This window comes from uncultured Mailhella sp. (genome assembly GCF_947631555.1).
In the GTDB taxonomy this organism is placed as follows: Bacteria; Desulfobacterota; Desulfovibrionia; order Desulfovibrionales; family Desulfovibrionaceae; genus Mailhella.
In genome coordinates, this window is sequence record NZ_CANRLT010000001.1 from 1 (window position 1) to 57671 (window position 57671).

At 55.0% G+C, this 57671-nt stretch carries 49 protein-coding genes and 1 pseudogene (1 of these 50 running past the window's edge); 39 read left to right on the forward strand and 11 right to left on the reverse strand.

Annotation, left to right across the window (positions count from 1 at the left end; all coding sequences use genetic code 11):
• Positions 1 to 149: 149 nt before the first annotated feature.
• Positions 150 to 309, forward strand: a pseudogene (locus Q0Z94_RS00005) (IS5/IS1182 family transposase); the annotation flags it as partial.
• A 190-nt stretch (positions 310 to 499) separates the two neighbouring features.
• On the opposite strand, the gene gyrA reads toward Q0Z94_RS00005, so the two are convergent.
• From gyrA to Q0Z94_RS00025, 4 genes are all read right to left on the reverse strand, one after another.
• Complete coding sequence (gyrA, locus tag Q0Z94_RS00010) at positions 500 to 2932, reverse strand: DNA gyrase subunit A (protein WP_298065662.1); 2433 nt, start codon at positions 2930 to 2932, stop codon at positions 500 to 502.
• An 18-nt stretch (positions 2933 to 2950) separates the two neighbouring features.
• Positions 2951 to 5362 carry a DNA topoisomerase (ATP-hydrolyzing) subunit B gene (gyrB, locus tag Q0Z94_RS00015; protein ID WP_298065665.1) on the reverse strand — a complete coding sequence of 804 codons (2412 nt, stop codon included), beginning with the start codon at positions 5360 to 5362 and terminating at the stop codon, positions 2951 to 2953.
• A 200-nt stretch (positions 5363 to 5562) separates the two neighbouring features.
• Positions 5563 to 6717, reverse strand: a complete 1155-nt coding sequence (dnaN, locus tag Q0Z94_RS00020) for a DNA polymerase III subunit beta (RefSeq protein WP_298065822.1) — start codon at positions 6715 to 6717, stop codon at positions 5563 to 5565.
• A gap of 105 nt (positions 6718 to 6822) precedes the next feature.
• Positions 6823 to 8160 (reverse strand): helix-turn-helix domain-containing protein, encoded by a 1338-nt coding sequence (locus Q0Z94_RS00025; protein WP_298065668.1) that lies wholly within the window; start codon positions 8158 to 8160, stop codon positions 6823 to 6825.
• Positions 8161 to 9043: 883 nt separating this feature from the next.
• On the opposite strand from Q0Z94_RS00025, the gene Q0Z94_RS00030 reads away from it, so the two are divergent.
• The 31 genes from Q0Z94_RS00030 (at position 9044) to rfaD (ending at position 40429) form a co-directional block, all read left to right on the forward strand.
• Positions 9044 to 9943: a site-specific integrase gene (locus tag Q0Z94_RS00030; protein WP_298065670.1), complete on the forward strand. Its 900-nt coding sequence runs from the start codon at positions 9044 to 9046 to the stop codon at positions 9941 to 9943.
• Positions 9940 to 11043, forward strand: coding sequence for a UDP-galactopyranose mutase (gene glf, locus Q0Z94_RS00035; RefSeq protein ID WP_298065673.1), 1104 nt, complete (start codon positions 9940 to 9942; stop codon positions 11041 to 11043). The genes Q0Z94_RS00030 and glf overlap by 4 nt, the downstream gene beginning before the upstream one ends.
• Positions 11043 to 12053, forward strand: a complete 1011-nt coding sequence (locus Q0Z94_RS00040; protein WP_298065675.1) for a glycosyltransferase — start codon at positions 11043 to 11045, stop codon at positions 12051 to 12053. The genes glf and Q0Z94_RS00040 overlap by 1 nt, the downstream gene beginning before the upstream one ends.
• A gap of 1 nt (position 12054) precedes the next feature.
• Entirely contained in the window at positions 12055 to 13251 is a 1197-nt protein-coding gene (locus tag Q0Z94_RS00045) for a glycosyltransferase family 9 protein (RefSeq protein WP_298065677.1), read from the forward strand.
• Between the two features lie 8 nt (positions 13252 to 13259).
• Positions 13260 to 14042 (forward strand): glucose-1-phosphate cytidylyltransferase, encoded by a 783-nt coding sequence (gene rfbF / locus Q0Z94_RS00050; RefSeq protein WP_298065678.1) that lies wholly within the window; start codon positions 13260 to 13262, stop codon positions 14040 to 14042.
• Between the two features lie 6 nt (positions 14043 to 14048).
• The gene (gene rfbG, locus Q0Z94_RS00055; RefSeq protein ID WP_298065679.1) at positions 14049 to 15122 is read left to right on the forward strand and encodes a CDP-glucose 4,6-dehydratase; all 1074 of its coding nucleotides are present in this window, start codon (positions 14049 to 14051) and stop codon (positions 15120 to 15122) included.
• Between the two features lie 31 nt (positions 15123 to 15153).
• The gene (locus Q0Z94_RS00060; protein ID WP_298065680.1) at positions 15154 to 16341 is read left to right on the forward strand and encodes a radical SAM/SPASM domain-containing protein; all 1188 of its coding nucleotides are present in this window, start codon (positions 15154 to 15156) and stop codon (positions 16339 to 16341) included.
• 257 nt (positions 16342 to 16598) lie between these two features.
• A complete protein-coding gene (locus Q0Z94_RS00065) occupies positions 16599 to 17150 on the forward strand; it encodes an NUDIX domain-containing protein (protein ID WP_298065681.1) in 552 nt (183 codons plus the stop codon).
• Between the two features lie 4 nt (positions 17151 to 17154).
• Complete coding sequence (gene rfbH / locus Q0Z94_RS00070; protein ID WP_298065682.1) at positions 17155 to 18501, forward strand: lipopolysaccharide biosynthesis protein RfbH; 1347 nt, start codon at positions 17155 to 17157, stop codon at positions 18499 to 18501.
• Entirely contained in the window at positions 18501 to 19355 is an 855-nt protein-coding gene (locus Q0Z94_RS00075; RefSeq protein ID WP_298065686.1) for a transketolase, read from the forward strand. Before rfbH ends, Q0Z94_RS00075 begins: the two co-directional genes overlap by 1 nt.
• A gap of 1 nt (position 19356) precedes the next feature.
• Positions 19357 to 20325 carry a transketolase C-terminal domain-containing protein gene (locus Q0Z94_RS00080; protein ID WP_298065688.1) on the forward strand — a complete coding sequence of 323 codons (969 nt, stop codon included), beginning with the start codon at positions 19357 to 19359 and terminating at the stop codon, positions 20323 to 20325.
• A 20-nt stretch (positions 20326 to 20345) separates the two neighbouring features.
• Entirely contained in the window at positions 20346 to 21353 is a 1008-nt protein-coding gene (locus Q0Z94_RS00085; RefSeq protein WP_298065691.1) for an aldolase catalytic domain-containing protein, read from the forward strand.
• Positions 21350 to 22519 (forward strand): glycosyltransferase family 2 protein, encoded by a 1170-nt coding sequence (locus tag Q0Z94_RS00090; protein WP_298065693.1) that lies wholly within the window; start codon positions 21350 to 21352, stop codon positions 22517 to 22519. Before Q0Z94_RS00085 ends, Q0Z94_RS00090 begins: the two co-directional genes overlap by 4 nt.
• Positions 22500 to 23294 carry a thiamine pyrophosphate-dependent enzyme gene (locus tag Q0Z94_RS00095; RefSeq protein ID WP_298065695.1) on the forward strand — a complete coding sequence of 265 codons (795 nt, stop codon included), beginning with the start codon at positions 22500 to 22502 and terminating at the stop codon, positions 23292 to 23294. Before Q0Z94_RS00090 ends, Q0Z94_RS00095 begins: the two co-directional genes overlap by 20 nt.
• Positions 23291 to 24172, forward strand: a complete 882-nt coding sequence (locus Q0Z94_RS00100; protein WP_298065697.1) for a hypothetical protein — start codon at positions 23291 to 23293, stop codon at positions 24170 to 24172. Before Q0Z94_RS00095 ends, Q0Z94_RS00100 begins: the two co-directional genes overlap by 4 nt.
• 22 nt (positions 24173 to 24194) lie before the next feature.
• A complete protein-coding gene (locus Q0Z94_RS00105; RefSeq protein WP_298065698.1) occupies positions 24195 to 24935 on the forward strand; it encodes an SDR family NAD(P)-dependent oxidoreductase in 741 nt (246 codons plus the stop codon).
• On the forward strand, positions 24932 to 26047 hold the full coding sequence (locus tag Q0Z94_RS00110) for a glycosyltransferase family 2 protein (RefSeq protein ID WP_298065701.1): 1116 nt from the start codon (positions 24932 to 24934) through the stop codon (positions 26045 to 26047). The genes Q0Z94_RS00105 and Q0Z94_RS00110 overlap by 4 nt, the downstream gene beginning before the upstream one ends.
• Positions 26048 to 26099: 52 nt before the next feature.
• Positions 26100 to 27206, forward strand: coding sequence for a LicD family protein (locus Q0Z94_RS00115; RefSeq protein ID WP_298065702.1), 1107 nt, complete (start codon positions 26100 to 26102; stop codon positions 27204 to 27206).
• Between the two features lie 101 nt (positions 27207 to 27307).
• A complete protein-coding gene (locus Q0Z94_RS00120) occupies positions 27308 to 27496 on the forward strand; it encodes an adenylyl-sulfate kinase (protein ID WP_298065825.1) in 189 nt (62 codons plus the stop codon).
• 16 nt (positions 27497 to 27512) lie between these two features.
• Positions 27513 to 28592, forward strand: coding sequence for a LicD family protein (locus Q0Z94_RS00125; protein ID WP_298065703.1), 1080 nt, complete (start codon positions 27513 to 27515; stop codon positions 28590 to 28592).
• Positions 28593 to 28664: 72 nt separating this feature from the next.
• Positions 28665 to 29726 (forward strand): adenylyl-sulfate kinase, encoded by a 1062-nt coding sequence (locus Q0Z94_RS00130; protein ID WP_298065705.1) that lies wholly within the window; start codon positions 28665 to 28667, stop codon positions 29724 to 29726.
• A complete protein-coding gene (locus Q0Z94_RS00135; RefSeq protein ID WP_298065706.1) occupies positions 29717 to 30451 on the forward strand; it encodes a formyltransferase family protein in 735 nt (244 codons plus the stop codon). Before Q0Z94_RS00130 ends, Q0Z94_RS00135 begins: the two co-directional genes overlap by 10 nt.
• Entirely contained in the window at positions 30442 to 31245 is an 804-nt protein-coding gene (locus tag Q0Z94_RS00140) for a class I SAM-dependent methyltransferase (protein WP_298065708.1), read from the forward strand. Before Q0Z94_RS00135 ends, Q0Z94_RS00140 begins: the two co-directional genes overlap by 10 nt.
• A gap of 24 nt (positions 31246 to 31269) precedes the next feature.
• Positions 31270 to 33651: a PEP-utilizing enzyme gene (locus Q0Z94_RS00145; RefSeq protein ID WP_298065710.1), complete on the forward strand. Its 2382-nt coding sequence runs from the start codon at positions 31270 to 31272 to the stop codon at positions 33649 to 33651.
• Between the two features lie 11 nt (positions 33652 to 33662).
• Positions 33663 to 34304, forward strand: coding sequence for a gamma-glutamyl-gamma-aminobutyrate hydrolase family protein (locus Q0Z94_RS00150; RefSeq protein ID WP_298065713.1), 642 nt, complete (start codon positions 33663 to 33665; stop codon positions 34302 to 34304).
• Entirely contained in the window at positions 34301 to 35080 is a 780-nt protein-coding gene (locus Q0Z94_RS00155) for a phosphocholine cytidylyltransferase family protein (RefSeq protein ID WP_298065715.1), read from the forward strand. The genes Q0Z94_RS00150 and Q0Z94_RS00155 overlap by 4 nt, the downstream gene beginning before the upstream one ends.
• Before the next feature lie 319 nt (positions 35081 to 35399).
• On the forward strand, positions 35400 to 36500 hold the full coding sequence (queA, locus tag Q0Z94_RS00160; RefSeq protein WP_298065718.1) for a tRNA preQ1(34) S-adenosylmethionine ribosyltransferase-isomerase QueA: 1101 nt from the start codon (positions 35400 to 35402) through the stop codon (positions 36498 to 36500).
• 425 nt (positions 36501 to 36925) lie between these two features.
• Complete coding sequence (locus Q0Z94_RS00165; protein ID WP_298065720.1) at positions 36926 to 38524, forward strand: hypothetical protein; 1599 nt, start codon at positions 36926 to 36928, stop codon at positions 38522 to 38524.
• Complete coding sequence (locus Q0Z94_RS00170) at positions 38481 to 38735, forward strand: hypothetical protein (protein ID WP_298065722.1); 255 nt, start codon at positions 38481 to 38483, stop codon at positions 38733 to 38735. Before Q0Z94_RS00165 ends, Q0Z94_RS00170 begins: the two co-directional genes overlap by 44 nt.
• A gap of 16 nt (positions 38736 to 38751) precedes the next feature.
• Positions 38752 to 39444 (forward strand): YkgJ family cysteine cluster protein, encoded by a 693-nt coding sequence (locus Q0Z94_RS00175; RefSeq protein WP_298065724.1) that lies wholly within the window; start codon positions 38752 to 38754, stop codon positions 39442 to 39444.
• A gap of 4 nt (positions 39445 to 39448) precedes the next feature.
• A complete protein-coding gene (gene rfaD / locus Q0Z94_RS00180) occupies positions 39449 to 40429 on the forward strand; it encodes an ADP-glyceromanno-heptose 6-epimerase (RefSeq protein ID WP_298065726.1) in 981 nt (326 codons plus the stop codon).
• 58 nt (positions 40430 to 40487) lie between these two features.
• Here rfaD and thiL read toward each other — a convergent pair whose 3' ends face one another.
• The 3 genes from thiL to yihA are packed head-to-tail and all read right to left on the reverse strand — an operon-like array spanning position 40488 to position 44597.
• Positions 40488 to 41513 carry a thiamine-phosphate kinase gene (thiL, locus tag Q0Z94_RS00185; protein WP_298065729.1) on the reverse strand — a complete coding sequence of 342 codons (1026 nt, stop codon included), beginning with the start codon at positions 41511 to 41513 and terminating at the stop codon, positions 40488 to 40490.
• Complete coding sequence (locus Q0Z94_RS00190) at positions 41510 to 43807, reverse strand: ATP-dependent helicase (RefSeq protein ID WP_298065731.1); 2298 nt, start codon at positions 43805 to 43807, stop codon at positions 41510 to 41512. The genes thiL and Q0Z94_RS00190 overlap by 4 nt, the downstream gene beginning before the upstream one ends.
• Positions 43800 to 44597: a ribosome biogenesis GTP-binding protein YihA/YsxC gene (yihA, locus tag Q0Z94_RS00195; RefSeq protein WP_366517550.1), complete on the reverse strand. Its 798-nt coding sequence runs from the start codon at positions 44595 to 44597 to the stop codon at positions 43800 to 43802. Before yihA ends, Q0Z94_RS00190 begins: the two co-directional genes overlap by 8 nt.
• Positions 44598 to 44650: 53 nt before the next feature.
• On the opposite strand from yihA, the gene efp reads away from it, so the two are divergent.
• Together efp and Q0Z94_RS11805 are read left to right on the forward strand one after the other, a co-directional pair.
• Positions 44651 to 45208 (forward strand): elongation factor P, encoded by a 558-nt coding sequence (gene efp / locus Q0Z94_RS00200; protein WP_298065733.1) that lies wholly within the window; start codon positions 44651 to 44653, stop codon positions 45206 to 45208.
• A 186-nt stretch (positions 45209 to 45394) separates the two neighbouring features.
• Positions 45395 to 48637 carry a DNA translocase FtsK 4TM domain-containing protein gene (locus tag Q0Z94_RS11805; RefSeq protein WP_366517549.1) on the forward strand — a complete coding sequence of 1081 codons (3243 nt, stop codon included), beginning with the start codon at positions 45395 to 45397 and terminating at the stop codon, positions 48635 to 48637.
• 21 nt (positions 48638 to 48658) lie between these two features.
• Here the strand turns inward: Q0Z94_RS11805 and Q0Z94_RS00215 are convergent, their stop codons facing one another.
• From Q0Z94_RS00215 to Q0Z94_RS00230, 4 genes are all read right to left on the reverse strand, one after another.
• On the reverse strand, positions 48659 to 49423 hold the full coding sequence (locus Q0Z94_RS00215) for an ABC transporter permease (protein WP_298065735.1): 765 nt from the start codon (positions 49421 to 49423) through the stop codon (positions 48659 to 48661).
• Entirely contained in the window at positions 49420 to 50160 is a 741-nt protein-coding gene (locus Q0Z94_RS00220) for an ATP-binding cassette domain-containing protein (protein ID WP_298065737.1), read from the reverse strand. The genes Q0Z94_RS00215 and Q0Z94_RS00220 overlap by 4 nt, the downstream gene beginning before the upstream one ends.
• A complete protein-coding gene (locus Q0Z94_RS00225) occupies positions 50161 to 51096 on the reverse strand; it encodes an ABC transporter substrate-binding protein (protein WP_298065738.1) in 936 nt (311 codons plus the stop codon).
• 114 nt (positions 51097 to 51210) lie between these two features.
• Positions 51211 to 51816 (reverse strand): hypothetical protein, encoded by a 606-nt coding sequence (locus Q0Z94_RS00230; RefSeq protein WP_298065739.1) that lies wholly within the window; start codon positions 51814 to 51816, stop codon positions 51211 to 51213.
• A 395-nt stretch (positions 51817 to 52211) separates the two neighbouring features.
• On the opposite strand from Q0Z94_RS00230, the gene Q0Z94_RS00235 reads away from it, so the two are divergent.
• The 5 genes from Q0Z94_RS00235 to ggt form a co-directional block, all read left to right on the forward strand.
• Complete coding sequence (locus Q0Z94_RS00235; RefSeq protein ID WP_298065740.1) at positions 52212 to 53420, forward strand: dicarboxylate/amino acid:cation symporter; 1209 nt, start codon at positions 52212 to 52214, stop codon at positions 53418 to 53420.
• Positions 53421 to 53435: 15 nt separating this feature from the next.
• Complete coding sequence (locus tag Q0Z94_RS00240; RefSeq protein ID WP_298065741.1) at positions 53436 to 54230, forward strand: amino acid racemase; 795 nt, start codon at positions 53436 to 53438, stop codon at positions 54228 to 54230.
• 27 nt (positions 54231 to 54257) lie between these two features.
• The gene (locus Q0Z94_RS00245; RefSeq protein WP_298065742.1) at positions 54258 to 55259 is read left to right on the forward strand and encodes a D-cysteine desulfhydrase; all 1002 of its coding nucleotides are present in this window, start codon (positions 54258 to 54260) and stop codon (positions 55257 to 55259) included.
• Between the two features lie 207 nt (positions 55260 to 55466).
• On the forward strand, positions 55467 to 56138 hold the full coding sequence (locus tag Q0Z94_RS00250) for a GntR family transcriptional regulator (protein ID WP_298065743.1): 672 nt from the start codon (positions 55467 to 55469) through the stop codon (positions 56136 to 56138).
• A 12-nt stretch (positions 56139 to 56150) separates the two neighbouring features.
• A protein-coding gene (gene ggt / locus Q0Z94_RS00255; protein WP_298065745.1) for a gamma-glutamyltransferase crosses the window boundary here: on the forward strand, positions 56151 to 57671 show its 5' portion. It continues 135 nt past the right edge of the window; only the first 1521 of its 1656 coding nucleotides appear in the window; it begins with the start codon at positions 56151 to 56153; the stop codon falls past the right edge of the window.

Consider the following 57671-nt stretch of genomic DNA (forward strand, 5'->3'; position numbering starts at 1 on the left):
TCAGACGTAGAACCCAAATCGTCACGCGTTCCTTGGATATGTTGAATAAATCTCTGGCGTTGTTTCAGCGATTTCGCATTAATGGCAAGATCGAAGAAATTTTATCATTATTAAGGTAATACTCTCCCGTCATCCTGCCCCTTAACAGTCGCAAAAATCCGCGCTATTACGATAAATATCTTTCGGCTTCGACACCTTATTGAAAATGCCTTCCTGGAATTGAAGAGTTGGCGAGGTATCGCCACACAGTATGCGAAAAACACGGCCTCTTTTCTGGCTGCTGTGCATATAAGGTGCACAGCAATTTGAGCTAAAATCAAATGACAACACTATCTAGTTTCCATTAAAAATAGATCAAAAATGAGACTTTTATTTTGTCATGGTCTCTCAACAAGAGCAGAAGTCTTTGGTATTATGTCACCTATCAAAAAATTCCTTCTTATAAAATAGAAAAAGCCCGAAGACTGCAATCTCCGGGCTTTCTTTTTCTGAATATGCTCTATTCTTCTTCGCCGCTGTCCGCTACGGTGTCAAAACCTGAAACAGTGGCACCTTCGTCCAGCTTCACCAGGCGCACTCCCATAGCTGCACGTCCCACGGAACGGACTTCTTCCACTCCCAGGCGGATGATCTTGTTCGTTGAGGTGAGCAAAATCAGCGAATCCGTGTCGGACACGGGCTTGGCATCAATGACTTCTCCTGTCTTGGGCGAAACTTTGAAATTGATGAGGCCTATTCCTCCGCGGCTCTGGATGCGGTAAAGATCTATCTTGGTGCGCTTTCCGTAGCCCAGTGCCGAGACCGTCATGATCATGGTGGAGCTGTCCTTGTCTCTGACCGTGACGCAGGCGACAACGCGGTCACCGCTGCGCAGGCCAACACCCTTTACGCCGGAGGCGCTGCGGCCCATCGGACGCACGTCCGACATGGCGAAGCGTATGGCCATACCGTGGGCGGTAGCCAGAACCACATGATCGGATTCCGTCACCTCGCGCACGGCGATAAGCTCATCGCCTTCCCGGAGTCCGAGAGCGATGAGTCCGCTCTTACGGCAACGGGCATACAGGGAGGCGTTGGATCGCTTAACCATACCCTGACGGCTGGTGAAGAGAAAATATCTGTCTTCCGAAAATTCCCGTACCGTCAGGGCGTTGGCCACCCACTCGTCCTTTTCAAGAGGCAGCAGGTTGGCGATGTGCATACCCTTGGCCGTGCGGCTGCCCTCGGGAACCTGATGCACCTTGAGCTGATGCATACGCCCCTTGTTTGTGAACAGCAACAGATACTGATGATTGGTGGTTGTCAGAAAATCCTGCACAAAGTCGTCTTCAGAGGTATGAAGACCCGCTATCCCCTTGCCGCCTCTCTTCTGCTGCTGATAGTTGGCCAGAGTTGTGCGCTTGATATACCCACGGCGGGAAAGCGTGATGACCACGTCTTCATCGGGGATGAGATCTTCCACGTCGATGCCACCAAGTTCGTCCATGACGATTTCCGTCCGGCGCGGCGTGGCGTAGGTATCCTTGATATATCTGGTTTCATCCCGCAGCACGCCGCGCAGTACTTCAGGATCCTCAAGAATGGACGTGAGATAAACGATGAGTTTTTCAAGCTCACGGTATTCGTCCATGAGCTTGTCGCGTTCCAGTCCGGTAAGGCGCTGCAAGCGCATATCAAGGATGCTCTGCGCCTGTACATCGGTGAAGCCGAAACGTTCCATGAGTCCGTTTTTGGCGTCCTGCGGCGTCTGGGAAGCTCGGATCAGAGAAACAATTTCATCAATGATGTCCAGAGCTTTCAGCAGACCTGCCACAATATGCGCACGAGCCTGAGCCTTGTCGAGATCAAAACGGGTGCGACGGATGACCACTTCACGGCGGTGATCCAGAAAACAGGAAAGCGCTGAACGCAGGTTGAGCTGCTGAGGCTTGTTGTCCACGACCGCCAGCATATTAATGCCGAAGGACGTTTCAAGGGGTGTGTATTTATACAGTCCGTTGATGACCAGTTCAGGAATGGTGCCGCGGCGAAGATCCAGAATGATCCTGATGCCTTTCTTGTCAGAAAGATCACGCAGATCAGTAACGCCGTCGAGCTTGTGGTCATTGACCAGGGCGGCTATTTTCTGCACCAGCACGGATTTGTTCAGGGCATAGGGTATTTCCCTGATCACCACGGATTGCTGTCCCTTCTTTCTTTCCTCCACTTCCACTCGGCCGCGTACTTTAACCACGCCGCGGCCGGTACGGTAGGCATCCAGAAGTCCCTGTCCCGCATAGACAAAACCTGCCGTCGGAAAATCCGGGCCATGAACGAGGTCAATGAGATCATCCACCGTGCATTCCGGTTCATCAATGAGGCGAAGCATAGCATCGCAGAGTTCACCGAGATTGTGCGGAGGAATGTTCGTGGCCATACCCACGGCTATGCCGGAGGAACCATTGAGAAGGAGATTCGGAACTTTTGTGGGCAGTACCTCGGGTTCCTGCTCCGAACCATCGTAGTTCGGCCGGAAGTCCACGGTATTCTTTTCGATATCGTTCAGAAATTCAGAGGCAAGGCGGGACATGCGCACTTCAGTATAACGCATGGCTGCTGCAGAATCGCCGTCAATGGAACCAAAATTACCCTGTCCGTCTTCCAGCGGATCGCGCATGTTGAAGCTCTGGGCCATACGAACCAGAGCTTCGTATACGGCGAAATCCCCGTGAGGGTGATATTTGCCGATAACGTCGCCCACAACGCGGGCACTTTTCTTCGTAGGACGGTTATAGGTGTTGGCCATCTGGGACTGTGCAAACAGTATGCGCCTGTGTACAGGCTTGAGACCGTCGCGGGCGTCGGGAATGGCTCGACCGATGATCACGCTGAGCGAATACGCCAGATAGGACTGACGAAGCTCTTTTTCTATATCAACGTTGAATTCAGCCACGATCGTTTATCCTTTTCGTCAGATGTCCAGCTCGCCTGTTACGGAAAGCGCGTTGCGGATAATGAAGTCCCGGCGGAGGTCGGCGCGGTCTCCCATGAGTTCCTCAATAGTATCTGAGGCAGCCTGAGCGTCGGAAATACTCACCTTAAGCAGAGCGCGTTTTTCAGGATCCATCGTTGTCATTTCCAGCTGTTCGGGGTTCATCTCACCGAGGCCCTTATAGCGCTGAATGTTGAATCCCTTGCGGGCCTCAGCGTAGGCTGCTTCGCGCAGTTCAAAATAGTCCTTTACCTCACGGGAAGACTCGGTACTCGAAAGCTTCACGGGGAACGAGCCGCACGCTTCCGCAAGTTCCGTCCATAGTTTGCGCGCCTGGCGGTACATGCGGGAATGGAAAAACTCAACGGCCAGACGGGTGCGGTGCGCGCTGCGATTTTCGAAAATCACGAAGCGGCGCTCCCCTTCTTCCATTTTTTCAACATCCGTAGAAGCGATATAGCCTTGTTCCTTCATCCAGGAAGCGAATGCTTCTGGAATGCCTTCAGCAAAAACATCGGGTGTAAGGGTTTCGAAATAGCGAAGGAAAGAAAGAAAAAGTTCTCGGGAAACGGCGGAATTCTCCGCCTCTATGACGCACTTTTCCATTTCATCTATATTTTTGAGCAGGGCAATGAGCGCTTCTCCTGTGAATATACGTCCGCCGGAGGCAGTTACCGTTACACCGCCGGAGAGCCGCTGCAAAAGAAATTCGTCAAGTTCGCCGTCATCCTTGAGGAATTTAATGGTCGTGCTTCCCTTCTTGATACCGTAAAGAGGAGGCTGAGCGATGAAGATATGACCATCTTCGATGAGCTTGGGATAGTAGCGGAAAAAGAAAGTGAGCATGAGCGTGCAGATGTGCGCTCCATCCACATCGGCATCCGTCATGATGATGATCTTGTGGTAACGCAATTTGGAATAGTCGATGGTCTCACCAACGCCTATACCCATGGCCGTGATCATGTTCTTGATCTCTTCGCTGGCCAGCATACGGTCGAAACGGGCTCGTTCCACGTTGAGAATCTTGCCGCGCAGAGGTAGAATAGCCTGCGTACGGGGATTGCGCCCCTGCTTGGCAGAACCTCCTGCGGAATCGCCTTCCACGATGAAGACCTCGCATTCTGTTGGATCCTTACTCTGACAGTCAGCAAGTTTTCCAGGAAGGGAGTTGTCGGAAAGCGCTCCCTTGCGGCGGACAAGATCCCTTGCACGGCGTGCTGCCTCGCGGGCACGGGAGGCTTCGGCAGCCTTTTCGATGATGGCCCTTACATCCTTCGGGTTTTCCTGAAAATACACATCAAGGCTGTTGTAAACCACGCCGTTGACAATGCCGGCAACCTCACTGTTGCCGAGTTTAGTCTTGGTCTGTCCTTCAAACTGGGGATTGGGAAGTTTTACACTGATCACAGCGGTAAGACCTTCGCGCACATCATCGCCGGAAAGCGTTCCGCCCTTGAGCTTTTTTTGAAGATCAGGCTGATTTTTGACGTAGTTGTTGATGGCCCGCGTCAGGGCTGTCTTGAATCCGGCAAGATGGGTCCCACCCTCGTGCGTCCTGATATTGTTGGCAAAGGTGAACGTCTTTTCGTTGAAGCCGCTGCTGTACTGCAGTGCAAAATCCACGGTGACGCTGTCCTGAACTCCCTCGCCGCTGATGATGGGATGCAGTCCGGTCTCTCCGTTATTAAGATCATGGACGAACTGCTCAAGACCACCATCGGCGCGGTAGGTGTGCGTCTCGTTGGTGCGTTCGTCCTTGCAGACGATGGTCAGACCTCGGTTGAGATAGGAAAGCTCTTCAAAGCGCTTGTTGAGTATTTCGAAAGAATAGACAGTAGTCTCGAAAATCGTCTCGTCGGGCAGAAAATGGACTGTTGTCCCGTGCCCTTCCTCCTCGCCGAGGCACTCGACGCCGGTGACGGGTATACCGCGCTCATAGCGCTGCCGCCAGCGTTTTCCGTCGCGGCGGATGGTCACTTCCAGCCATGAAGAGAGAGCGTTGACGCAGGACACGCCCACCCCGTGAAGTCCGCCGGATACCTTGTAGGCATTGTTGTCGAACTTGCCGCCGGCGTGAAGCTTGGTCATGACTACCTGCACCGCCGGAACCTTCAGCTTGGGATGAAGATCCACGGGGATGCCGCGTCCGTTGTCTCGCACTGTCACGCTGTTGTCGATGTGCAGTATGACTTCTATCTTATCACAGAAGCCCGCCATAGCCTCATCGATGGAATTGTCCACAACTTCGTAGACCAGATGATGAAGGCCGTGGCTGTCAATACTGCCTATGTACATGGCCGGGCGGACGCGAACGGCCGTCAGCCCCTCCAGTACGGTGATGGCGGAAGCGTCATACTGGCCGCTGCCAGACGGGATACCTTGCTGAGTCATGATCTTTCCTGATAGGTAGGCTCGGTGTTTCGAAAAAAGGCGTGGTGAGGAATAAGCATATACCAGGTTTCAAAAATTTTCAATTGAAAGCCTCTGGGGGAACTGTGAGATTCTTTCCTCCGAGCAGGATTATCCCCTCCTCTTCTTGAAAATGGAAGCATGGCGTTCCCTTTTTTGGAAACGCCATGCTGAAACAGCGGTTATTCTTCTTCGGTGTAATAGGCGGACTCCGCTATCTTCATCGGCATGAGGATAACGTTGTATTCCGCGTCGTCCGCGCCGGTCATGCCGCAAGGCCCTTCCGCACCGGTAAAGACGAAGTCTATCTTTGCCGATTGGAAGTGGCCTAGAATATCCATAAGGCCTCTTGTTGGGAATGCTATGAGCGAAAGGTCACCCTTGAAGTCTCCTTCCAGATGTTCGGTAGCCGAACCTGTTTCCTGCCCCTGTGCAGAAAGCACGACTTCAGAAGGCTCAAAGTGGAAATAGGTGCAGCGATCGCTGTCGTTGTTGAAAAGGAGAAGGCGATCAAGAGCATCGAGGCTTTCTTTCCTGTCTACTGTGAGCTGTGAGGTATTATCACCCTTGAGACGTGCAAGAAAGCCCAGGTGATCGGGATAAGTGAAGTTGACGCTGCGTGGAATGCTCAGAGTTTCGTTGCCGGAGCCGGTGCGTATATGGAAACGGCGTTCGCTGATATTGAGCATGATTTCATCACTGCCCAGCCATTTTCGAAGCTCGTTCACATATTTCTTCTGGATGAGCAGGCCGTTTTCCGGAAGCAGCCTGGCAAGCTCATCGTTGATGAAGCGTACCATGGCGAACTGATGTCCGTTCAGACCGCAGACATCCACCTTTCCTCCTTCATACGTCTTTAAATAAAGACAGGCCAGACCCTCTGCGCTGTCGTCATCACTGATACAAAAAGAGACGCGGTCGATAACGTCCTGCAGAAAATCGCCGGACCAGAGTACCGCTCCTTCTTCCGGAAAAGCGGGAAGGGGCTGGAACCAGACAGGGTCCACGGTGGGCAGTTTGTAGGAACGGCGTCCCTGTTCCACAAGCAGAACATTGGAAGCCTCATCCACGCGAAGGTCTATATCCCCACCTGGGAGGCGGCGCAGAAGTTCCACAAAGGAACGGCCGTTGACGCCCGCCTGTCCTTCCTCTTTTGTCTTCGCGGGATAGACGCCGGTAAATTCGATGTTTACGTCCGTGGACATGATGGTTATGCCATCGGATTTCGCCTGAAGCCAGATCGAACGAAGATAGGCTGCTCCTGCCTTGCTTGGAATGATGGAGGCCGCTTTCTGAAGCCCATCGATGATCTGCTCTTTCTTTACGGTTACGTGCATCATAGAAATTTTCCTGTTGTAGAGGTTAAGAGTCGGTCACTTTGTTCCTAATTCTTTTATCCTTATGATTTTTATGGATAAATAAGGAACAATAAAAAGAACGTCTCATGAAGGGAAGGAACTTTTTTTCCCTTGTGCTCCTTCGCTTCTGCCTTTTTTTAACTGTTTTGTAATCTCTGTGAGCACCATGTGCGCATCGTTGTTCATAACTTGAATTTTTTCAATTTTTTTGATGGCATACATGATGGTGCTGTGGTCTCTTCCGCCGAAGATAAGTCCTATGGATGGATAGGATTCTCCGAGAAGTTCACGACAGAGATACATGGCCGCCTGACGAGGAATAGAAAGGTGAGAATTTCTGTTTTTCTCGATAAGCTCCTTTGAGGTGCAGCCGTAGTGTGAGGCCACTGCTGCGATAATTGATTCCGCATCCAGAGGCTGCGGCGCGCCATGACTGCGCAGAAGAGCGAGGACTTCTTCGCTTGAAGGAAGTCTGCCTCGCTGAACGTATAAATTTTTTAAGGATGCTATGATTCCACTCAAGGGCCTGAGCTTCAGGCATTGACGTGAAAGCAGAAGAGCCAGATCACGATTTTCAGGAAGCCCGGCTCTTTCCATATGAAGAAGAGCAAAGCGCATACGAACGTCAAGATCTGGTTCCATGAGTTCAAGAACAAGGTGGGAACAAAGGCGGTCGTAAAGCTCGGGAATAAGTGTTTCAGACGGCTGATCTATCATGGTAGTGATGAAAAAAGCACGCTTTTCCAAGGCATCTATAAGCGATGCAAGGGCGCGCTGTGCCTTTGCATCTTCTGAGAGAAGATGAACGTCATCTATAAGAAAAGCAGCACATCCTTCAAACGTTTCTTCTTTTAATGAGAGAAAAAAGGAGATATTTTGTCCAGACAATATTCTGACTGAGTGTGACGGATACCGGGAACGCAGTTCCTCGGCTGCGGCTGAGATTAAATGACTCTTCCCTGTCCCGGAAGGTCCGTGAAGGAGAATAACAGAGGGAGAAAGAGAAAGAGCTTTCCTGAACTGAGTGACAGCGTCCCTGTTGCGACCCCCGGGAAAGAAATCGTCCCAATTGCTGTGAGAAATTTTTTCCTCATGAGACCTGTGGAGAGAACTTGAGGAAAAAAGCTGTTCGTTTTTTCCCCAGGTATAGCGTACTTCCACAGTATTGCCGAAAAGATCTCGGCAGGCTGCTTCCAGCCTTTTTTGTCCTTGTTCAGAAAACCAGCGGAAAAAGAGCTGATGTGGAAAACGGACGCTGAGCACCCCATCGGAAAGGAAAAAAGTCAGTGGAGAGAACCAGGCTGGTTCATTCTGTGTTTCTCCAAAGAGCTGTAAGGAAAGTTCTTCCCTGAGCTTTTTTTTGGTCAGGGTAGGCCCCTCGCTTTTTTTCAGTTTTTTTATGTCGGTGTGAGATGCGTTCATCGGCGTTTAAAGGATTCAGATTCAAAGGGAAAGGTTAATAATATGATGAAATAAAAAGATAAAGAAACAAATTTTCCCGTTTTCTGAAACGAGAAGGACCTTTAAGCCGCTTAAAAATTTTTATCAAAAACAGCGTCTATAAACAAGACTAGTTATAGTAAAAAAATAAGTTTTTCATCAAAAATTCCTTTGTGGTTTGAGACCTCCCCCCTTTCCTTCCCAAAAAGGGAAAAGAGTAGTTAAAAAGAGGCAAAGCTGATTAAATCCTTTTTCGTAAACTCTCCCCTGGCTGCAGGACGGCGCATGCTCCGCTTATAGTGAGCTGGCCGCGTGCCATCTGGCTTTGCCAGCTCAAGCATGGCTGCGGCCAGCTCACGGGGCATGAGGGGTAATCCGCGCGACCCCTCTCCGTCGATTGAGGAGGCAATTGGCGGATGGGGCGACTGTGGATTGAAACATTAAACAGATATAAAAAAGAGTTCGGTCAGCTCCAGAACTCGTGCAATGAGTCAGAACTACGAACGATAGACGAAGCCGAAAGCCGGCAAAAGAAGAAAAAATTTTTTTTGAGAGTCCGAACGAGGCCTCTTTAAACGGGGTGCACAAAGACCCACGGCACAAGGGTTCGTTGACAGATAGAGTGTCGATAAACCCCTGAAGCCGCAGGCATTCATCAACAGATAGAGTGGCAATGAATCGTTGGCAATTCATACCCAAAATTGCCTCCAAGGGCAAGAAAATTTTTTGGTACACGTTGTCCTCCAGTTTCACGAAAAAAATATTCTATAAATTCAAAGTATTATAAAATTAAGCCCGGCCATTTCGGCACTCATCGACACTCTATCTGTCAATGAAGTGAACTTACGCAAAGGGTGACGGATTTATGGTACGCGAGACCAAGGGCGGCGTTCCGGCCGCCGAATCGAACACCGTGCTGCATGCGGCTCCGCTGTTCAACGACTTTGTTGAGGAGCGCTATCTGCCTTTTGTCCAGCAGAACAAGCGCAGCTGGAAGGTGGACCGCGGCAATCTGCAGCGGCATATTCTGCCCTATCTTGGCGGATACCGGCTCTCCGACATTACCGCCGAGACGCTCCAGAGCTGGATTGATGCTCTCAGCCAAAGCGGGCTTGCGCACAGTACCTGCGTCCGCCAGTACTGGCTGGCCAAATACGTCATGACTTGTGCCATTCGCTGGGGATACCTGCCTGAGGACAGGATGCTCAAGACTCCCAGGTCGCTCAGTGTATCCACGGAACAAAGCCGCAGCCCCGTGCTGCTGGAGTATTCCGAGCTTGACCGGCTTCTCGGTATACTCAAAAAGTACCCGAACTGGTCCTCGGCCAACGCCATTTACCTGATGATCCTCACAGGGGCCAGCAAGTCCGAAATTCTCGGCCTTCGCTGGGAAGACGTGGATCTTGCCCGCGGCGTCCTCACCGTGACCGCGAACTTTACCGGCCGGCAGCGGCTGATCCCGCTGAGCAGCGAAGCGCAGAAGTTTATTCAGAAGCTGCCGCGGCGCGAGGGCATCCCGTGGCTGTTCTTCACGAGCCTGGGGACGCACCTCACCTACATCACCCGCGACTGGTATCAGATACGCGAAGAGTTCGGGCATCCTGAACTACGTCTCCAGGATCTGCGCCATACCTTTGCAAACGTCCTGGTAAGCATGGGCGTCAACCGCGAGGGCCTGCGCACTATTTTAGGTCACTACAAGCCGGCAACGCTGACTTTTTTAAGCCGGCAGGCCTCTTCTGTTAAAAACGGAGAGGTTGCATGAAAAACATTGTTGTGGGTGCCGGTATTTCAGGAGCGGCAGCAGCTCGCGTGCTTGCCGAACGCGGGGAGAAGGTGCTTGTCATCGACAAAAGGCCGCATATCGGCGGAACCTGCTATGATTATTACCACGGCAGCGGTATCTGCATTCATCAGTACGGCCCTCATATTTTTCATACCAACGACAAGTCCGTATGGGACTTTCTTTCCCGCTTCACGGACTGGATTCCGTACATGCACAAGGTCGCTGGCCTTGTGGACGGCACTCTTGTCCCCATCCCCTTTAATTTGAACTCCCTGTGTAAAGTTTTTCCACATTCACTGGCGAAATGCCTTGAGGAAAAACTGCTCTCTCGTTTTGGCTTCAACAAAAGAATTCCTATTCTTGAGCTTCAGAATAACAAGGATAAGGACCTCGCTTTTCTTGCAGCATACATCTACATAAAGGTTTTTCTCCCCTACACCATGAAGCAGTGGGGAATAAGGCCCGACGAACTCGATCCTTCCGTCACCGCCCGCGTCCCCGTCTGCCTGAACCGGGACGACCGCTATTTTCAGGAGCGCTGGCAGGGTATTCCCGCCAGGGGTTACACCGCCATGATGGAGCGGATGCTCAGACACAAAAACATCACCGTGCAAACGGATACCGCCTGGAGTGACGTAAAGGACGAGTTCCGCGGCTCCCGCGTTCTTTACACCGGTTCTGTGGACGAATTCATGGACTATCAGTTTGGCGAGCTGCCCTATCGGAGTGTCAGGCTGGAGTTCCGCGAATACGCCCGCGAGTTCTTCCAGACGCACGCCGTGATCAATTATCCCGAAAACTACGATTTTACACGCATCACTGAATACAAGCACTTCCTTGGCGACAGGGCGTCCGGCACTGTGGTTTCCTTCGAGTATCCCGAGGCGTACCGCCCCGGCGAAAATCTCCCCTTCTACCCTATCCCCGGTCAGAAAAACAGCAGGCTGTACGAAAGGTATTGCTCGTCCGTCAAGAAGGACCATGCCGACGTCATTTTCTTCGGACGCCTTGGCGATTACAAGTACTATAACATGGACGCGGCTGTTGCCCGTGCCCTGGCCGTGACGAGGGTATGCTGATGCCCGCGGTGTCTGTTCTCATTCCCTGCTACAATGTGGAAAAATATCTCCGCCAGTGTCTGGATTCCGTTGTTAAACAGACACTCAGCGATATGGAAATACTCTGTATCAATGACGGCTCAACGGATTCCACGCCTGCCATACTCAGGGAATACGCTGCACAGGATTCCCGTATCCGCATCATCGACAAGCCGAACTCCGGCTACGGCGACAGCATGAACAGGGGCCTTGAGGAAGCCGCAGGAGAATATATAGGCATTGTCGAATCCGATGACTGGGCCGACGCCGACATGTTTGAAACGCTCTATCGCCTTGCCAGAGAACATGACTGCGATATGGCAAAGAGCAATTTCTACGACTACCTGGGCGGAAGCTCCACACGCCATGAGATCATCCCTCCCCAGGATGCGGACACGCTTCTGCGGCCTCTGGAGCGAAACGCCATTTTTACCAGCACCTGCTACATCTGGACAGCCATCTACCGCCGCTCGTGGCTGAACCAACAGAATATCCGCTTTCTGCCCACGCCTGGGGCGTCCTATCAGGACACGTCCTTCAATTTCAAGGCCTTGGCCTGCGCCCGCCGCGCGTGGTTCACATGCAGAGCCTTTCTGCACTATCGCCGCGACAACGAAAGTTCCTCCATTTACAGCTCAGGGAAAGTCTACTGCGTCTGTGACGAATACCATGAGATCGAACGCTTCCTGCGGGAAAGAAGCGAACTCACCCGCCTGCTCCCCGTTGTGCAGAAGATGAAGTACCAGTCGTACTACTGGAATTTTCGCCGTCTGCCGATCCCGCTGGACAGGGAGTTCGGCTGCCGCGCAGCTTCAGAATTTGCCGAAGCCTTCCGTCTTGGAGTGATAGAAAAACGCCTGTTCAAGCCGAAACATTATCAGAGACTCAGACTCTGGGCGAATCATCCGTGCCTGTTCTTTCTTCGGGAGTATGTCCACTCCAATGGAAGAAAAAAGATGATGGCGGCCTTGCAGAAAAGAAGGGAGGACTGACATGCCCTCCTATGTCAACTTTTTTGAAAAAGCCGGGCACAGGCTGGCGCAGCTGCGCAGTTCAAACGCAGCCTCACCGCGCAGAGCGGCGCTCTCCTTCGGACTGTGGAATCTGAAAAAAGCCATCAGTATGCACCTTATGGGCGACTATGCTGCGACCAGCTCAAAGGACGACGATTCGCCGCTCAGCATCGCAGCCCTGATACGCGGCGGCATAGGCGACGCGGTTCTTTCCACGGCCTTTCTGCACGCTCTTGCAGACTATGCGGGCACTCCCGCAGTCATCGATGTTTACGCAGCTTCCTGCCCCGACAGTGTTCGTTCCCTTGTTCATGGACACAGCGTCTTTCGGCGGATCGCCAGTCTGAAAGACGACATCCGCCAGGAGTACGACATCATCGTCGATATTACCCGCATGGCCTGGTTTCCAGGAGTGAACAAAAGCAAAACGGGAAGACTGTCGCCAAAGCTCCTCAAATTTATAGAGGACTGCAATACCTTCAGGAATAAAAACGTTCTCTTTTTCACTGATGAAGGGCAGCGCCTGGGCATGGATTATGCCGATACTGCCGGCAGCTTCCGTGAGTGCCAGATGGACAGAAAAAACATCCTTTGCCTGAAGGAACGTTCGTTTACCATTCTCTGTGAAAAAGACCCGCAGCATACGCGAGAGACATTCGGCATTCCGGAGAGTTACATTACCATCCACAGAGAATCCGGGAATGCGGGAGAGGACTCCTTAAAGCTCTGGCCAAAAGCTCATTACCATACGCTGATGGAGCGTCTTAAAGAACAGTATCCTTCTATGGGCATGGTGCTTCTTGGCAGCAGAAAAGACGACAATTTTAAAAACTGCATTGATCTTAGGGGAAAGACATCATTTCCCGAACTCAAGGCCATCCTCAAAGGGGCGGTGCTTCATATCGGGGGCGAAGGTCTCATGCCTCACCTGCGTCATTTTCTGCATGGCGGGCCGTCCATCGTTCTCTTTGGCCCCACGTCATGCAGGCATTACGGTTATGCGGAAAACATCAACCTCAGCGGCACCTTGTGCCCTGAAGGATGTGAATGGATTTCACCTGACTGGCAGGTGTCCTGCATAAGAGGCTTCGGTTCCTGCCGCAGTATGGATGAAATATCTGTATCCCATGTCATGGAAAAGGTATCACAAACTCTTTCTCTTCAATTACCGCAATGAGGAAAACAATGAAAGTGGCCATTCTTGCTGGCGGACTTGGTACAAGGCTTGGTGAAGAAACGACCATACGGCCGAAGCCCATGGTCGAGATCGGAGGAAAGCCGATACTCTGGCACATCATGAAGATATATTCATACTACGGATACAACGAGTTCGTGGTCTTGTGCGGATATAAGCAGGAATACATCAAGGAATACTTCAGGAATTACTTCATAAATAATTCTGACGTGACCTTCGACCTCGCCGGCGACAGCGTCATCGTCCATAAAAAACGTGTGGAACCCTGGAAAATAACATTGCTGGACACCGGTCTGAACACCCTTACCGGCGGCCGCATCAAGCGGGCGCAGGAAATCCTGGGCGATGCTCCGTTCATGCTCACCTATGGCGACGGCGTTTCCGATGTGGACCTTGCCGCACTTGTGGACTTCCACAAAAAACATAAGCGGCTGGCTACGGTTACCGCCGTGCAGCCGCAGGGACGTTTCGGGGTGCTGGACATAGACGAGAGCAGCACCATCCAATCCTTTTTGGAAAAGCCCAGAAATGCGGCCTCGGCATGGATCAATGCGGGTTTCTTCGTGCTGGAGCCACGGGTGTTCGACTACATAACCGAGGGCGACAAGACCATCTGGGAGCGCACGCCCCTCACCCGTCTTGCCCGGGCAGGAGAACTTAAAGCCTATAAGCATGAAGGCTTCTGGCATCCTATGGATATGCCCAGGGACAAGGTCGAGCTGAATGAATTGTGGGCTTCCGGCAGCGCGCCCTGGAAGGTATGGGAGGATTGAACCGTCATGGATTTCTCTCTCGATTTCTTCCGCGGCAAAAGGATTCTGGTCACCGGGCATACCGGCTTCAAGGGAAGCTGGCTGTGCCGGACGCTCATCGGCGCGGGTGCGGAAGTGACAGGCTACAGTCTGCCCGCACCCACGGAACCGAACCTGTTTTCTCTGGCTGGTCTGGAAGGAAGAATGACCAGTGTCCCTGGAGACATCCGCAATTTTTCTCTGCTGAGGGAAACGTTTGAAAAGGCTCAGCCGGAAATCGTCATCCACCTGGCAGCCCAGCCCCTTGTGCGCGATTCTTACAGGATTCCGCGCTGCACCTATGAGACCAATGTCATGGGCACGGTGAATCTCATGGAATGCGTGCGTCTTTCCTCCTGCGTCAAGAGCCTGCTCAACGTCACCACGGACAAGGTCTATCAGAATAACGAATGGTGCTGGGGCTATCGGGAGAACGAGCCGCTTGACGGCTTTGACCCCTACTCAAACAGTAAAAGCTGCTCTGAGCTGGTGACGCACAGCTACAAGAACAGCTTCTTTGCCGATGGCAGAGTTTCCATAAGCACGGCCCGCGCGGGTAACGTCATCGGCGGCGGCGACTTTGCCCATGACCGCATCATTCCCGACTGCATACGCGCCCAGCAGGCGGACAGCGTCATCGGGGTACGTAATCCCTGCTCCATAAGGCCGTATCAGCATGTTCTCGAACCCATCATGGCCTATCTCAGGATCGTTCAGGCCCAGTGGGAAAAGCCTGCGCTTGCCGGCTGGTACAACGTAGGACCGGATGACTGCGACTGCGTCACCACCGGAGAGCTTGTGGAGCTTTTCTGCCGCATCTGGGGTAACGGAGCCAGCTGGAAAAATCAGTCCGAAGCCGATGCCCCGCACGAGGCAAACTTCCTCAAGCTCGACTGCACCAGAATCAAAACGGCCCTTGCCTGGTCCCCGCGCTGGCATATCGCTGAAGCCGTGGAAAAAACCTGCGCATGGACGAAGGTGTGGCTGAATGGAGGCGACATTCCCGCAGAGATGGACGAGCAGATTGCAGAGTTTACCGATACTGATGTGGTAACTTGTTAAAAAAACAATAAAACAAAGGGAGGTTGGTGTTATGCGTACATGCAGAAAGTGTTTTGAGTATGCGTATGTTTTTGTTGGGGGAGATGTGCGGTGCTGTCCCTGGAATGGCATTGTTATCGGAAATCTTCTGAAAAATACCCTTGAAGAAATCTGGCAAGGCGAAAAAATAGAGGAAATTCGTCAAGCGTTCATGCGGGGAGAGCTTTTAGGATGTAATGAACAATATTGTCCTGATTGTATTAATGATACTGATAATATAAAAATATCAGAAGAGGAAATGAAAATGCTTTATGATAAGCATTCTTCATGTCCAGAGTTTATTAGTTTGGCATATGATGAAAGATGCAACCATGCTTGCCCTAGCTGCCGACATGATTTTTTTCATCCAAATAAAGATTATATAGAGAATCTGCATAAAATTACAAAAAATATTGAGCCATATTTAGCGGGGGCGTCGCATATAGCAACCAATGGTATTGGAGACTTATTTGTATCCACAGAATTATTGGACATGATATCTAGATTTCATCCAGTCCGAAAGGACTTTAGTATGTTTATAGAAACAAACGGCGTGTTGTTCAAGGATAACTTGCATAAGCTGGAGCATTTGGCTGCATATCCCATAACGGTGTCCGTCACTCCGAACAGCTTTGATCGTGAGACATACAGATATCTGGCAGGAAGAGACGATTTGGCAAAATTTGAAGAGAGTATGTCGTTTATAAGCAATTTGAAGAGATCGGGAAAAATTCGCAGGATCCGGATGATCATGGTTATTCAGGACAGCAATTTCCGCCAGATTCCTGATTTTATTGCAAGATGTATTGACTACGATGCGGATGACATTGTGCTGCGTCCCATATTTCACTGGTTTGGCTCAACAGAGGATGAGATTCTGTACAAGAATGTACTCAACCCCTGTCATCCTTATCATAAGGAATATTGTGAGATACTTGAAAATCCGCTTTGCAAGGATTCAAGAGTTTTTAACTGGGGGTTTAATGTTCCGCAGGAAGCTATACCGTTTCCTACTTTGGCCATGAAGAGACGTTTCGAAAAATCTGATGAAGTATTAAATCAGATACATTGCAGACTGGATGAAATGACAAGTTCGATAGACAGGTTATCGCGTTATCCCAAATGGCTTGTCAACTTGGGGGCTTGCTTTATTCCCAAAAAGAATAACAGGGTTCACCTCAGAAAGAAGTATTCTCGCTAGTTTTGTGAAAGAGGTGGTAGGGGTACAGATTTTTCCCGCTTGAGTGTGCGTGCGGAGTGAATGAAAGGTTATGGCAGGAGGAAAGAAAAGAAAATCAAATAAGGCAGCAATGCCCTTCAGGGCTTTGTGCCTGGGCTTGAGAGAGGGGGTATCCTCTCTCAAACTTTCGCCCTCTGAAACTACGCCCGCACACCGCCTGGGATCAGAGGGGATGTCTTTGGTTTTCGTCCGGAGTCTCAAATCATAGAGGAAGAAAGATGACAGAACTTTCGCATGAGCTTTTGCAGGCGGTCGAGATTTTGCGCTGCGCACATGTGGATGGACGCCAAGGTCTGCCGGAAAAGTTGTTTCTTCTGGTCTCCTCAGTGGTACCGCTTCCCAACGTCGATTTGCTGATAACGGATAAAGCCGGAAGGCTGTTGCTCGCCCGCCGAAATGACGGTTTTTTTGAAAACAGCTGGCATATCCCGGGTGGCTGTATGCGTTATGGCGAAACGCTGGAACATTGTCTGCAGCGCACGGCACGGCGCGAGATCGGATGCGAGGTGCTGCATGAAGAAGCGCCAGTGGCAGTGCGCAGCGTGTTCCGTGGCCCGAATCCTGATTTACTGCATCCAAATGAACGCGGGCATAATATCGCAATATTGTATCGCTGTGCACTTCCTGATTCCTTTTTGCCGGATAACGGAAAACTCAACGAAAGTGATGCTGGCTATTTGAAGTGGTTCCATACGCTTCCACAGGACTTTATGTCCATTCAGCATGTGTATGATGATGTCCTTACACCGTGGACAGGAGATCAGAGGTAATACCATGGCAATCTGGAAAGAAGAAGCAGAGGCGCGGAGTGCCATAAAGGACATGGTTGCAGAGTATTACAGACAGTTTAAGTCTTCTGTCAGACCATTCACTCCCGGAGACAGGATCAGTTACGCCTCCCGCGTTTTTGATGAAAGGGAAATGTGTGCGCTGACGGATGCCATGCTCGATTTCTGGCTGACGACAGGACGCTTTGCTTCTGAATTTGAAAGAGAATTTGCTTCCTGGCTCAACGTCCGTTTCGCCCATCTTGTGAATAGCGGTTCTTCCGCCAATCTGATCGCGTTTATGGCGCTCACCGCGCCGGAGCTGGGTGAGCGGCAAATACGGCCGGGAGATGAGGTCATCACCGTGGCCTGCGGTTTTCCCACCACCGTGACGCCCATTCTTCAATATGGCGCTGTCCCTGTCTTCGTGGACGTGACCATTCCGCAGTACAATATTGACGTTTTGCAGCTGGAAGCTGCGCTGAGTGAAAAGACGAAAGCCGTGATGGCCGCCCACACGCTGGGAAACCCTTTCGATCTTGCTGCGGTGAAGGCCTTCTGCGAAAAGCATGGTCTCTGGCTTGTGGAAGACAACTGCGATGCCCTCGGCTCGCAGTATACGCTGAATGGCGAAACCCGGTTCACAGGCACCTGGGGCGACCTGGGAACATCCAGCTTCTATCCGCCTCATCACATGACCATGGGGGAAGGCGGCTGCGTCTATACAAACAATTCCCGTTTAAGCCGCCTTATCCTCAGCTTCAGAGATTGGGGGCGTGACTGCGTCTGTCCTTCCGGTCAGGATAATTTTTGCCGGCATCGCTTTACCGGTCAATTTGGCGAGCTTCCCCAGGGCTATGACCACAAATATGTATACAGTCACTTCGGCTATAACCTGAAAGTAACGGATATGCAGGCTGCCGTGGGCTGTGAGCAGCTGAAAAAGCTCCCGAACTTTATCGAACGCCGTCAACATAACTGGCAGCGCCTGCACGAGGCCCTGTCCACCGCTTCCGACCGACTCATCCTCCCGGAAGCGGCTCCCTGCAGCAGCCCTTCCTGGTTTGGATTTCTTATCAGCCTGCGGCCGGAATCCGGGCTGAAGCGCAATGCCGTCACGTCCTTCGTGGAATCTCGCAACATACAGACACGTCTTCTGTTCAGCGGGAATCTCATCAAGCATCCCTGCTTTGACCAGATACGCGGAACCTCGGCGTACCGCATTGCGGGCAGTCTCGCCAACACGGACTTTATTATGAACAACAGTTTCTGGGTGGGGGTCTGTCCCGGCATGACGGATGCCATGATCGACTATGAGGCGGAAACCATTCTGGAAGCTCTGGAGGCAAGATAATGTCCCTCAGCAGTAAGCGTGAGCTTGAACAAATGGCGCTCAACATACGTTTGGGTATTATACGGGCCATCACATCAAATCATGGCGGACACATAGGCGGTTCGTTCGATCTCGCTGAAATGCTGGCCGTGGTCTATTCGGACTTCATGCGCGTCAATCCGGAAAAGCCGGACTGGGATCAGCGCGACTTCATGATTTTTTCTAAGGGACATGCCGGCCCCGCCCTTTACGCAGCTCTGGCGCTGAAAGGCTTTTTCCCAGAAGAACGCCTTGAGAATCTGAATAATCCCAATTCGCTGCTTCCGGGGCACTGCGATCGTAACCATGTGCCAGGCGTTGACGCGACTACGGGCAGTCTCGGCCAGGGGCTTTCCATCGCCTGCGGGGCGGCCCTTGCCGGGAAACTGCGCGGCACGGATCAGAGGGTGTTTTGCGTAACCGGTGACGGGGAATCCGCGGAAGGCCAGATATGGGAGGCCGCGCAGTTTGCTGCGCATTACAGTCTGGACAATCTGATCGCCTTTCTGGACTGGAACAAGATGCAGATAGACGGCAGCAATGACGAAGTCATGCGCCTTGGGGATCCTGTGCGCAAATATCAGGCGTTCGGCTGGAATGCCTGCCTTGTGAAAGGGAATGAGGTCATGGCCATTCAGCGTGCCGTGCGCCGGGCTGTGGAAGAGCCGAACGGCAAGCCCTCCATGATTGTGCTGGATACGGTAAAGGGAGAGGGGGCGCGCTGTATTGTGGAGATGGCAAACAACCACTGCATAGGATTCTCTGATGAATTGTGCGGCAAGGTCATGGAGGAACTGCGGGAACAGGGGCGGAAGCTCGGCATGGAGGTGGAATAAGATGAAGATCCGCTATACCGGGCAGAAGGCTGAAAAAGAGGTCTTTCAGGTTTTTAATGAAACCATGCGGCAGCTCATCGAGCAGGATGCAAGGGTCGTCTATCTGGATGCCGATCTCATGGGTTCGCTGAAAACACAGGAGCTTTGGAAACGTTATCCCGGGAACGTCCTGAACACCGGCATCCAGGAAGCCAATATGGTGGGCGTGGCCTGCGGGCTTTATCTGAATGGCTTTAAGCCCTATGTTCACAGCTTTTCTCCCTTTGCCAGCCGCCGTGTGTTTGATCAGGTTTTTCTCAGTGTGGGCTATGGCCGGAAGAGCGTGCGCGTGATCGGGTCGGATGCGGGGATCATGGCCACACACAATGGCGGCACCCACATGTGCTTTGAAGATATCGCCATGATGCGGACGGTACCGGGCGCGTGTGTGGTTGACATCAGCGATCCGGTCATGTGCGGGGCATTTCTGAAAATGACGAGGGATCGCCCCGGCCTGACCTATATCCGTATGCCGCGCCGTGACTTGCCGGATATCTATCCGCCGGAAACAGCGTTCGCAGAAGGCAGGGGAATGCTGCTTCGGGAAGGTTCGGACATTACGCTTGTCGGCTGCGGCATCATGGTCGCCACCTGCCTTCAGGCGGCAGAACTTCTTGCCTCTGACGGTATAGAGGCTCGCGTCATAGATATTGTCACGGTAAAGCCTCTGGATGAGGAATTGCTCCTGGACAGCGCAGGAAGGACCGGAGCTGTGGTCACGGCCGAGAACGCCAGTGTCCTGGGCGGACTGGGCAGCGCTGTCGCAGAATACCTTTCCTCTGTTCATCCTGTTCCCGTGCTGAAGGTTGGGATCCAGGATTCTTTCGGCCGGGTAGGGACGGAATCTTTTCTGCGGAAGGCGTACGGTCTCACGCCGGAGTCTGTGGCCCTGCGCGCCAGGGAAGCTCTGAAATTGAAACAAGCCCTCTGAGGGATACAAGGGATGATTTCATGGGAACGCTGAAACTTCTGGACTGCACCTTGCGGGATGGCGGGTACGTTAATGACTGGAATTTTGGACAGTCCGCCATTGAAGATATGGTTCGCAAGCTTGAACAGACCCATGTGGAGATACTGGAACTGGGATTCATCAAGGATGAGCCGTATAACGAAGACCGCACCGTCTTTAATGATATAGAGCAGGTTAAAAAAATCATTCCTCAGAAAGCGTCGGGGATTGAATATGCGGTTATGGCCGAAGTAGTAAACCCGCTTCCGCTGGAGAAACTGGCTCCTGCCGATGCAGACGGGCCGGAGATCATCCGCGTTATCGTGTGGAAGCGCATGCTTAAGGAAGGTTTTGAATATTGCAGGGGAATTGTGGAAAAGGGCTACAAGCTCTGTGTGCAGCCCGCGCGCGTCAGCCAGTATTCTGATGAGGAATTTATAGAAATGGTTGAGCTGTTCAATCAGCTCGATCCCATGGCGGTGTATGTAGTGGACAGCTGGGGCACCATGTATGCCGATACGCTGCTTCACTACATGAAACTTGCGGAGGAGCACCTGAAACCGGGAATTGCCATAGGATACCATGGCCATAACAATATGATGCAGGCCTTTGCTGTGGCCTGCGACTTTGCCCGGCAGGAGACCGGCCGTGACATCTTCATCGACGCCAGCGTTTACGGCATAGGCCGTGGGGCGGGCAATCTCAATCTGGAGCTTTTTGCCAAATACCTGAACGATACCATGGGGAGAAACTACGATCTTGCCCCCATGATGCAGATGTATGATTCCTATATAAAGAAGATATATGAAGAGCACCCGTGGGGATTTTCTCTGCCGTACTTCATTTCTGCAAAGTATAACTGCAATCCGAATTTTGCGGAGTATTATATATCAAAAGGTATTAATATAAGTAGGATAGAGAAAATTATATCTTTCATGCCGCAAGATGAACGAATCATATTTTTATCTTCAAATGCAGAAAAATATTCCAGATATGGAGTTGGTATATGAAAAATATTATTAATTATGAAGCAAATATTGATTGCTTTGCGATGCATAGGAATGTGAAATTGAACGCTCTTTATGAGCAGCGGGCCTCTGATTATGACGGAAAACCATGGATTACCGTTTTTATTCCGACATACAAAAGATATGACCTGTTTAAAGAAGCGTTGAAAAGCGTGATGAGGCAGAAGCCTGTTGATTTTCAATGGGATATCCTGGTTGTGGATAATGAACCGTATGAAGGGACTCCCAATGCCGTGGAAGAGTATATCAGAACGCTTTCCGATATAACCATTCGCTACTTCCGTAATACGACAAATTTACGTCCCGGAGATAATTTTAATCGGGGAATCTATCTGGCGCGGGGAGAGTGGGTCATGATGCTTCATGATGATGATCTCTTATTCCCGAATAGTCTTGAAAAGATGGGCAGGGCCATACGCTTTCTGGAAAAGCAGGATAAAAAGCCTCTGGGGGGAATAGCCGCACAATATCAGTGTTTCTTACATGATCCGGAACAACCTCATGGAAACGATACCATGTTTAGACAGGTTGAAAACTTGGTATTAAATGAGCCGATGTCGTGGAGATTTTATAAATTAACGCACGCGAAAGTCTTGTTCACCGGTCATCCTGGAGGAAATATCCCCAGTATAGGAACAACGTACAGGAGAGATGCGGTGCTTGAGGTCGGTGGATTCAATGATGATTTTGGAATTTCCGCCGATCTTATACTGTTTTATTGTCTGGAAAATAAATTTTCAGTATATTCTACTTTGGAACCATATGGTTTTTACAGATTTGGAATAAATACAATGGTAAAAAAAGAATCAACATATAAAACAATTAAGGCAGGTTTTGATTTTAGAGAATATGTATATAATAAAAATATATTTCATAAATTATGGGGCTGGCTATTCAGGAGTGCTCATTACTATTTTTTCACAGAAGCAGTTCTCAATCAAAGGAAAATTGGTTCCAGAAAGTTTATACGATTCAGCGATTATGCTTCAATTTATGATAAAAAACCAAATAAATTTTTTTATAAACACATATATAAACATGGAGTATTGAATGCATATAACAAGATAAAACGTTGGGAAGTTAAACGCCTTGAAAAAAGAGCAAGGCAGGAAGGTTTGGTGAAGAAAAATGAAGAATATTTTTCGTAATCTTCGCAAGGATGCTCTGTATCTGTCCCATAAATGTCGGGACGGCAACCTTCAGAGCGTGTTTTCCTGTCTTGATATTGTCTGGGTGCTGTATGACAGGATCATGAACTGGTCTCCGGAAAAGGCACAGGACGCGGACCGTGATTTCTTCATCATCAGCAAGGGGCAGGCAACGCTGGCCCTGTACCCAGTGCTGATTGAGAAGGGGTTCTTTGACAAGGAAGAGGTAGCCTCCGAAATCGGCCTGTTTAACAGCCGCTATTGCATACAGACGGATGTCACCAAGTTCTCCGGCGGCGTGGAAAACAGCGCCGGCTCGCTGGGGCATGGGCTGCCGTTTGCCGTAGGTATTGCCTATGCCGGCAGGATTAAAGGGTCGCCCTCTCAGACCTTTGTGCTGTGCGGTGACGGCGAGTTCTGTGAAGGCACCATGTGGGAAGCCTGCCTTTTTGCCGCGGCGAAGAAGCTGGATAACCTGTGCGTGATCGTGGACGACAATGATTCCGTCGGGGCCATGATCGACATGGGCAGCATGCGTCTCAAGCTGGAAGCCTTCGGTTTCGATGTCTTTTCCGTCAACGGGCATGATCCTGATGCGCTGGAAGCCGTGTTCCGCAGGGCGGGAGGCCTCAAGAACGGCAGGCCCAAGGCCGTGCTGGCCAGAACCGTGCGCGGATACGGCAGTCCGACCATGATGGAGCACGACATCTGGTTCCACAAGGCGCCTGACGCCGAAGAACTGGCGATGCTGGAGAAGGAGGTGGAGGCGTTTTGAGGCGTGCCTTTTTGAAGCGTGTGGCGGACATGATCCGCAAGGAAGAGGACACGGCGTTCTTCACTGTGGATATCGGCATGTGGGCCATCCGGGACGTACTGGCCGAATTTCCCGAGCGCTGCATGAATGTGGGCATCTACGAGGATGGTATGTTCAGCATCGCGGCGGGTATGGCCAGCCGCGGTCTCGTGCCGACCATTTTCGGCATTCAGCCCTACCTCATCGAGCGCACACTGGAACAGATCAAGATGGATCTTGCGTACCAGAAGCGCGGCGTCAACGTGGTCGGGACCGGCGCGGCTGTGGATTATTCCAAATACGGGTATTCCCACTACTGCGCCGAGGATGTGCAGCTCATCAAGATGCTGCCGGGCTGCGAGTTCGTGGCTCCGGGCACGGCAAAGCAGTTTCTCCAGCTTTTCAACGCCTCGTACCGGAATGGACATCCCACTTTTTTCCGGATCAGCGATCACCCCAACCTGCGGTATGACCCGGATGTTCGCTTCGGAAAGGCCGAGGTGATGCAGACGGGAAGCCGGGCCACGGTGCTGGCGGTTTCCGTCATGCTGGACATGGTCATGGAAGCCTGCGCCGGGGAAGATGTCACCGTGCTCTATTACACCACGCTGGAGCCTTTCGACTGGGAAACACTGGCGGAGAACTGCCCTTCCGGCAAGCTTTTGCTTGTTGAGCCGGAGTATGAAGGGAGCCTGCTTCACGACGTACACAAGGCCCTGCCGGGCCGCGCCCTGCGGGTGGAACAGGTGGCCTTTCCGCGCGAAATTTTCCGGAATTACGGAACCTATGACGAAAAGATGCGGCATTACGGGCTGGGTTCTTTGAACATCGCCGCGAAGCTGAGAGCGTTGCGGGACTGAATCCGGAATGCAGGGGAAACATATGGAAAAGCTGAAAGGAAAGGTCGCCCTGGTGACCGGCGCAACATCCGGCATTGGCGAGGCCTGCGCAAAATTGTTTGCCGCTCACGGGGCCAGGGTTGTGCTCTCCGGGCGGAATGAGGAAAGGGGGCAGGCCGTTGCACGGGATATTCGTGCGGCGGGCGGCGAGGCGAAGTTCATCGCCTGCAATGTCGCTTCGGAAGAGCAGGTCAAGGCACTGGTCCACGATGCTGCTGCAAGTTATGCCGGACTGGACATCCTGTTTAACAATGCCGGCGTCATGCTGCCTTCCATGGAAATAGAGCGCATGCCTGTGGAAGATTGGCGCGAGACGCTGGATACCAACCTGACAGGATATTTTCTGATCACACGCTGCGCAAAGCCGTATTTGCTGGCCAGCCGCGGCGTCATCCTCAACAACGCATCCATCGCAGGCCTTCAGCACTATGCCGCCGGGCGTTCCTACGCCTACAGCGCGGCAAAGGCCGCCGTCATCCAGTTTTCGCACCAGATGGCAAAAAACTATGGAGAAGAGGGTGTGCGGGTCAACTGCATTTGCCCGGGCATTATCCAGACGCCGATTCTCCACGGCCGCGATCCCAAACTGTATGAAGACCGTATCCCGCTTGGACGGGTGGGAACGCCTGAGGATGTGGCAAAAGCCGCGTTGTTTCTTGTTTCGGATGAGTCCGCCTATCTGACGGGAGTTGTCCTGCCTGTGGATGGAGGGGCGTCGCTTTGACCGGATCTTTTATGAAAATACACTCATTTGATCCAAATTGCATAGAAAAGAGTTTTAATGAAATAGATATATTTCGTGATTCTTTTTCTATGACAGATTCCATCGTATCAGATTTAATGTGTGGAGTTATAGATAAAGAAGTTGAACCATATATTTCCGTCATTATTCCAACATATAACAGGCGTGCCGTGCTCCGAGAAGCCCTGGAAAGCGTTCTTCGTCAGAAACATGTTGATGTTGAATGGGAACTTCTGGTCGTTGACAACACTCCGCTGGATGAGAGCGGTATGACGCCGGCCCTGCGTCTTATACAGAAAATCGGTGATAGCCGTATCCAGTATTACCACAACAGGGAAAATATTGGTGCAGGCAACAACTGGAACCGCGGCGTGCGGCTGGCACGGGGAAAATGGGTCTGCTTTCTGCATGACGATGATGTGCTCTGTTCCGATGCGCTTTTTCAGATCGCAAATATCATCCGGCGCCATGAGAAGCTGCGCAAGCCGCTGGGCTATATTCATGCGCGCCGTCTGGATTTTACGGGAACGTTTGACGAGCAGGAGGCCGGAAAACACGATAAACCCTATGAACGGGAACTGACGCGCACGGGCGCACTTATTCACGGGCATACGCGCACCGGCGCCCCTTCCTGTGGAACTACTATTCTGAAGGAAGCCTATCTGCGCACGGGTGGTGTCCATGACGGCTTCGGCACCGTTGCGGATGCCGTGCTGGGCTATCAGATCATGCGCGATTATACCGTGCTGGAATCGGGAAAGGTGCTGGGGGGCTACCGCTGGCAGGAGAATGCCACCCTGAGGAAAGAGACGCTTCAGAGTCTGGTTGAGGCGGATCTGCTGTTTGCGCGCTACCGCTATGGCCGGACGCCGGCGTCCCGGATTTTCGGCATGCTGTTCGAACGTGTGCAGCACAACAGGAATGTGGATGGAAAGCTCGCTCTGGCGAGAAAAGCTCACCTTGCGATGAGTGTCCATGATTTTGAACAGATCCTGCCCTACAAAAAGTCCGGCAGAGTTGTTTCCTTTTTATACACGATGATACGGCAAGCCTATCACCAGATAGAAAAAGGTAACAGGTATTATCCGCGGTAATTATGGCTAAGCACAGCTTTCGTCATACCTGTTTAATGCATAAGGAGGAATCATGTCTCTGAAGAACTGGCTGCATACCATGAAGGGCAAGTGCCTGCCGCCGTCAGCGCGTAAGGTTATGCGTATGGAAAAGACGCTTCTTTGCCGTTTGGATGAATTGTCAGCGCAGCACGGCTATCTCGATAGGCAGATTAAGGCACTATCGGCAAGAAATGATCTGCTGTTCTGGTTTTCGCAGATGCGCGAAGGTGAAGGCCTCGCACGAACCAAACGAAATTTCTTTGAAGGGCTTGTCCCCGAAGAAGGCCTTATTCGGGGAACGCAGCTTGTTATGTTGAATTTAATGGACTTCATTGATGATGTTTGTACAGAAAACGGGCTTACCTATTTTTTATCTCATGGCACACTTATAGGCGCGGTCAGGCATAAAGGCTTTATACCATGGGATGATGATACTGATGTCAGCATGATGCGCGAGGACTTTTTAAAATTTAAGAATATCATAAAAACGCAGTCGCGGTATCGTCTTGTGGATTATTATGAGGCAGGATGCAGAAAAGAGTCCTGTGGTCGTTTTGCAAAATTGGTAGATACAAATCTGCCTTTGCATATTTTTGTTGATGTTTTTGTTTATGACTGGGAGGACACGAAGAGTGACGAGGAAGCCTCTCGGAAATATTATGCCAAAAGAACAGAATTAGGTGAGAGAATATGGGAGACAGCGCAGAGATCAGGCTGCGCGGCAGAATCTCGGCCCATTGAAGACCCGGCTATTAAATCTCAGCTTGATGCTGTTTTTGATGAGTATGTCTATCCTTATCCAAAAGAGGGAACAGGCATTCAGTGGGGAGTGGATTTGTTTTGGAAGCGAAATATTTATTGCATAAAGAAAGAATATGTCTTTCCTGTCAAACGCATGCCGTTTGAGGCAAATGTTCTTAGAGAGGACGAGCGAGCGTCTGGTAAAAAAGAAAAGAAGAGAGAATTTTGTGTGCCGCAGAATCCTGAAGTGCTTCTCTCTCTCGCTTATGGTAACATCATGGAAATTCCAGCTCGCTGTTATGCCTATTTTCATGCAAAGTATTTTGATTTTTACGGCAAGGAAGACATTATAGAGGAATATCTTAAAACATGGGGCTGCGCTGATCAAAAGGGGTAAGGTATGGAAGGTAGGGGCATGGTTAAATCCATGCTCCCTTTACAACATTGCCGAACTGAAATTCACCAGGGGGCAAGACAGTGGTTATCTGAATAATCGGGCTGTCCGGGATGGGAAAGACCACCCTTGCGGAAGAAGTTGTGCGCCTTGCCAGACAGGACGGCAGGACCGTGACGCTGCTGGATGGCGATGTCATGCGCAGAGTGTGGGGCGACAACCTCGGGCATATGCTGGAGGTGCGCAAAAAAACTCAGGCCGTGTCCACGAGAGGATACGTCAACCCTGTTTAATGCATAAGGAGGAAACATGTCTCTGAAGAACTGGCTGCATACCATGAAGAGTAAGTGCCTGCCGCCGTCGGCGCGTAAGGTTATGCGTATGGAAAAGACGCTTCTTTGCCGTTTGGATGAATTGTCAGCGCAGCACGGCTATCTCGACGGGCAGATTAAAGCGCTATCGGCAAGAAATGATCTGCTGTTCTGGTTTTCGCAGATGCGCGAAGGGGAAGGCCTAGCGCGAACCAAACGAAATTTCTTTGAAAGACTTGTCCCCGAAGAAGGTCTTATTCGGGGGGGGCAGCTTATTATGTTGAATTTGTTGGATTTTTTGGATGATGTTTGCACAGAAAACGGACTTGCCTATGTTTTAGCTCATGGAACACTCTTAGGCGCGGTCAGGCATAAGGGCTTTATTCCATGGGATGATGATGTTGATATATTCATGATGCGTGAAGACTTTTTAAAATTCGAGAAAATAATAAAAAATCAGTCAAGATATTGTATTATGGATTTATATTTTGTGGATGATAAAAAAAATAAATGTGCTCGTAGTAAAGTGTTAAGAGATACAAAGATTAATTTGAATATTTGGATTGATATACTAATTCTTGACAACACAATAATTGATGATGAGTCATCCCGTAAAAAACAAGCCAAAAGAATAGAATTAAGTAAGAAAGTGTGGGATATTACGCAAAAATCAGGCTGGGCGGTAAAGTTTTACCCTATTTATAACCTGGCTATTAAATCTAAACTTGATGCTGTTTTTGATGAGTATATATATCCTTGTCAAAAAGAGGGAACATTTATTGAGTCCGTGTGGGGCTGGTATTCATTTAAGAAAGAAGATGTTTTTCCCGTCAAACGTATGCCGTTTGAGGCAAATGTTCTCAGGGAGGATGAGCGAGCGTCTGGTAAAAAAAAGAAAAAGAGAGAATTTTGTGTGCCAAAGAATCCTGAAGCACTTCTCTCTCGTTATGGTGACATCATGAAAATTCCGGATGGACCTTATTCCTATAGACATGCAAAGTATTTTGATTTTTACGGCAAGGAAGACATTATAGAGGAATATCTTAAAACATGGGGCTGCGCTGATCAAAAGGGGTAAGGTGTGGGCATGGTTAAATCCATGCTCCCTTTACAACATTGACGAACTGAAATTCACCAGGGGGGCAACACAATGGTTATCTGGATAATCGGACTGTCCGGAGTGGGTAAGACTACTCTTGCTGAAGAAGTTGTGCGCCTTGCCAGGCAGGACGGCAAGACCGTGGCGCAGCTGGATGGCGATGTCATGCGCAGCGTATGGGGCGACAACCTCGGGCATACGCTGGAGGATCGCAAAAAAAACGCCGACCGTCTCCACGGATTATGCCGATACCTGGAAGGAGAGGGCGTGCATGTGGTGGCACCGGTTCTATCCCTGTTTCAGGAAACTAGGGACAAGAACAGGCGGGAACTGCGCGATTACTATGAGGTATACATCAAGTGCCCCATGGAGAACCTGGTTCTGCGGGATTCCAAGGGACTGTATGCTCGGGCAAGGCGGGGTGAAATCGAGCTGCCCGGAGTCAACATGCGTTTTGAAGAACCATGCGCTCCCGATCTGGTTATTGAAAATGCGGGTTCCCGTAACGAATTGCTGAGTTACGCCCCCATGCTGGCTCAAAAGCTGGTCCGGTCGGGAAGGATGGCCTATTCCTACACTGCGAGGGATTTATTGCATGAGCCGGAAAACTATTTTTACGCGCCGTTTGGCGGCAAGGATTTTGTCAAGGCATGGAAGCGGTGCCGGGAAGAATCATTGACCGCCTGGGCCGGAGCGGAAGCCATGGGACCCTGCCCCGGCGATTTGACGGAAACGGAGCGTGAATTGTGGCGACTGGCTTCAACAGGCCAGAAACCGACAGGGAAGGATGCCGTCCTGATTGAAGGATTGCTCCGGCGTTTTGAGGTCAGTAAAAAACTGCCTGCCACTCTGGTGCCGCCACGGTATTCCTGTGTGCGGGCGAGTGACCGTTTGACCCGTCCTCATGCCTACGCCTGCCTTGGGGCGATTCTGGCCTTGAGCGCTGCGGAAGAACCGGACATGCGCCAGCTCAACTGCCTTTTGAAAATCAATGACCTTCTTTGCTCGCTGTCCAGCCTTCCCTCTGAACTTTTTCCCCTTGCCCGCCGCGCTCTTGCCGGCGAGCTGACTGCCGTTCAGGGCTGGGCGCAAAGGAGCCATCTATGCAAATAAGCGATGTTGCGCTTGTATGCGCGGACAATGTTCGGGCGCGCTGCTATATGCAGGCATTCACGGCGCGGAAACTGTTGCCCTCCTTCTGCTTGATATTGCCCGCTGCGGAATCGGGAAATCCGGACCCGAGACGGAGGCGTCTGTCACCGGCAGAGGTTCCCTGGGGCAGATTTGATCCTGAGCGGGGCATCCGGGAGCTGTGTGAGGAAGCGGGTGTCCCTTGCGAGTTTGCGCCGGCTCATGACATCAACGCGCCGGAGACGATACGGCACATTGCCGAACTTACACAGCAGGTCTGTGTGTATGCGGGATTTGGCGGCGTTATTCTACGGGCCGATCTTTTAAACTGCGGGAAGAAATTTCTGCACGCCCATGGCGGCTGGCTTCCCTCTTATAAAGGAAGTACCACTAACTATTACAGTGCGCTGCAGGAAAACTTCTGTGCCGCTTCCGCCATGTTCCTGAATGAGGAGATCGACCGTGGCGTGGTGTTGTGCCGCCGCCGCTTTGCTGTGCCCGCAGATATGTCACTCATGGATTATGTGCATGACAATGTTTTCCGGGCCGAAGTGCTGTGCGAAGTGTTGGCCGCGCATGTGAAAAGCCGGGGCTGGCCGGAGTCCGTTGTCGAAAATACCCCGACCAATCCCTATTTCGTCATGCATCCGCTTTTAAGACATATGGCTATTCTTGGTAGTAAAGGAGCAGATTTGCCATGCGCATAACGTATCGAAAAAATGATTCGCTTGCTTACTGGACACAGCGTTGGGCCGATGTTGAAGCGGACGAACCGATGGAAAACCGTGCCTCATATCCCTTGAAATACGCTCTGGAAGCAGTGGCCCGCTCATCAGCGCCAAGGGGTGGACGTATCTGTGAAGCCGGGTGCGGCAATGGGCGGCTGGTACGCTATTTTATGCGCAGCGGCTGCAATATAAGAGGTTTTGATTTTATTCCCGAGGCCATCAGTAAAATTAAAAGCGTTGAACCTGATGCCGAAGTGGAAACAGGAGACATTCTTAATCTTTCCTATCCCGATGAATATTTTGATACCTTTCTTGCCTTTGGATTGTATCACAGCTTGCCGTATGAACTTCAGGATCAGGCGATGCAGGAAACGTTCAGGGTTTTAAAACCTGGTGGCGTTTTGTGTGCATCGTTTCGGGCGGACAACCTGTGTACTCGTATATCAGACTATCTGCGGCAACCTGCCCGGAAGGAAGAGAAAAAGAAGTTCCACAAGCTTAATCTGACACGTCGTGAATGGGAACATGTTTTACTTCGGAATGGTTTTACTGTAGAAAAGATGGACTGTGTTGTTAATATGCCTATACTCTATAAATTTAAATGCTTTCGACATGCAACACACAAAAATTTTGATGAACATAAAGGTCGTTGTGAAGGGTATTTGCTTAACTTACCTGGTAAATTACTGTGGAAAGTTTTATATATAATTTTCGGGGGGGGGAGATGTGTAATGTTTTTGTTGTTCAGGCTCGAAAAATCAAGAGTTAAATAGACCTTAATCTTTCTTGAGGCCATCATGAATACACCTGCCTTTTCTTTCACCTCCAAGGCCGACACTCTGCTTGCCCTTTCTGCCCACGAAGAGTTGCACATTCCGCCTGTGCATGTTTTTACCGTGGCGCAGTGGCAGTCCGGACAGGAGGCTGTCCTCCGCAGGCTGGCGGAGGCATTTTCCCCGGAGGAAGTGCTGGCCGTGCGCTCATCCTGCCGCAGAGAGGATTCTGCCGAGTCATCCGCCGCCGGAGCCTATCTCTCCATCCTCAATGTTGCGCTCTCGGATCCAGTCGCCCTGCGCGATGCCGTGGAGAAGGTCATGGTCTCCTACGGCGGGGCGGAACCCGATGATCAGGTGCTGTGCCAATCCATGATCCGGAATGTCACCGTCACCGGCGTCATCATGACCCGTGCGCTCAATGACGGCGCACCGTATTACGTCATCAACTACGATGATGAATCGGGCCGGACAGACACCATCACGGGCGGACACAGCGTCAGCAAAACGGTTTCCGTGTACCGTGGGGTAAGCGACCGCGACTTTGATTCTCCCCGCCTGCGCGGTTTTGTAGCGCTGGCCCGCCGCCTGGAAGAGCTGTGCGGCAGTGACAGCCTGGACATCGAATTCTGTCAGGACGCGGATAATGTCCTGCATCTGCTCCAGGTCCGGCCCATGTGCACACAGCGGCACTGGCCGGAACAGAACGAGTCCATCCGCGAGTTCATCGGGTATGGCGCGGACTTTATCGCGGCGCGAACCGGCCCGTCTTCAAACCTGTTCGGACAGCGGGCCATTCTGGGAGTGATGCCGGACTGGAATCCGGCGGAGATCATCGGCCTGCTGCCGCATCCGCTGGCAAGCTCGCTGTACCGCAGCCTGATCACCGCGCGGGTATGGAGCGAAGCGAGGGAACGCATGGGCTACCGTCCCCTGCCCGCCACGGAACTCATGGTTCTGCTGCTCGGCCGTCCCTATATTGACACCCGCGCAAGCTTCAATTCCTTTTTGCCGAACGGCCTTGATCCCGTTACATGCGAAGCTCTGGTGTCTGCCTGGCTGGAACGGCTTGAGGCGCAGCCCCAGCTGCATGACAAAATTGAGTTTGAAATCGCGCAGACGGTCCTGGACTTCTGCTTTGACACTCATTTGGACGAGCGTTATCCGGGACTGCTCAGCTCCCAAAGGCGCGAGGAGTTCCGGGACTCGCTCCGGCATCTGACCGTCCGCTGTCTGGACGAGTCTCCTTCCGGCTCCATGAAGCAGGCCTTTGACGCCGTGACCGAACTGCGCAACCGGCAGGCGGGCAGAATTCAGGTCGGGCCGGAACAGCGCCTTCCCCTGTCCGCCGTCAACGCACTGCTGGAAGAATGCCGCGAGTTAGGTACCCTGCCCTTTTCCATTCTGGCCCGCCATGCCTTCATGGCGGAAAGCCTGCTGCGCACGGCAGTGAAGCGGGGCGCGCTGCTGCCCGAGCGGATGCGGGCGTTCAAACTGTCCGTCAAAACCATTTCCGGGGAACTGTCCGGCGAATTTCTGGAGGTGTGCAAGGGCCAGAGGGACGCTTTGGGCTTTATGCGCAAGTACGGCCATCTGCGGCCGAGCAGCTATGACATCTTATCTCCCCGCTACGCGGATCGCGAAAATCTTTTCAGCGATGCGCAGGACCTTGTTGTCAGGGAACAGCCCAACGAAGTCTTTGCTCCCAGCCCGGAAGAGCGGCGCGACCTTCAGCTTCTGCTGACGGAAAGCGGCCTGCCTGTCACGCCGGAAGGTCTGTTCCATTATGCACGCCGGGCCATTGCGGGGCGGGAACTGGCCAAGTTTGTCTTCAGCCGGAATCTGTCGGACGTGCTGGAAATCGTGGCGCTGTGGGGCGAGGATATGGGGTTCAGCCGGGACGACGTGTCCTTCATGGATATACAGGCCATTCTGGACTCGATTACCCATCTCTGCCCGGAGACACCCAGGGAGCATTTTGCCCGGCATATAGCGGCCAACAGGGAAATTTTTGCCAAAAGCGAAAATATCAGACTCGGCTACCTGATCCGCTCCGTCAGAGATGTTTATATCGTTCCCCAGCACAGGGCCGAACCCAACTACATCGGCGCGGGCCGGATAGAGGGAAGCCTCGTGCGGTTGTTTGCCGACAGCCCCTGCAGCATGGATCTGTCGGGAAAGATTGTGTGCATTGAAAACGCCGATCCCGGCTTTGACTGGATTTTCACGCGACAGATTGCGGGGCTTGTCACCAAGTTTGGAGGCACAAACTCCCATATGGCCATACGCTGCGCCGAATACGGCCTGCCCGCCGCCATCGGTGTGGGCGAGCAGATCTTTCAGTCTCTGGCCGGAGCCAAAAGGGCGCTGCTTGCCCCTCAGTCTGCCACACTCAAACCCTGCTGAAAAACATGACCATGATCGCCATAACCATGCGCATGATGCGCCACAGCTACGCCAGCGGCACACAGGAAGTACGGGACGCGCTGGCCCAGGACTGGTGGAGTTTTCTGAACCGTGCCCTGCCGGGCGTGCCGGTACTGCCGCTGCCCAACATCGGCAGCGAAGCCGTGGCCCTGGCGCAGGCGCTTTCCGTGTCCGGTCTGATCCTCACAGGCGGGGATGACTGGGGGGTGTTTCCCCGGCGGGATGCCACTGAAGAAGCCCTGTTCCGCTGGGCGGAACGGAAGAATTTGCCCGTTCTCGGGGTGTGCCGGGGCGCGCAGATGATCAACCGTTTTATGGGGGGGCGTACGAGTTTCGGCTTTGGAGCAGAACATGCGGGCACCCGCCATGCGCTCCACGTCGTTCCCCGCGCCGGAGAATTGCCGCTTTCCCCGGTGCCTCCGGAGGTCAACTCCTGGCACAACGGCGGCATACGGCCGGACGATCTTGCTACCGGTCTCATCCCGTGGGCCTTTGCCCCGGACGGCAGCGTGGAAGGCTTTTGCCGTGCGGATGGCAGCATAACGGGCATCATGTGGCATCCGGAGAGGGAACAAACGGCACAGGCTCACGATATTAACCTTTTTCAGATCTTGAATCGGGGGAACGCATGAAAGCAGCAGGAATTATTCTGGCGGCAGGGCGCGGATCGCGCATGAGGAATCTGACGGAGGAACGCCCCAAGTGCATGGTGGAGCTGGCGGGCAAGCCCTTGCTGCACTGGCAGCTGAGTGCCCTGCGAAGGGCAGGAATCAGCAGCATTCTGGTCGTGCGCGGATATCTGGCCGGGTGCCTTGAGGCAAGCGCCGCCACGGGTGAGTTTGCCACCGCGGAAAATCCGCGCTGGGAGCGGACGAACATGCTGTCCACACTGCTGTGCGCGGACGAGTTTGCCCGTAAGAGCTTTGCCCTTGGCGTGGAGCGCCTCATCGTCTCCTATTCGGATATCGTCTATCACTGGGAGCATATAGGTGCGCTGCTGTCGTGTCCCGAGGATATCGCCATTACCTATGACACAGAATGGGAAGCCCTGTGGACATTGCGCTTCGGCGATCCGCTGCTGGACGCGGAAACCTTTCGTCAGGAACATGGGCTGCTGCGCGAAATCGGCGGCAAGCCGGCTTCCCTGGCGGATATACACGGCCAGTACATGGGGCTTTTGAGTTTCAGTCAGACCGGATGGAACATCATGACCAAGCTGTGCGCTGACCTGGGCGAGGCGGTGGACAAAACGGATATGACCAGCTTTTTGCGCCTGCTGCTGTCCAGGTCAATCGAGGTTGGCGCGGTGTCTGTGGCCGGCAAATGGTGCGAGGCAGACAGCGGCGCGGATATCCAGGTATACGAAAAGGCGCTGGAGCAGAGGGGCTGGTCCCATGACTGGCGATAAAAGCAGACTGCTGCGAAACAGGAAAATGTTACAAGTGCAAGCGGCCTTTAATCTGGCTGTGGATGTATTCGCACGGAAGATACGGCCACTTTGCAAGCTGCGAAGAGGGAACATATGCTTTGTATTTAAAAATATACATAGATTAAATTCTTTAAAAATGTGGTTTGAAGCATATTTTTGCAGGTTTTATGAGAGAGTTGTCAGAAACAGAGCTGTTTTTATGGCAGCATGATTTGATCATAGTTTTCTTTTTTTAAGGTTGATTTTTTTTAAGATAAAGCAGACATAGGGAGGGAGAAAACTTCTTTGCAGGAATACGATGAAAGAGCCGTCCGCCGCTGATTTTCAGCTTTCAAGCTATGACTACGCCTTGCCGGAAGAACGGATAGCGCAGTTTCCTCCCGAGGAGCGTGGCGCTTCCCGCCTCATGGTTGTGGACAGGAAGTCGGGGGAAAATATCCATACTGCGTTTGCGCAGCTTCCTGACTTTATCCCGGAAGGGGCGCTTCTTGTGGCCAACAACTCCCTGGTCGTGCCCGCACGTCTTCCGGGCTTCCGCCCTTCTGGAGGAAAGGCGGAACTTCTCCTCCTCACCCCGCCCCCGCTTTTAATTTCCGCAGCAGAGGAAGAGGACGGCTGGAAGCACGCCCGCGCTGAAGTCCTGCTCAAGCCGGGAAGGGCCATCCGTGTGGGAGACCGGCTGACCTTCGGCGACAGTATTGCAGCCGAAGTACTGGCCAAGAAGGAATACGGCCGGCACGACGTGAAACTGTTCTGGAAGGGGGAGCTTGTGAAAGAGATGAAGAGCATCGGCCGCATTCCCCTGCCCCCCTATATAAAAAGGGAACAGCGCAGCGAGGATCTTTCCCGCTATCAGACGCTGTACGCCAGGCGCGACAAGGCAGGCAGCGTCGCTGCTCCCACGGCGGGACTGCATTTCACCGAGGCCATGCGCCGGACGCTGGAGGAGCGGGGGTTTTCCTGGGCGGAAGTCACCCTGCACGTCGGTTACGGAACCTTCAGTCCCGTGCGGGAAGATGATATTCGCCGTCACACCCTGCACGGCGAGTTTGTGGAAATTTCTCCCGAGACCGCTCAGACTGTACGCCGTGCCGTGAGGGACGGGCGTCCGGTTGTGGCCGTGGGCACGACTTCCTGCCGCACACTCGAAGGCTGCTTTCAGCTGCACGGGGAGATTCCGGAACAGGGATGGCACGGCTGGACAAATATCTTCATCTATCCCGGCTATACGTTCCGCGTCGTCGAACACCTCATCACGAATTTTCATCTGCCCCAGTCTTCGCTTATCATGCTAGTCGCCGCCCTGTGCGGAAGAGAACGCATTCTTGACGCCTACGCGGAAGCCGTGGAAAGAAAATACCGCTTCTTTTCCTATGGGGATGCCATGTTGGTACGCTGAAGAAAGGTTCAGCGGGAGGAGCGCACGGCGGAGCGGGAAGCGGACGAGGGGCTTGCCGGGCAAGGGCTATTTCGTTACCATATTCTGGCTTTCAGCCATTTTTCAGAAAAGAAAGGTGGCTGAAAGGGGTAAGTTTGTGCTGTCCGGGGCGTCGGCTTTGCGGCCCTGTAAAACACCGTGAGCGCCTGCCGGCGCGCCACACAGAGAGAAGCAGGTTTGACATGGACAAGAGGGGTGAGGAAAGAGGAAGATTTTCCAACGGGCGTGCTTTTGAACGGAACAGCGAGAAAAAGCGCGGAACAGAAGCCTCCGGCGCGTTCCAGCGCTTTGAGCCGGGTGAAAACAGGGAAAAGGGGAGAGACTTTCCTCAGGAAGAGAGAAGAGACGGCGCCCGGCGCCCTTCCCGCGGAGACCTGGGCGCAATCATGGATATTGACGCCGACATCCTGCACCTCATCGCCCGCCGTTCCCACCTTCTTTCCCGCCTGAGTTCCGGCGGCCGTCTGGCCTCAGAAAAGGAAAAAATCCTGCGCCTGGCCTGGGAGAGCAAGGCCGCCCGCCTTTCCCGCGACAGCCGTCTTTCCCGCGATTTCTTCGTGCTTCTTCAGTCCATTGAGATTCTGTCCCGCGCCGAAGAGGAACAGGGGGGATATAACCTGGCTCCTTCATTTGAGGCCGTGGACATCCGCCTGCCCGCGCCCACGGATCTGATGGCGGCCCGCTGCTGGCTGGCGCTTGCCGCGGCTTCCGGTCAGAAGCTCATGGTGGAGCGCCTGCCCCTCACGAACGCCGTGGTCAGCGCCATCAAGGCGCTGAATCAGATGGGGGGACAGATCGGGTGGGATGACGATGGCGTGATACAGAGCCGAGGCGGAAGCGGCCTTACCCGCAATATGGACAAGGTGATCCATATTGGTGACGACGCCTTTAATTTCTGGCTTGTTCTCGCCTTTTCTGCAGGTATGCCTACCCGGCTGAAGATCACGGGAGAGAATTCCCTGCGTTTTCTCAACCTCGCTCCGGTTCGTCACTTCCTGCCCCAGCTTGGTGTACGTCTGACCAATGTCATACCCTCCCAGGACGGCCTTCCCGTCCGCATCGAGTGTTCGGGCCTGACGCCTCCCGAGGTAACGCTTCCTGACGACATTCCCGAAGACTTTGCCGCGGCACTTGTGCTTGCCTCTGCCTTCTGGGAACATCCCTGCCGCATCGTTTTTTCCGAAAGAGCGCCCCGCTTGCTGCCGCTGGTGCTGAGTATTCTTGAAGTTTCCGGAGCGGCGGTACGTTACGAGGAAGGAGCGGTCAAGGTGGAGCGCGGAACCCTCTCCCTTCCCGAAAAACCGGTGATTCCCGTGGATCCGATGGTCGCAGCCGTGCTGTTGATGCTTCCGGGATTCAACGGCGGACGGGTTGAGCTTTCCGGTGGCTGGGGACATTTCCGCGCACATGGGCTGGTGGAGAAAATGCTTCAGGACGCGGGTCTGGACGTTGCCTATGCCGCGGATTCCGTAGTCTGTTCCGGCAAGAGCCGGGCAACGGCGGCTCCAACGGCCGCAGATCTTGCCGCCATTCTTGAGGTCTGCCCGGAGCTTTTGCCTCTGGCGGCGCTGATCACGGCCGCGGCGGTGTGTGAGGGCGAGAAAACCGGTATGCCTGAACTTTCCGGCGAAGACCGGCACCTGTTTACGGCGTTTTCAGCCGTGTGCGGCGTGGAGGAGCGCGATGGGGTCCTTGTCTGCGGCGGGAAGGACGCGCCCGGCTTCTGGGTAGCCCCCTCGGCGTCCTGGGCCATGGCCTACGCTCTGGCGGCCTTCCTGCGGCCCAATATCCGGCTTTCCAATCCCGGCATCGTTTTCGGACGCTTCCCTTCCTTCTGGAAAATCTATAATGCCCTGCCCTGCCCGGACCTGACAGGCAGGGAGAGACAGGAGACTGAAGATGTCAGACCTGCCCGCAGACGTGTCATCGCTCAGGGAGTCTATGGAGAGCTTCCTCCAGAACCCCCTGCCGGAGACGATTTCTGAGCTTGAAGCGCAGATCGCCGTCATCGAAGCTGAACAAAAGCGCTGTGCAGATACCATAAAGGAACTGATGGCGCGTGAAGATTTTGCCAAAGGCATCTATTACGCACAGGAGATACACGAGCTGCATCAGCAGAAGAACATGCTGGAGACTCATAAACAGTACCGCCGTGTGCGCATCGGCCGTCTGAATTTTGAGCGCGGCTCGTTCTGAAGAGGCTGGGAGAGTTATGAGCGAAGAACACAAGTGCCGGCAGTGCGGAACCTGCTGCCGAAAGGGTGGCCCCGCCCTGCACCGGGAAGATTTTCCCCTGCTGGCAGAGGGCGTGCTTCAGCTTCAGGATTTGTGTACGTTCCGTGCCGGAGAGCTGGTGCGGGATACGTCCGATGGCAGCGTGGTGCCCCTGCCCGAGGAGATCGTCAAAATCGCTCCGGCTCATGGGGCCCGCCCAGACGACTGGACCTGCCGCTTTCTGACGGGAAACGGCCGCTGCTTCATCCACGACCGCGCTCCTGCGGAGTGCCGCGCCCTGTTCTGTGACGATCCTTCGGCGCTTCTGGCCATGCACTGGGAGGATCGCCTGGACAGAAAAACCATTCTTGAGCAGCTCGAAGCGCCGGCGTGGCTTCTGGAATCAGTTCAAGCGCATGAGGAGCGCTGCGGCTATCAGGAACTCACCGAGCTGGCCTCGCGGCTGGAAACGCAGGAACAAGCCCGCAGGGAGCTGGTGGAAGTTGTGGAGTACGACCGTGCCTTCCGCGACCTGGTAGCGGAAAAGGGCAAGGTGCGCCGGGAAATGCTGGATTTTCTGTTCGGGCGTCCGCTCCTGCACACGGTCGTCATGTTTGGCATCGACGCCCGGCGTCATGCCGACGGAAGTGTCACTCTCGTCCAGACCACGAAAGCCACCCTCAAGAGGTAGAAGCATGATTATCGTCACTGGAGGCGCCGGACTCATCGGCGCGAACATGATCTGGGAGCTGAACCGTCAGGGAGAGGACGACATCCTCGTGGTGGATAACCTCGCTTCTACAGAAAAATGGAAAAATTTGTCTCATCTGCGCTACAGCAATTATCTGCACCGTGACCGCTTTCTTGAGCAGCTCCGTTCCGGCCATAAACTTGAAGGCGTGGAAGCTGTGATCCACATGGGCGCGTGTTCTTCCACCACGGAGAGCAACGCCGATTTTCTCATGGAGAACAATTTTCACTACACCGTGGAATTGTGTCTTGCCGCACTGGAAGCCGGAGCGCGCTTCATCACGGCGAGCAGTGCGGCCACCTACGGGGACGGGGAACTGGGCTTTTCCGACGACCTGGAGCTTATGCCGAAGCTGCGCCCGCTGAACATGTACGGCTATTCCAAAAAGCTGTTCGACCTGTGGTGCCTGCGCCATCATCTGCTTGATGAAGTCGTGAATCTGAAGTTCTTCAACGTCTACGGCCCGGATGAATACCACAAAGGCGGCATGATGAGCATGGTTTGCCGTGCCGTTCCACAGGTGCGCGAGACGGGCAGAATACGCCTTTTCAAGTCCGGCAGCGAAAAATACGGGGACGGGGAATCCGTGCGCGACTTCGTCTATTCCAAAGACTGCGCGGCCCTCATGCGCTGGTTCATTGAACAGCGTTCCTGCTGCGGCATCTTCAATGTAGGCACGGGAAAGGCGCGCTCCTGGAACGACCTGGCCCGCGCCGTGTTTGCCGCCATGGATCTGCCGGAACATATCGAGTATTTCGATATGCCTGAACACCTTAAGGGCAAGTATCAGTACTTTACGGAAGCGGACATGTCCTGGATGGAGCGCGAGCACTGCCCCATACGTTTCCACAGCCTTGAAGAGGGCGTGGACGACTATGTGCGGAACTACCTGACCCGGGAAGACCCGTACCTCTGTTCACTCTAGGCAGCATAAAAAAACGCTGTTCTCCTGCTGGAACGGCGTCTTTTGTTATGGGAAGATTTCAGGCTCCGAAGTGGTCGAAGCCTTTCATGACAACGAGTTTCCCGTTCAGGAAAAAAGGCCCCTTGCGCACCTGTCCCAGCACAAGAGGGCGGATCGAGGCGTTCTGAAGGCAGGTACGCAGGTCAGGCCAGAGCGCCTGCGGGCAGGTACAGGCCAGGGCGTAGTCTTCTCCGCCTTCAAGGGCGAAGGCTGCTGCGTCCAGTCCGCGGCTTTCCGCATAGGTTCTCACCTCGCTGTGGAGCGACTGTTCGGGGAGGAAGAGTTCCGCCCCCAGGCCACTGCCTGGGCTGGCAAGCAGGCGGGGCAGGTCGCGGGCCAGGCCGTCGGACACATCCATGAGGCCGAGGCGTTCTCCGGCATCGTGTTCCACCGCAAAGCGTCCCAGAAGCGCCCCTTCCCGAACCAGAGGCTGGGGACGCAGGTGGCGGGAACAGGCTTCGGGCCAGAGGGCTTTCACCCTTGCCGCCGCGCTTGCGTCCGGATCAGAGAGCGTTTGTTCGAGGACGGCAAGCCCCAGGCGGGCGAGGCCGATGTCACCCAGCAGGATCACGAGATCGCCTTCTTTGGCCACGCCGCGGCGCAGTCCTTGAGGCAGACCGGCGGGCAGTTCGCCCCAGGCCGTGATGCAGACGTTCAGGAGTGCAGAACGGGAGAGATCGCCGCCGGACACGCAGAGGTCGAAACGCCGGCTCAGCGCGGCCATGCCTTCGCAGAAGGCGTCGAGCCACGCGGCGTCTTCGCGGCCGGTGAGCGTCAGTCCTATGCTGAAGCCCGTGGGACGCGCGCCGGCAGCCCCGATGTCACTCAGGTTGACCGCGAGGGCCTTGAAGCCGATGTCGCAGGGAGTGAAATAGCGGCGGCGAAAATGGGAGTCTTCCACAAAAATATCGGTGCTGACGGCCAGCGGACCAGAGGGGCGCAGAACGGCGCAGTCGTCTCCCCGCCCCAGAAGGAGCGAGGGGTGAACGCGGGGAAAATGCCGGTCCACGATGGAAAGAATGTCGTCTTCGCCGGCGGGTTTCATGGCTTCTCCAGAATAAGGTAGTCGGCCAGAATAATTTTCAGTCCCAGCCCGGGGAAATTGACGCGGTATTTGTCCGGCGGGATTTCTTCGACGATTTTACCTCTTCCGAAAATGCGGTGACGGCAGAAACCGAGCCTTGAAGGATCCTTGCGTTCGGCTTTCGGCGTTTCCCATTCATCCGCCCCTTCTTCCCCCTTTTCTTCCCCATGCTGCGCTGCGGTCGAAGGCGGAATATCCGGTTTCCATGCGGTTCTTTCCCGTTGGGGCGGCCATGCACCGGAGCGTTCTTCTTCGTCCCGGCGCTGGAGCCTGGAAGAAGTTTCGTCCGGAGTGCCGTACTGTCCTGAAAAGCGTCGTTCGGAGCGCGGAGGTTCAAGGACGGTTCGCCGCGAGAGAACTCCCCCGTAGCCTTCGTAGATTTCGTCCAGCCTATCCGGGGACAGTTCGCGGATAAAGGTGCTGGGGGTCGCTGGTTCCTGCCCGCCAAACGCCCTGTTGTACAGAGTGAGCGGGGAAAAAAGATCCAGCGTGTCCTTTGCGCGTGTGCAGGCCACATACATGAGCCGCCGCTCTTCTTCGAAGTCCTCCGGACGCACCGCGGCGTGGCGCGAGGGGAAGCGGTCTTCCACGAGGTCGATGATGAGCACACAGGGCCATTCCAGCCCCTTGGCGGAATGGACGGTGGACAGGGTGACGCTCCTGCCGCCGTCGTCTTCCTGATCTTCTTCGGGATTGTCCAGCGAAATATCAGCCACGAAGAGCTGAAGATCCTCGTAGCCTGAAGCTATGGAGGACATTTCCTCAAGGCCCTGAAGGCGCCTCGGCCAGTCGTCGGGAAAAAGCTCCTCCATCTTCGGACGGTAGTGTTCGAGGATGCGCAGAACAGCGTCTTCCGGCTTGACTTTCTCCATGCGCAATCCGGCGATGAGCGCCATGTTTTCCCTGAAGTCGGGCCAGCGGCCGCAGGCCTTGTTCAGCGCCTGTTCGTCGCCGCGGCAGGAGAGTTCGAAAAGCCTGCGCGAGGTCTTTGGCCCTATGCCCTTCGAAAGGGCGGCGATGCGGTCAAAGGAGGGCAGATCAAGGGGATTGACCACGAGCCTGGCGAAGGCCATGACATCTTTGACATGGGCCGCTTCCGCATAACGCAGTCCGCCGTATTTGCGGAAGCCCACGGCGCGTTTCTTCAATTCTACTTCCAGATGGTAGGACTGGTAGCCGGAGCGGAAAAGTACGGCAATATCGCCGGGCTGATGCGTTTCGAGCAGTTCTTCGATGCGCCGCGCCGCAAGCTGGGCCTGACTGAGGTCGCTGAGCGGCCGGTAGAGGGTGACGGCCTTTTCTTCTGGTACAGGACGGCGGGAGAAAAGGTGCTTCTGATAGCCCTCTGTACTGTGAGCCAGCAGGTCGTTGGCCACATCCAGCACAGGCTGCACCGAGCGGTAATTTTCTTCCAGACGGATGATATGCGTTCCTTCAAAGAGCTTGGGAAACTCCAGAATGTTGCGCACCGTGGCCCCGCGAAAGGCGTAGATGGACTGGGCGTCGTCACCCACGGCCATGACATTGCCCCGTTCTCCGGCGAGGAGACGCACCAGACGCGCCTGCACCTTGTTGGTGTCCTGATATTCGTCCACCATGACTTGATGGAAACGCAGCTGCTGGGCGCGAAGGATTTCCGGTTGTTCCAGAAAGAGCCGTTCCAGTTCGAAAAGCAGGTCGTCGTAGTCCAGGAGCGCGTGTTCGCGCTTGTAGTTCTGGTAGGCTTCGGCCAGCTGTTCGAGGTCGGAGGCATGGGGCAGGAGGTGCTGCGCCTCGCGTGAGAGCACGTCTTCGAGGGGCAGTTCCTTGTTGCGTGCCTTGCTGATGAGGGCGAGCACGGCCTGTTTTTGCGGGAAGGTGCGGTCGCCCTTGCCAATATTAAGGGTGTCCTTGCAGGTTTTCAGGGCAGCCGTACTGTCCGCCGTGTCCATGATGCTGATCGGGCCGCGGCTCCAGGAGGGCGGATAGCGCCGCAGCACGGAAAAGGCGAAGCTGTGGAACGTGCCCCCCTGCACGCCAAGGAGCTGCTCATCCAGAAGCTGGGAAGCCCGGTGCAGCATCTCCTGTGCGGCCTTGCGCGTGAAGGTAAGCAGCAGCATGGAGTGAGGGGCGCAGCCCTGTTCGGCGAGCCAGGCCAGACGGTAGACAATGGTTCTTGTCTTGCCGCTTCCCGCGCCGGCTATGACCAGCAGCGGGCCTTCCGGAGCCGTCACGGCTTCTTTTTGAGGCTTGTTCAGAAGGGAGAGATCAAGCATGTTCAGGAGCGCCCGTGGAAATTTCCGCGTTTAACGGAGTTTCGGCAGTGCGTCCAGCTTCGCGCAGGCGCACCCAGAGTTCATCAAGTCCCATGCGGGTTACGGACGAGACGACGACAGGTTTGTCTCCCAGAAGGCGTTCCCAGGTTTTTGCCTGTGCCGCCCGTTCCTGAAGTCTGCATTTGTCCGCCTTTGTCAGCACACCGATGACGGGCAGGCTGCGGGCGCGGGCAAACTCGGCCATGATGCGGTCGGATTCCTGTGTGGGAATGCGGCAGTCGATGAGCAGGGCCAGTGCGCGCAGGGAGGGTGTATGCTCAAGGTAGCGCTGGATGAGGGCGGCCCAGGCTTTGCGCTCTTCCTGACCGCGGCGGGCGTAGCCGTAGCCGGGGAGATCAGTGAGGCAGAAGCCGTCGGGGTGGACTTTGAACAGGTTCACGGAGCGGGTCTTGCCCGGTTCGGAGCTGACTTTGGCCAGCGTTTTCCTGCGGGCCAGAGCGTTGATGAGGGACGATTTGCCCACGTTGGAACGTCCGGCAAAGGCGATCTGCGGAAGGTCGTGTGCTGCGGATTCCAGCTGATTCAGGGTGTAGAGCGTGGCCAGAAGTTCCAGCGAAGGCGTATTTTTTTTGTCGGACTGGTCGGGCATACGGCTCCCCGTGAGTTGACAAAGTGAGGCAGTATCGGACAATATATCTTGCTTTTTGGAAAGGACAGAGTAGCCCGCTCTCTTGGAAAAGGCAAATCCCTGTTCTCGTTCCAGCAGGGCGGCCGGAACGGGTCCCGACAGCGCTGGGGTTGCCGTCCGTCCTGGTCTGCATAAGAATTTTGCCTGGAGGCATCATGTATTCTACTACCGACTTCCGCCGCGGCCTGAAGATTGAGCTTGACGGCACCCCCTACGAAATCATTGAATTTCAGCATTTCAAGCCCGGCAAGGGCGGCGCTATGGTGCGTACCAAGCTGCGCAATATCCTGAATGGCCGCGTGGTGGACAACACCTTCCGTTCCGGAGAAAAAGTAGGCAAGCCCGACATGGAACAGCGCGACATGCAGTACCTGTACCGTGAAGGCTCCGATCTTGTGTTCATGGATATGACCACCTACGAACAAATCAGCCTGCCGGAGAAGGACACCGACGGGAAATCCGAATTTCTGCTGGAGTCCCAGCAGTGCCGCGTTCTGCTCTACAACGGCCAGCCCATCGATATCGAAATCCCTGTGAGCCTCGTGCTGACCGTGACGAAAACCGAACCCGGCGTCAAGGGCGACACCGTGTCCAACGTGACCAAGCCCGCCACGCTTGAGACCGGCGTGACCATTCAGGTGCCGATCTTTGTGAACGAAGGAGACCGCGTCAAGGTGGACACCCGCACTCGCGAATACCTCGGCCGCGACTAGTCCGCAGCCTTGCACTGCCGAACTGCCGCAAGGCCGCTCCGCGTCCTTACGGCGGTTTTGTTTAACTGCGAATGCAAAAACAAGTCTGACGCGGCCGCCTCGCGGTAAACTGAAAGCCGCGTTTCTGGCGTACCTGTTCCCTGCGGGGCACGGGGATTCGGCGTTTTTGAACTATCAAGGTGAAGTATGTACGGACACAGACTGCTGCGTGAGCTTTTCGGGCTGCTCTTTCTTTTCTGCGGGCTGCTGATGCTGCTCAGTCTGTGGAGCTACAATGCCGCTGACCCCACGTTCAACCAGGCCACCAACGTTGCCCCCATCCATAACGCCGCCGGGCAGTTCGGCGCGTATCTTGCCGGTTTTCTGGTGGATCTGTTCGGGATAGCTTCCTTTCTCTGGGTACTGTTCTTTCTGGCCGTGGGAGCAGGACTGGTTTCCCGCTGGCTGGTGCTCAAGTGGTATCGCTGGATCGGCTACCTGCTGCTCTATCTCTGCACACTAGTCTTTTTCTCGGCTGCCGGTATGGCGTTCCATGGTATGACCGGCGGTGGTTTTGCGGGCAGGCAGCTCTGTGAGATTTCCTACCGCTTCCTCAGTCCTTACGGTTCTGTGCTGCTCTGGGTCTTCGCCTTCCTTATTGCCATGGAACTCTCCTTCAGTGTTTCCTGGCTGACGCTTCTCGGCCGCTTTGTCTCCCGGGCCATTACTCTCGTTCCCTCCTTTGGTGAAACCTTCGATCTTCCCGGCGCACATCTGGGAGAAACGCTGAAGAACTTTTCTCTTCCGTCATTCTCCATAAAGACAGTATTGGAAAAACTGAAGCTCAAAAAGGAAGCGATTCCGCACCCAACACTGGACATCCTTTCCGAGAAAAAAACGGAAAAAAGCCCTGCACCGAACGCGCCTGGTCTGACGCTTGACCTTGAGGGCGTTTCCGCTGCCGGATCTTCTCACGAGCTTGGAGAGTCGCAGAAGGAGCTTGCCGAACCTGCGCAGAATTCTGCTGTGCCTGCCCCGGCGGAAGTGAATGACGAGGTCTTGTCCGTCGATCCGGGGTTGACACTGGTGGACGAACCTGAAAGGCTCATGCCGGACGCACATGCTGAAGAAATGGCCTCTTCCACTGAGCCGGACGACGAGTTTGTCCTTGTGCTTGAAGAGGAAGTGGAATCTGCGTCTGTTCCGTTCCAAACAGGTCCGGTACCCGAAGCAGAGGTGAGCGCTTCGGCCCAGACGCCCGACCCGCTTCCACGGGAAGACACCGCACAGAAAGAAAACGAACCTGTGGAGCCGATAGCCATTCCTGCCTCTGCGGACATGGAGACGGACGACTTCCCGGCCATGTTCACGGCGGCCTCAGGGCTGGAGAAATCTGAAGCACCAGCGGATTCCTCTCAGGCGGTTTCAGTGCCGGAAGCTGTATCTCTTCCTGACGCTGCGCCCGCCGATGAGCCGGGAGTCACCTCTGTTGCCTCTGTTGCAGCCCCCTCCTCCGCTTCTGTGGGGGCAGCGAACCTGGAGGAGTCCCCGACTCTGTCCGAAAGTCCGGTACAGACGCCGTCTGCTCCGCAGGAACTGCGGCCCGATGCGTCTTCGCCCTTCGGCACAAGGACTATCCTCCCCGATCCCGAACCCGCACGGGGAAGCGCGTCCGCATCCTCAGCCATCCCGTCTTCTGCAGAAAACCGGCAGGGCGGAGAGGCACGTCCCGCACCGCCCTTCCCTTACGCAAGGATTATCCGGCCGGCACCGGGGCATGAAGCGGCGTCTTCTGCCGAACCAGCCGCCCTTGCCTCCACGTCTGCCGCGCCCGAAGCGGCGGGGAAATTTCCGCAGGATGAGGAATACGCTTCCGTGGCCGTTGCTGTGTCGCAGGCTATGGCGGCGCAGCACTCTGAAGAGCAGCCCGCTCCTGCACCTGCGCCCGCACTTCCGGAACACCGTGTTTTGCCTCTGCCGCCGCTGGAGCTGCTGGATCCCCTGTCGGACACGGCGATACAGGAGCGCCCGGACAGCGACGTGCTGGAGCGTCAGGGCGAGGCCGTCATCACCTGCCTCAAGAATTTCAACGTCCACGCGACGCTGGCCAGGATTACGCCCGGCCCTGTGATTACCATGTTTGAAGTGCGTCCGGCTCCGGGGGTGAAGGCCACGCGCATCACCAACCTTGCCGACGATCTGGCCATGTCACTCAAGGCCACGGCCGTGCGTATGCAGGCGCCTGTACCCGGTACGGACACCGTGGGCGTGGAGGTTCCCAATCCGAAGCGTGCCACCGTGTTTTTCCGCGAGATTGTGGAAGACGAGACCTTCCGCGGGGCGGAATCTCTGCTTACTGTTGCCCTGGGCAAGGACACGGGCGGGCGGCCCTTCTCGGCCGACCTTGCGCGTATGCCGCATCTGCTGGTGGCCGGCGCCACGGGTCAGGGCAAGAGCGTGTGCCTGAACGCCATTTTGCTCAGCCTCCTCTGCCGAGCCCGCCCGGATGAGGTACAGCTCATTCTTGTAGATCCCAAGCGCGTGGAATTTTCCATGTACGCCGACCTTCCCCACCTTGTTCACCCCGTGGTCACGGACATGGATCTCACCAAGAACGCGCTGCTCTGGGCCATCGACGAAATGACCCGCCGACTCTCGCTGTTCTCGAAGGTGCAGGTGCGCAACATCACGGGCTACAACGAGCGCCAGGCAAGACTGCGGGAAGCGGTGGAGGCCGGAGGCCCCGTGCCCGTAGATCCGGAGACCGGTGAACCGGAAGACCTTGCCAACATGCCGTTTCTGGTCATCGTTGTGGACGAGCTGGCCGACCTCATGATGATCAAGCGCAAGGAAGTCGAAGGCAGTATCGTCCGGCTGGCCCAGCTTGCCCGTGCCGCGGGCATACACCTTATTCTTGCCACGCAGCGCCCCAGCGTGGACGTGGTGACCGGTCTGATCAAGGTCAATTTTCCATGCCGTATAGCCTTCAAGGTGACCAGCAGTCAGGATTCGCGCACCATCCTTGACGGCGTGGGAGCGGAAAAGCTCCTGGGCATGGGTGACATGCTGTTCAAGGCCAGTACGGGTATGGTGAAGCGCATCCACGGGGCCTTTGTGAGCGACTCCGAAGTTTCGGCGCTGGTGGACTACTGGAAAAAACTTCAGAAGCCCAACTACAAGGTGGACTTCGCGGAATTTGGCAGCGAGGAAGAGGACTCTTCCGATGATGTTGGGCAGATCGGCTCACGGGGCAACGATATTGTGGACGATCCCATGTACTCCGAGGCCGTACAGTTCGCTCTGGAGAACGGCAAGGTATCCATTTCCCTGCTTCAGCGCCGCTTCCGCATAGGCTTCAACCGCGCCGCCCGCTTTGTGGATCAGATGGAGCGCGACGGCATACTGAGCGAGGCCGACGGCACCAGACCGCGCAGTGTCGTTCGCCGGTAGCAAGGCGGTTCAGTGGGGGAGTCAGCGCCGGGCTTCCAGCGTTTTCCAGCGGCAGAGCACCTTTTCCAGTATATGGCAGGTCTCGTAGACGGCCAGCCCCAGCAGACTCATGGAGAGAATGCCTGAAAACATCTCAAGCTGATCGCCGCGCCCCCAGGCATCCATGATGAGGAAGCCGAGTCCCTTGCGTGTGGCGAAGGATTCGGCCATGAAGAGTACGGCTACGGCCGTACCGCTGGCCACCTTCAGGGCGGTCATGGCATCAGGCAGCGCCGCGGGGACGAGGACATGGCGCACGAGCTGCGCGGGTGTGCCGCCCAGGGTGCGGAAGGCATCCAGACAGCGGGCGTCAAGATGGCGCAGACTGTCCCGTGTGACCACGAGGAGCTGATAGCCGGTGGTCAGGGCGATGAGCAGTATCTTCGGAAGGTCGCCCAGACCGAACAAGGTCAGAAACACGGGTAGAAGTACGATTTTCGGCAGGGGATAGGTCAGAAAGACCAGGGGCGAAAGCACCCTGTCCAGACGGCGGCGGCAGCCCAGAAGCAGTCCCAGCGGAAAGGCGGCGGCGAAGGCCAGCAGCATGGCCGTGACGACGCGGCGGGCACTGCTCAGAATATGTCCCGGCAGATCCGGGCCACGGAGTGCGGCACTCCAGGCGTGGAGCACGTCCAGCGGCGCGGGCAGAAGGTATGGTCCCAAAGTCCATGCTCCAATCTGCCAGAGCAGGAGCAGCGCGGCAAAGGCCAGAGCGTAACGGCTCAGGATGGAGAACAGACGCTTCACTGTCCTGCCTCCGATGAGCTGCCTTTATCCAGTACGCGGCGGACGCGCTCCGCGATGGCCGCTCCCGCCGCGCCGCTGCGTGCGGAGTCGCTTCCGAAGCAGGGATTGTCCAGCCACAATGCGGGCCGTGCCGGACGTCCGCGCAGAACCATGATGTATCTACCCAGAAAAACCGCTTCAGAGACGTTGTGCGTCACGAGGACGAAGGACATGGCACGGCGTTTCCAGAGAGCCAGAAGCAGTTCCTGAAGCCGCTCGCGGGCGATGGCGTCCAGCGCGGCGAAAGGTTCGTCCATGAGCAGGAGGTCAGGGCGGGCGATGAGGGCGCGGCCTATGGCCACGCGCTGCCTTTGCCCGCCCGAGAGCTGCGCCGGAAAACGGCGCTCCAGCCCGCATAGTCCCATTTCTTCCAGCATGGCACGGGCGGCCACCTGCGTTTCGCGGCGGCCCGTCCCCTTGAGCTGGAGCGGAAGCACAAGATTGTCGTACACGGTCTTCCAGGGGAACAGACCGTAATCCTGCAGGATGAAGGCTGTGCGGCAGGTCTCGGGAAGCTCAACACTGCCCCGGCTGGCTTTGGTGAGACCGGAGAGCAGGGAAAGCAGGGTGGACTTGCCGCAGCCGGAAGGCCCGATCACGGCGAGCGATGCGCCTGCTTCCAGCGTGAAGCTCACGCCATCGAGCACGGAACCGGAGGGGAAGTCCTTCCCCAGATCTGTGACGCGCAGCGAACCCATTCAACGTTCCTGAAACACAATGTCTGTCCTGTCGGGCAGACCTTTTTTGAGCAGTCCTTTCCGTTCCATCCAGGCGGCGTACCGGTCAAGGTCGCTTTCTGTGGGAAGAGCGGAAGTATCGCCGAAACGGGGGGCACGGTAGTTCGCCTCGGCCTTTTCGGGAAGCAGCCGAAATGCTTTCAGCAGGGCCGTGCGCTTCTCCGGCCTGGCGTCCAGTGTCCCGGCTTCTTCCGCGAGGGCGGCGCGAAAGCGTATGACTTTGTCCGCAAAGGCATTGTCCACGCCGTTTTCCGGCCTGCGCAGAGCGATGACCGCCAGCGTGATGTCCAGATCCTGGTCGTCCAGGAGGACGCGTGCTCCCGATGCCTCCACCAGAGACAGGAGAGGTTCCGGAAGCAGCGCGGAGTCCATGCGCCCGGCCAGCAGCATCTGGACACGCACGGGAATCTGGCGGATGTCCTGTTTCTCCGGCGCGTCCGCTCTGCCGCCCGTACGTGCAAGCAGTTCATCCAGTATAAACTCCACGATGGTGGCACGGCCGATAGCGCAGGTACGGCCTGTGAGTTCGTCCGGACTGCTGATTTTCGAGTGAGGACTCACGGCCAGACCGAAATATCTGGCCTCAGGCGCGGAATGGGACGTGGTGGCAACGATGACCTGGGGTGCATCGGTCTCGTTCTGCATCAGCACGTTGATGATGTCGCCGAAATGCCCATCCAGTGCACCCGCCCGCATGGCGGCTCCCAGTTCCAGCGCACTCTGGAAGGGCACAATGTCCACGTCCAGACCGTGTCGGGCGAAGACGCCGTCTTCACGGGCGGCGTAGAGCAGTACGGAGTCTGCAGCGGGAAGCGTGCCGATTTTCAGAACGTCCGCGGCAAGCGCGGGCGCGGCCAGAACGCAGGCCAGCAGGGCGGAGAGTACGATGTTCAGCATGGCATGATCCTCGTTGCCTTGGTGGGGTTGGTTGCGGGGAGAGTGAAAGGAGAAGAAATCAGGGGGAGCGTCTTGCGTTTCATGCGCTGCGCCTGAAATTTTCCGGGGGACGCATCAGGAGCAGAGACCCGTGGCTTTGGCCTTTTCCCAGGGGCCGCATACGCCCAGGGCACAGCCCTTTTCAAGCCCGGCGCAGGCGTCCTTCGGGCGTTTTTCCAGAAAGGCCGCCGAAGCCCGGTAAATATGGAGAAGAGGCTCGTTCGGGTTCAGTTTTTCAGCGTACTCGAAGTCACGGCGCGCACCGGCGGGGCGGTTCATTTTGAGGCAAAGCAGTCCGCGTGTGGCATAGCTTTCCGCTGTGGGGGAAAGCTGTATGGCCCGTGTGATGTCTGCAAAGGCTTCTTCCAGATAGCCCTGATCGCTCAGAGAACGGCTGCGCAGTATGAGCGGTGCCGGATCCAGGGGGTCGAGCTGCACAGCCTTGTCCAGAAGGCGGGTCGCTTCTTCCGCATCGATACATTCCCCGGAGTCCGTCCAGAGGGTGCGGGCTTCTTCCAGAATCTGGCGGGCTTCGGGCGAGACTGTGGAGGAGGAAAGACGCCCGTGCGTCTGTGCCGCCGGAGCTTCAGGAGAAGCAGAGCCGAAGAGGCCGAAGCCGCTGAACAGGGAACAGCCGGAAAGGAGGAGGGAGAGGAAAAGCAGGAGGGCGCGGGAAGTCATGGATACTCCGGGCCGGTGGAAAGAAAAAGGGGCAGCGCACATAAGGCTATGTGCAAACGGCGTTTTCGTCAAATCCTTCCTGTGAGCTTTTTCCTCTTTTTGTTAACATGCGCAGAAATCGGCAAGTAAAAGGTAACGAGTTGTTTTTCCTGTTTTGGATATTGACAGGCAAAAACGGAAACGCTTTAATGTCTACATTCGACTTAAGGCCTGTTTGCTCTGCCGGGCTCCGGTGAACCGGGTCATCGCGCTTCCGCCCCGTGTCAACAGGAGATTTTGTTGTCAGCAGGACAGGCATCCGCACAGTCGATACGAGAAAGCGACGGAGACAACCAGGGTGTGCGGTTTCGGTGAAACATCATTCAAACTGGGAGGTACAGCGTATGCAATCCCGAATGAGTCTTCCTGTTCAAATGGCCATAGGTATGGTGCTCGGCATCATTGCAGGCTGCCTGGCGTCCAGCGCCGGCGTGGCCGCCGGCTGGTTCAAGCCGCTGGGTGATCTCTTTATCACGCTGGTGCGTATGGTCGTTGTGCCTCTTGTGTTCACCACACTCGTGGCCGGCGCTGCCAGCGTCTACGATGTCAGAGAGCTGGGACGCGTGGCCACCAAGACCATTGTCTACTATTTGCTCACCACCACGGTGGCCGTCATTATCGGCCTTCTCCTGGCCAATCTCATCCATCCAGGCGCGGGACTTGACCTGTCGCTGGAAGGCCTGAAGGCCAAGGAAGCCGCTGCTCCGCCGCTGGTCAAGGTGCTGATGGACATCGTGCCGATTAACCCCGTCGAAGCGCTTGCCAAGGGCAATATGCTTCAGGTTATCTTCTTCGCCATCCTCTTCGGTTTTGCGCTCAGCATGCTGGGGGAAAAGGGCAAGCCCGCCTTCGTGTTCTTTGATTCCTGCGCCGAGGTCATGATCAAGATTACCGGCATCGTCATGTACTACGCACCCATCGGTGTGTTCGGTCTCATGGCGTTCACCGTGGCCAACCACGGGCTTGGAGTGCTCCTGCCGCTCATCAAGCTGGTCGGGGTCATGTTCGCAGCATCCATCCTCCAGATACTCATCGTTTACCTGCCCTGTGTGCGTGTGGCCGGTCTCCGTCCGGGAACCTTCCTGAAGGGGATTTCCGAACCTCTGATGATCGCCTTCACCACCTGCTCCAGTGCAGCGGCTCTGTCCTCAAACCTGCTCTCCGTGGAAAAGCTCGGTGCGCGCAAATCCGTGGCCAGCTTCTCTATCCCCCTGGGCAATACCATCAACATGGACGGTGCTGCCATCTACATGGGCGTGGCCGCCATTTTCGCCGCTGACATCTACGGCATCCCCATGCCCATAGATAAGCAGCTTACCGTCATTCTGATGGCCGTTCTGGCCTCCATCGGCTCGATGGGCGTGCCCGGGGCGGCCTTGGTCATGATTACCATGGTCTTCACGCAGGTGGGCATTCCGCTGGAAGCCATTGCCATCATTGCCGGCGTTGACCGCATCATGGACATGGCTCGTACGTCAATCAACGTCCTCGGCGACGCTGCCGGCGCCTTGCTGGTCTCCAGGCTTGAGCGCGGCCGCGCCGATTCTGCTCCCGCAAATATCTGACCGGTTCATTTCGCTATGCTCGCCAGCAACGATATGGAAAATTGCAGCGGCGAAAGGCTCCGCGTCATCGGTGTGGTCGGCGGCCTCGGGCCTTTCGCCGGACTGGATCTGGTTCGCAAGATCCTTCGCCATACGGCTGCGCGCAAAGATCAGGAGCATCTGCCGCTCATGCTCTGTTCTTTTCCCGGAAAGGTTCCTGAGCGTCCGACCTTTCTCCTCGGTCAAAGCAGCGAAAATCCGGGAGATGCTATCGGGGACATCATGTGCCGTCTCGCCCGGGGCGGTGCGGAGGTCATCGGTATGCCGTGCAATACGGCGCACAGTCCCGGAATACTGGACAGAGCGCTGGAAAAGTTGTACCGGACATCGCCGGAGATACGTTTTATCTCCATCATCCGCAGTGCCGTGGAGCATATCCGTGCCTTGCAGCCAGCAGGCGGACCTGTTGGTCTCATGGGGACGGAAGCCACACTGCGTACAGGGCTTTATCAGAATGCTCTGGCGGAAGCCGGGCTGGAAGCCGTTATCCCCGATGGTGAAGACTGTGAGCTGATGCAGAAGGCCATCAGTGATACACGGTTCGGCATCAAAGCCTTCTCAGACCCCGTTACGCAGGAGGCAAGGACTGCCCTTCTCAGTGTGGCTCAGCGCTTGATTGCAGAAAAGCACGTCTCTCTCCTGCTTCTTGGCTGCACAGAGATCCCTCTGGCCGTCACGGAAACATTGTTTCAGGATATTCCCGTTGTGGACGCCACAGACGCCCTCGCACGGGAACTCGTTCGGGCGAGTTGTCCCGAACGGCTTGCTTGACATCAACAGAAAGAAAGGTAGTTACTCATGAATCTCGCCAAGTTTCCACGCCGCGGTTATGTGAAGGAACCCACGCCCATCGAATACCTGCCGAATTTTTCCGCAGCATTGGGCAGCAAGGTCAACGTGTACATCAAGCGTGACGATCTGCTCCCTGGCTGCGGCGGTGGCAACAAAACCCGCAAACTCGACTTCTCCATCGCCGATGCGCTGAAACAGGGGGCGGACACGGTCATCACCTGCGGTGCGGTGCAGTCCAACCATTGCCGTCTGACCCTGGCCTGGGCTGTCCATGAAGGTCTGGACTGTCATCTCGTACTCGAAGAACGCGTGAAGAATAGCTATAACCCCGAAGCCTCCGGCAATAACTTCCTGTACCAGCTTATGGGCGTGAAGAGTATTACCGTAGTTCCTGGCGGCTCCCCCATGCTGGAAGAAATGGAAAAAGTTGCGGCCAAGCTGCGTGCTGAGGGCAAAAAGCCCTATATTATCCCAGGAGGTGCATCCAATCCTGTCGGCGCGCTCGGCTACGTTGCCTGTGCGCAGGAGACCGCCCAGCAGCTTTTCGATATGGGCCTCAGCATCGACCATGTTATCGTACCCAGCGGCAGCGCAGGAACCCATGCCGGCATGATCGCCGGTTTCGTGGGCAATAACATTGATATCCCCATGTCCGGTATCGACGTGAGCCGCCCCCACGATGTACAGGAAAACCTGGTGTACAATCTTGCGCAGAACACGCTGAACCACATCGGCGTGAACGTCACTCTGCCCCGTGAGAAAGTAGTCTGCTATGATGCCTACTATCAGCCTGGCTACTCTCTGCCCAACCCCGGCATGATCGAAGCAGTGAAGCTGCTTGCTCAGACCGAAGCCATCCTGCTTGACCCCGTGTACAGCGGCAAGGCTATGGCCGGTATGATTGACCTCATCCGCAAGGATCACTTCCCGCAGGGTGCCAACGTGCTCTTCCTGCACACCGGCGGTTCTCCCGCGCTCTACGCGTACCTGTCCACGTTCCGCGGATAGTTTTCCGCATCTTTGGAGCAGTGTGCGAGCCTTCCCGCGAACGTGGGAAGGCTCGTTTTTTTTGGAACGACGGCGTTTTTCGCTCTGGTTTTCTCTGTTTCCAACGCCGAAAAAAAAGTATATCCTTGATTGTCATGCCGTCAGGACGGTTGATTTTCAACCTTCATCCCCGCTGCTTTTGGCAAGCACCAGCCCTCGAGTACAAAAATGCACTTCAAGAAAGAGACGTACAGCATCCAGGCCGCCGAATATATCCAGAATATGATCCGCTCCGGTCGTCTGGCCCCAGGCGCCCCCGTCAAGGAAGCCGCTTTGTCCGAAGAACTCCACATCAGCCGCGCTCCCGTGCGTGAAGCACTGCTCCTCCTCGGACAGCGGGGGCTTATCGTCTCTGAACCCCAGAAAGGAAAATATGTGCGCGCGCTGAGCGCTGCGGAGATCCGTGACAGCTACGCCGTGGCCGGCATTCTTGAAGGCGCTGGTGTCGTCCAGTCGCTCCGGCTCTGGACAAAAAAACAGGAAAATGCCTTTGCAGAAGTGTGCCGGCGTCTGGATGCGGAAATCAACCACGCCACGCAGCTCGATACCCTCGCCGATCTTGACGAGCAGTTTCACATGACGCTGCTTTCGGCCTGCCCAAACACTTATCTTATCCATCTTGCCCGTACGTCCTGTTCATCGCTGGCCAAATTCCTCTACTATCACTACTGGCGTACTCTGTTTACCCCCAAGGAATTTTACGACCGTCACATCATGATCGCCGACGCCGTGAACAGCAGGGATCTTCTGCGCATAGAAGAGATCCTGCGTCAGCACTACATCGAAGTCGGAGACTTACTCTCCGAACTGGTACATGAAGACGGCGAAAACAGACACTGACGGAGAATCCGCATGAACTACTGTGTTTCTCCTTCGCACAGCGTCGGTCCTGAGGCCATGCAGGGCATGGTCACAGCTCCGCACTATCTGGCGGCTCAGGCAGGGCTGGATATTCTGCGCCGCGGCGGGAACGCCGTGGATGCAGCTATTGCCACGGCGGCAGTGCTGTCCGTGGTCTATCCCCACATGTGCACACTGGGCGGGGACAATTTCTGGCTCATCTTCGATTCCGCAACGCAGACGCTCCGCGGACTCAACGCCAGCGGACGGGCAGCGGCACGCGCCTCGATGGAATATTATGCGGAAAAAGGCCTTTCGCGCATTCCCTCCCGCGGCTGGGACTCGGCCATCACCGTGCCCGGCGCAGTGTCAGGCTGGGATGAGGCATTCCGCTTTGCCCGCGAAACCATGCGCCGCGGTCTGCCATGGTGCGAACTTTTCGCCTCGGCCATTGCCTACGCACGGCATGGCTGTCCGGTGAGTACCTCTCTTGCCCAGCTAAGCGCCGTAAACGCTACGCCGGACGAGACGGGCATCCGCTTCCTCCAGCGTTTTCCGGAACTGGCTCGTATCTTCTTCCCCGGTGGCCGTGCTCTCCGGCAGGGCACGATACTGCGCCAGCCAGACCTTGCCTGCACCCTCGAAAGTCTCGCTCAGGGCGGGGCCGCAGAGTTCTATACCGGCGCATTCGCCCGTGCCGTGGCTGAAGACATGGCCAGGAACGGCGGGCTTCTGTCCCTCGAGGACTTTGCCACGCACCGTGCCGGCTGGGTTAAGCCTCTTTCTGTGAACTATCGGGATTTTTCCGCCTGCAATCTGCCTCCCAATACACAGGGACTGGCCTCGCTGGAAATTCTCAATATTCTCCAGAACTTCGATGTGCAGAGCCTGGGTGAATCCAGTGCCGATTGTGTCCACGCCATTGTGGAAGCCACAAAGGAAGCCTTCCTGGACAGGGACGCATGGGTCTCGGATCCCGATTTCGTCCAGGCGCCTCTGGACGTCCTGCTCTCCCCGGAGCACGGTAAACGGCAGGCGGCACGACTGGATATGCGCCGAGCCGGGACACCCCTCGCCCTTCTCGATCCCCACGGCGATACAGTGTGGCTGGGCGTCGTGGACGGAGACGGCAACGCCGTGTCACTTATCCAGAGCATCTACCATGACTTCGGATCGGGTATTGTACCTGCAGGGACGGGCGTCCTGCTCCAGGACCGGGGCTGCTTCTTCTCTCTGCGGCCCGGTCATGTCAACGCGCTTGAGCCTGGGAAAAGAACCATGCATACGCTGAATCCGGCCATGCTTCTCAAGGACGGAAAGCCCTGGCTGGTCTACGGGACGATGGGCGGTGAAGGCCAGCCGCAGACCCAGGCCGCCATGATAACACGCATCGTGGACTTCGGCATGACGCCGCAGGAAGCCATAGCCGCACCGCGCTGGCTCTACGGCCGCGCCTGGGGAGCGGAGTGCAATGATCTCCGCCTGGAAGGGCGTTTCGCGCAGGAAGTATTTGAGGAGCTGAAACGCCGCGGG

Bases quoted from the DNA above. Each gene is read 5' to 3' on its own strand.
- gyrB (WP_298065665.1), bottom strand. From the start codon at position 5,362: ATGACTCAGCAAGGTATCCCGTCTGGCAGCGGCCAGTATGACGCTTCC.
- dnaN (WP_298065822.1), bottom strand. From the start codon at position 6,717: ATGCACGTAACCGTAAAGAAAGAGCAGATCATCGATGGGCTTCAGAAA.
- Q0Z94_RS00025 (WP_298065668.1), bottom strand. From the start codon at position 8,160: ATGAACGCATCTCACACCGACATAAAAAAACTGAAAAAAAGCGAGGGG.
- Q0Z94_RS00030 (WP_298065670.1), top strand. From the start codon at position 9,044: ATGGTACGCGAGACCAAGGGCGGCGTTCCGGCCGCCGAATCGAACACC.
- glf (WP_298065673.1), top strand. From the start codon at position 9,940: ATGAAAAACATTGTTGTGGGTGCCGGTATTTCAGGAGCGGCAGCAGCT.
- Q0Z94_RS00040 (WP_298065675.1), top strand. From the start codon at position 11,043: ATGCCCGCGGTGTCTGTTCTCATTCCCTGCTACAATGTGGAAAAATAT.
- Q0Z94_RS00045 (WP_298065677.1), top strand. From the start codon at position 12,055: ATGCCCTCCTATGTCAACTTTTTTGAAAAAGCCGGGCACAGGCTGGCG.
- rfbF (WP_298065678.1), top strand. From the start codon at position 13,260: ATGAAAGTGGCCATTCTTGCTGGCGGACTTGGTACAAGGCTTGGTGAA.
- rfbG (WP_298065679.1), top strand. From the start codon at position 14,049: ATGGATTTCTCTCTCGATTTCTTCCGCGGCAAAAGGATTCTGGTCACC.
- Q0Z94_RS00060 (WP_298065680.1), top strand. From the start codon at position 15,154: ATGCGTACATGCAGAAAGTGTTTTGAGTATGCGTATGTTTTTGTTGGG.
- Q0Z94_RS00065 (WP_298065681.1), top strand. From the start codon at position 16,599: ATGACAGAACTTTCGCATGAGCTTTTGCAGGCGGTCGAGATTTTGCGC.
- rfbH (WP_298065682.1), top strand. From the start codon at position 17,155: ATGGCAATCTGGAAAGAAGAAGCAGAGGCGCGGAGTGCCATAAAGGAC.
- Q0Z94_RS00075 (WP_298065686.1), top strand. From the start codon at position 18,501: ATGTCCCTCAGCAGTAAGCGTGAGCTTGAACAAATGGCGCTCAACATA.
- Q0Z94_RS00080 (WP_298065688.1), top strand. From the start codon at position 19,357: ATGAAGATCCGCTATACCGGGCAGAAGGCTGAAAAAGAGGTCTTTCAG.
- Q0Z94_RS00085 (WP_298065691.1), top strand. From the start codon at position 20,346: ATGGGAACGCTGAAACTTCTGGACTGCACCTTGCGGGATGGCGGGTAC.
- Q0Z94_RS00090 (WP_298065693.1), top strand. From the start codon at position 21,350: ATGAAAAATATTATTAATTATGAAGCAAATATTGATTGCTTTGCGATG.
- Q0Z94_RS00095 (WP_298065695.1), top strand. From the start codon at position 22,500: ATGAAGAATATTTTTCGTAATCTTCGCAAGGATGCTCTGTATCTGTCC.
- Q0Z94_RS00105 (WP_298065698.1), top strand. From the start codon at position 24,195: ATGGAAAAGCTGAAAGGAAAGGTCGCCCTGGTGACCGGCGCAACATCC.
- Q0Z94_RS00115 (WP_298065702.1), top strand. From the start codon at position 26,100: ATGTCTCTGAAGAACTGGCTGCATACCATGAAGGGCAAGTGCCTGCCG.
- Q0Z94_RS00125 (WP_298065703.1), top strand. From the start codon at position 27,513: ATGTCTCTGAAGAACTGGCTGCATACCATGAAGAGTAAGTGCCTGCCG.
- Q0Z94_RS00130 (WP_298065705.1), top strand. From the start codon at position 28,665: ATGGTTATCTGGATAATCGGACTGTCCGGAGTGGGTAAGACTACTCTT.
- Q0Z94_RS00135 (WP_298065706.1), top strand. From the start codon at position 29,717: ATGCAAATAAGCGATGTTGCGCTTGTATGCGCGGACAATGTTCGGGCG.
- Q0Z94_RS00140 (WP_298065708.1), top strand. From the start codon at position 30,442: ATGCGCATAACGTATCGAAAAAATGATTCGCTTGCTTACTGGACACAG.
- Q0Z94_RS00145 (WP_298065710.1), top strand. From the start codon at position 31,270: ATGAATACACCTGCCTTTTCTTTCACCTCCAAGGCCGACACTCTGCTT.
- Q0Z94_RS00150 (WP_298065713.1), top strand. From the start codon at position 33,663: ATGATCGCCATAACCATGCGCATGATGCGCCACAGCTACGCCAGCGGC.
- Q0Z94_RS00155 (WP_298065715.1), top strand. From the start codon at position 34,301: ATGAAAGCAGCAGGAATTATTCTGGCGGCAGGGCGCGGATCGCGCATG.
- queA (WP_298065718.1), top strand. From the start codon at position 35,400: ATGAAAGAGCCGTCCGCCGCTGATTTTCAGCTTTCAAGCTATGACTAC.
- Q0Z94_RS00165 (WP_298065720.1), top strand. From the start codon at position 36,926: ATGGATATTGACGCCGACATCCTGCACCTCATCGCCCGCCGTTCCCAC.
- Q0Z94_RS00170 (WP_298065722.1), top strand. From the start codon at position 38,481: ATGGAGAGCTTCCTCCAGAACCCCCTGCCGGAGACGATTTCTGAGCTT.
- Q0Z94_RS00175 (WP_298065724.1), top strand. From the start codon at position 38,752: ATGAGCGAAGAACACAAGTGCCGGCAGTGCGGAACCTGCTGCCGAAAG.
- rfaD (WP_298065726.1), top strand. From the start codon at position 39,449: ATGATTATCGTCACTGGAGGCGCCGGACTCATCGGCGCGAACATGATC.
- thiL (WP_298065729.1), bottom strand. From the start codon at position 41,513: ATGAAACCCGCCGGCGAAGACGACATTCTTTCCATCGTGGACCGGCAT.
- Q0Z94_RS00190 (WP_298065731.1), bottom strand. From the start codon at position 43,807: ATGCTTGATCTCTCCCTTCTGAACAAGCCTCAAAAAGAAGCCGTGACG.
- efp (WP_298065733.1), top strand. From the start codon at position 44,651: ATGTATTCTACTACCGACTTCCGCCGCGGCCTGAAGATTGAGCTTGAC.
- Q0Z94_RS11805 (WP_366517549.1), top strand. From the start codon at position 45,395: ATGTACGGACACAGACTGCTGCGTGAGCTTTTCGGGCTGCTCTTTCTT.
- Q0Z94_RS00220 (WP_298065737.1), bottom strand. From the start codon at position 50,160: ATGGGTTCGCTGCGCGTCACAGATCTGGGGAAGGACTTCCCCTCCGGT.
- Q0Z94_RS00225 (WP_298065738.1), bottom strand. From the start codon at position 51,096: ATGCTGAACATCGTACTCTCCGCCCTGCTGGCCTGCGTTCTGGCCGCG.
- Q0Z94_RS00230 (WP_298065739.1), bottom strand. From the start codon at position 51,816: ATGACTTCCCGCGCCCTCCTGCTTTTCCTCTCCCTCCTCCTTTCCGGC.
- Q0Z94_RS00235 (WP_298065740.1), top strand. From the start codon at position 52,212: ATGAGTCTTCCTGTTCAAATGGCCATAGGTATGGTGCTCGGCATCATT.
- Q0Z94_RS00240 (WP_298065741.1), top strand. From the start codon at position 53,436: ATGCTCGCCAGCAACGATATGGAAAATTGCAGCGGCGAAAGGCTCCGC.
- Q0Z94_RS00245 (WP_298065742.1), top strand. From the start codon at position 54,258: ATGAATCTCGCCAAGTTTCCACGCCGCGGTTATGTGAAGGAACCCACG.
- Q0Z94_RS00250 (WP_298065743.1), top strand. From the start codon at position 55,467: ATGCACTTCAAGAAAGAGACGTACAGCATCCAGGCCGCCGAATATATC.